Below are 57071 nucleotides of genomic sequence, written 5' to 3'. Positions count from 1 at the left end.
CCGGGCGAGAGTATTCCGCGGTAGTCGTCCCACCATCCCTTGGTGCGTTCCTCGGCCATCTCGGCCAGGGCGTCGACCAGGTGCTTGTCGGTGGCCGAGTAGTGAGCTGCGAGCCGGCGTACCCGTTCGCTGCTCACTCCGTAGCGGCCGGACTCGATGTGGCTGATCTGGGCTCGCTCGCCGCCCAGGTACGCGGCCGCCTCGCTCCCGGACATCCCCGCACGCTCGCGCAGCTTGCGAAGTTCCGCACCCAACCGCCGCTGCCTGGCGGTCGGGTAGCTCCTTGGTGGCATGGACCCTCCCCTTCGTGCGGGTACGAGTGTGCCGCCCAACCGGGCCACTGGTCCACTCGTATGGGTGCTACGGATGTCACACTGTTGCGCCGTCCCATTGTTGTGCCCTAGCGTCCCGTCATGTCGAGCTGAGGCTCGACCGGACCGAAGTGCAGCCACCCGCAAGCGAGTTGAACGCTCGTGGGAGTCGGCCAATGCCACGGACCGCGCCCACCGCACGACGCCCCGGAGCCCGCCTCACGCAGGGAGACCGCGCCATGACCCCCGTAACCGCCCCTCCGTCACCCACCCCCTACCTCCCCCGGCGCGGCGAGCGATACCGGCTCGTCGTGCCGAACGCCCCCACCGCCCCCAGGATCGTGCGGGACTTCGTGGCTACGGTGCTCTGGGCCGCCGGGCACGCCCCCCTCGTCGACGACGCCCGGCTCTGTGTGAGCGAGGTCGTCTCCAACGCGTACTGCCATACGGACTCGCCGCAGATCCGGGTGGAGGTCACCGTCAACCGCCGGCAGGTGACGGTGTACGTGGCGGACGACGAACCCGGCCACCTGCCTGTGCCGCCGCCCCCGCGCACCCCCGGCGCGGACGAGGGCGGCCGGGGACTGTTCCTGGTCGACGCGCTCGCCGCCCGGTGGGGGACCACCGCGTACGGGGCGCGGTCACCGCACTCGAAGACGGTGTGGTTCACCCTCTCCGCCGCGAGCGCGACTCGCCTCTCCATTTGATTTGGACGACCGTCCAGGACTATCGTCCAAACAGACGGAGACTCCCGCACGTACACGTATCGGAGAGTGTGATGAACCAATCCTTGTTGGGGACCGTGATCGCGGCACTGCTGGTCTGGGAGGCGCTTCTGCTGATTCCCATGGTCCCGGGGAAGCTGATCGACACGAGGGACTTCTCCCCGCTTCCGCGGTGGCAGTACAACAGCTTCAACGTGTATCTGACCTCCCTGGGGCTCGCCAGCTTCGTGGTGGCCGGGTTCGCCATGGCCGGTCAGCACTGGGCCTTCGTGGCGGCACTGGTGCTGAGCCTGGGCTACATCGCGGTTTTCGCGGCGGACCTCGGCGCGGTCTTCCCCGTCGTGCCCGACCCCCTGCCGGTGCAGCTGCTCGTCCTCGAAGCGATCGCGCTGGCCTCGGCCGGTGTGATCGCCGTGATCGCGATCCAGGGGGTGCGGCTGTGATGAGCGGGTCGACGAGCCCCTCGCGCCGGACGGACACGCGCGAGAAGATCATCGAAGCCGCGGCCTCCCTCATCCCTGAGCTGGGCTGGGGCGATGTGAGCAGCCGGCGGGTGGCGGAGCGCGCGGGGGTGAACACCGGAGTGATCCACTACCACGTGGGGAGCATCGGTGAACTCCGGCGCATCGCCGCGGTACGGAAGATCCGGACGTTCTTCCTCGACCGGATCGGCGAGGCGCTGGCGCAGGAGGATCCGGCCGTGGCCGTGGAAACCATGCTCCGTGCGCTGTCCGCCAACGATCCCCGTGATCCGGAACTGCTGCTGCTGTACGAGTCCCTCGTCGCCGCGAGCCGGGACGACGAGCTGCGTGCAGAGATCGCCGCCCTGCTGGCCGAGCTGCGGCAGCGGCTGTGCGACTGGTTCGCGGAGCGGGGGGTCGCGCATCCGCTCTCCCTCGCCGTCACCCTCACGGCGGCGATCGACGGATACCTGCTCCAGCGGTCGCTCGACCCGTCCCTTGAGCCCGGCCCTCTCATCGACGGATTGGTCTGCCTGGTCCGGCAGCAGCTCGCAGCCGGCGGCTCATGAGACGCGGAAGCGGGAGAGCCGCCTCGCGTACGGGGCGCGCGGGCGCCGTACGCGAGGCGGCCCTCATCAGCTGCCCTGCCGGGAAAGAACCCGGGCACCTTCATGGCGTACCACCGGCTGAACGGGCACGGTGCGAATGCCCTGCGCGGCGTCGGCCTTCGGGGCGGTCTTCTCCCGTACGACGAGCAGTCCGGTCAGCACCAGCGCCACGCAGAGCACCGGACCGAGCGGGTTTCCGGGGGAGATGAAACCCTGCGCGGCGAGTCCGAGGAGACCGCCGGCGGAAAGCACGGCCGCGAGAACGACCTTGCCGAGGCTCATTTCCGATGCCGCACCGGAGGGGCGACGGAATTCGAACCGGCCGAAAATTCGAGTGAAGCTGACCAGGAAGAATCCCGAAACGCCGACCCACAGCGGTGCCACCGCGAACCACATCGGGCTGCCGGGCGTCGGCGTCGCGAATCCGAGTCCGACAATTGCGATTCCCGCCGTCATCACGAGCGCGGGCATGTGCCAGAGATACAGCGTCATGAAACGGGCCCCGCACCACTGAAGTACGGAGGTGGCCATGGGGCGTTCCGCGAATCGCGTTATCGCCGGCTTGAGCGTAAGCCAGAGTCCGAGCTGGCCGATGGTCAGCGACATCATCAACGCGGTCGGCGGGCTCATGTTGGAGACCGGGGCCCCGGGCATCCCGATCATGGACGCCGGGTAGGGGCCGAAGAACACGGCGGCCGCGGTGAGTCCGAAGCCGACCGCGGCCAGACCCGACGACACCCACGCGTTCCGCATGCGCAGGCCGCCGTCGGCGTAGTGGAAGCCGAACTGGTGGGCCGCCAGCCAGACGAACAGGGCGTTCAGGAATCCGATCGCGGGGCTGAACTCGAAGCGCAGCACATCGACGAGCAGGGCACAGGCGCCGAGGACTCCGATCACACGCCAGCCGTACCGGCGGTACAACTTGAACATCACCGGGGTGAGCGCCACCACGAGCACATAGACGGCGAGGAACCAGAGCAGTTGGCCGGCTATCTTGCCCGCCATCAGCACCGGCTGCTCCGGCAGCCCCGCGCCGATCAACACGTGGGGCAGCAACAGCCACACGGCTGCCAGGGGGACGACCGGCACCAGGAGCCGCGCGATTCTGCTCCGGAGCCAGGTGTTCACCGATTTCACAGATCGGAACGAGAAGAAATTGGCGGCGCCGCCGGCGAAGAAAACCATCGGCATGACCTGCGTCAGCCAGGTGACAATCCACCAGCCGGGGCTCGCGAGCGCATTCCCGGTGCTCAAATGCCCACTCTCGTAGGCCAGTACGGGCATGAGCCAGTGCTGGGAAATCACGGCCAGCACGCATAGCGCTCTGATGACGTCTATGAATGAATCGCGACCGCGACCGGGCGAATGAGCGTGGGTTTGCTGCATGTAAACATCGTGACGTCAGCAGGTGATACGCACAGTAAAGCGGCCCCCCTGATCCATCGGGGTGCCAGCACTGCACGCGGTGGTGGGGTTCTCCCCACCACGTACGGGGCATGGCCTCCGCTTGAGGACGGTGCGTTCATCGCCGCCCCCGGACACCGAGGCTCCCGGAGCGTGGTCCCGCCACGGCCACCGTGACAACCGCGAGAGCCGCGACCGCGCCGCCCAGCACCATGACCGCCGACACGGACACGTGGTCCAGGACGGCTCCGCCCGTCAGGGCGCCGAGGGCGAAGGTCGCCTGGAAGGACGCGGTGAAAAGGACGGACGCCGCTTCGGGTGCGTCGGGTGCGGCCCCGGCGAACCAGGTCTGCGAGCAGACCGGCACCGCACCGTAGGCGACACCCCAGGCGATCAGCAGCGCGACGGCCCCGGCCTCCCACCTGCCCAGGACCGGGAGCAGCGCGGTCGCGGTGGCGATCAGGCCCGCGGCCAGGGAGACCGCGAGGCGCGGGCGGCGGGTCACGAGTGCGCCGCCGACGAAGTTGCCGACGATCCCGGCGGCGCCGTAGATCAGCAGGAACACCGTGATCAGCCCCGGACCGGCGTGTGTGACCCGTTCCAGGAAGGGGGTGACATAGGTGTACGTCGCGAAGTGGGACAGAACGATGAGAAAGGTGATGAGCAGGGCGAACCGGGTGCCGGGTCGGACGAGCACGGTGCGCAGCAGGCTCGCGCGGGTGACCCGCGCCGGCGGAAGGGGCGGAACCACCAGGAGCATCAGGGCCAGTACGCCCACGCCGAGCGCCCCCAGGACCACGAAGGCCGTCCGCCAGCCGGCCAGGCCGCCGATGAACGTACCGGCGGGGACACCGAGTACGGAGCCCAGCGGGACGGCCGAGAAGATCACCGCTGTCGCGCGGGCGGCCGACGCCGGGCGGACCAGCCGGCCCGCCAGTCCGGCCCCGATGGACCAGAAGCCACCGATGGTGATCCCGACCAGCACTCGGGAGACCAGGACGAGGCGGTAGTCGGTCGCGGCGGCGACGAGGAAGTCGGCCAGGGTCAGCAGGAGCATGAAGGCGGCGAGCATCAGACGCCGGTCGACGCGCGCCGTCGCCACCGTGACCAGGGGCGCGGAGACGGCGGCGAGGAGTCCGGGCACGGTCATCATCAGGCCCGCCGTGCCGTCCGAGACGGCGAAGTCGGACCCGATCGACGTGAGCAGGCCGATGGGCAGGATTTCGGTGGTGACGATCGAGAAGATGCCCAGCATGACGGAGAGGACGGCGAGCCGGCCGCGTAAAGGGGTGCGGGCCGGGAGGGCGGTGTGTTCGGAGGGGGTGGTGGCCGCGGTGGGGTTCATGGCGGATGCCGTCCTGTGCTCGGTGACGCGGGGGCTGTTCGCCCCAGTTCACAAGCGGCGGTGGACGGAGTCCGGCAGGTTCGCGACGTCAACGGCTTCGGCCGGGGTCGACGTCGGTTTTTCGCCGGAGGCCGGGCGCTGGGGGCCAGGCACTGGAGGCCGGGTGCTGGAAGCCGGGTGCTTCTCGCCGGAGGACCGGAAACGTTGAAGGGCCGTCGCTCCCGAGCGGGGGAGTGACGGCCCTTCAACGGGCGCCGGGAAGGCGCTTGTGAATCCGTGAACCCAGAAGGTCGCGCCGAATCAGAGGACGCGGACCGCGCCGGACGGCGGGTCGTAGGACAGCGGACGCTGCACCACACCGGTGCTGGAGTTCTGCGCGCCGACGAACTGGCCGTTGCCCACGTAGATCCCGACGTGGTACGCGCTGCCCGCGCCGCCCCAGTACAGGATGTCGCCCGGCTGGAGGTTGCTCAGCGAGACCTGGGTGCCGGCGGTGGACTGGGACTGCGAGACGCGCGGCAGGTCGATGTTGACCGAACGGAACGCGGCCTGGACGAGGCCGGAGCAGTCCCACGAGTTGGGGCCGGTGCCGCCGGGCACGTACGCGTCGCCGACCTGGGCCTGCGCGAAGGCGATGACCGCGGCGGCGGAGCCGGTCGCGTTCGAGGAGTAGGAGGAAGAAGAGGAGGACGTGGACGCGGCGGTACCGGTGCTGGAGCCGGAGGTCGCGCTGAGCGTCGTGCGGGCGGTGGTGCGGGAGGCGCGCTCGGCGGCCTCCGCCTTGGCCTTGGCGGCCGCCTCCGCCTTCTTCTTGGCCTCTGCCTTGCGGACCGCCTCGGCCTTGGCCTTCTTGGCGGCCTTGGCCGCGGTGGCGGCTGCGGCGTCCTCCTGGGCCTGCGTCTGCAGGTCCTGGGCGACCTGCTGCGTGGCCTGGGCGGACGCGGCGACGGCGGTGGAGAGCCCGGAGGTGATGGTGGGCATCTCGATGGTCTGGGTCACCGGCTCGGCCTGGGCCGGACCGGCAGCGCCTGCGACCGCGATGGTGCTGAGGACGCCACCGGCAACTCCGGCCCGCAGCGCCGTCTTCGAGGCGTTTCGGCGGGGCTTCCGGTGGCTGGGTATGTGAGCGGTGTGGGACATGAGTACTAGCGCTATCAGGGCCCTGGGGTTCCCATCAAGAAACGTGTGTTGCGACACAGTTACGTACGGAATCTGTGAATCCGCTTTCCGAGGACCCTTATTGACGCCGTAACGGGCAAAACGGGCATGGTTGAACACGGCTGTGATCACGGTCTTTCGGCAATACGCCCGAATTGCCCGCCGCCTACCATCCGCTCACACCGATGGCCAAGCCCGCTTTTGTGGGGGCATTGATGAAGTGACGCAGGTCACATTGTGGATGCGGGGTGAGGGGCGGTTATGCGCCATGCGGCCAAGGCGGCTCCGGGTGAAGGGAGATGTCCCGTTCACACCGAAGGTCGGAAATGCTCTCGCGCGTCCACTTCGCTACCCGCGGCCCCTCTCCCGGGTGAGGTTCGGGTGGCCGGGAGGACCCTGGCGGGCCGAGGGAGGGGTGCGGGGCGTCCGGCGAGACCAAGATCGGGAGGATTCCTCTATCACCCTGTCCTGTCCACCGCCAATTTGCTTGGCATGGCCATCTCTTGATAGAGCGACAGCCGTTTGACCAGCGGTAACAGCATCGGATGTCACGTCTCGTGATCACTCGGCCGCTTCGCGTGTGAAGATCACCGCTCATCCGACTTCATGATCCTTCGTCAGGTGGTGGAGATCACAAAGGCGTTGTCGTACCCCGTGTCGCAGATCACAGGATGGCGGGCATAGGATGCGGGGCAGTCGGGCTTGTGAACTGCCTCACATGTGCACGATCTTGGTGAGGTGGCGAGCCGGTCGCCCGATGCGGTCCAACGGTCAAGGACGACTGGAAGGAGCGAGGAGCGTGAATGCCTACGCGCCCATCCTCGTGCTCGGCGCCCTCGGGGCAGGGTTTGCGATCTTCTCCGTGGTCATGGCCACGCTTATCGGCCCCAAGCGGTACAACCGGGCAAAGCTCGAAGCGTACGAGTGCGGTATCGAACCCACACCCACTCCGGCCGGAGGCGGCCGCTTCCCCATCAAGTACTACCTGACGGCGATGCTCTTCATCGTCTTCGACATCGAGATCGTCTTCCTCTATCCCTGGGCGGTCACCTTCGACGCCCTGGGGATCTTCGGGCTCGTGGAGATGCTGCTCTTCGTGCTCACCGTCTTCGTCGCCTACGCGTATGTGTGGCGTCGCGGCGGCCTGGAATGGGACTGAGGGGCTGAGGGGCACACCATGGGACTCGAAGAGAAGCTGCCCAGCGGCTTCGTGCTGACCACTGTCGAGCAGGCCGCCGGCTGGGTACGGAAGTCCTCCGTCTTCCCCGCCACCTTCGGCCTCGCCTGTTGCGCCATCGAGATGATGACGACCGGGGCCGGGCGCTACGACCTGGCCCGTTTCGGCATGGAGGTCTTCCGCGGATCGCCGCGGCAGGCGGATCTGATGATCGTCGCAGGACGGGTCAGCCAGAAGATGGCGCCCGTCCTGCGTCAGGTCTACGACCAGATGCCCAACCCCAAGTGGGTGATCTCCATGGGGGTTTGCGCATCATCGGGCGGAATGTTCAACAATTACGCCATTGTGCAGGGTGTTGATCATATTGTTCCTGTTGACATCTATTTGCCCGGTTGTCCGCCGCGGCCCGAGATGCTGATGGACGCGATCCTCAAGCTCCACCAGAAGATCCAGGGCTCCAAGCTCGGGGTCAACGCGGAGGAGGCCGCCCGCGAGGCGGAGGACGCGGCACTCAAGGCACTGCCCCTGATCGAGATGAAGGGGCTGCTGCGATGAGCGGGAACGACAACCACGACGAACAGAGCAACAACAACGGTGTGCCCGCGCCGCGCACGGACACCGGCGAGGTCATCGGCGTACGCAAGGGCATGTTCGGCGCCGACAACGGCGGCGACACCTCCGGCTACGGCGGCCTCGTCCGCACCGTGACCCTGCCGGGCGCCACCTCCCGTCCGTACGGCGGCTGGTTCGACGAAGTCGCGGACGAGCTGGAAGGGGCCCTGGAGGAACAGGACCTGCTTCCCGCCAACGCCATCGAGAAGACCGTCGTCGACCGCGGCGAGCTCACCTTCCACATCGCCCGCGAGCACCTCGTCCGGGTCGCACAGACCCTGCGCGACGACCCGGCGCTGCGCTTCGAGCTCTGTACGGGGGTGAGCGGCGTCCACTTCCTCGGCGACAAGGGCCGCGAGCTGCACGCCGTCTACCACCTGCGCTCGATCACGCACGGCCGGCTGATCCGCCTGGAGGTGTCGGCCCCGGACAGCGATCCGCACATCCCGTCCCTCGTCGCGGTCTACCCGACCAACGACTGGCACGAGCGCGAGGCCTACGACTTCTTCGGGCTCGTCTTCGACGGGCACCCCGCTCTCACCCGGATCATGATGCCGGACGACTGGCAGGGCTTCCCGCAGCGCAAGGACTACCCGCTCGGCGGCATCGCCGTCGAGTACAAGGGCGCCCAGATCCCGGCTCCGGACCAGCGGAGGTCGTACTCCTGATGTCTACTCCCCACGCAACGCCCCGGGCCACGACCGAGGGGACTGTATATACAGTCACCGGCGGCGACTGGGACGAGGTCGTCGAGTCCGCCGTCAAGTCCGACGACGAGCGCATCATTGTCAATATGGGCCCCCAGCACCCGTCCACGCACGGTGTTCTGCGGCTGATCCTGGAGATCGACGGCGAGACCGTCACCGAGGCCCGCTGCGGCATCGGCTACCTCCACACCGGTATCGAGAAGAACCTCGAATACCGGAACTGGACGCAGGGCACCACCTTCGTCACGCGCATGGACTACCTGACGCCGTTCTTCAACGAGGCGGCGTACTGCCTGGGCGTCGAGAAGCTCCTCGGCATCGAGGACCAGATCCCCGACCGGGCCACCATCCTGCGCGTGCTCCTGATGGAGCTCAACCGGCTCTCCTCGCACCTGGTGTGCATCGCCACCGGCGGCATGGAGCTCGGCGCCACCACGATCATGATCTACGGCTTCCGTGATCGTGAACTCGTTCTCGACCTCTTCGAGCTGATCACCGGCCTGCGCATGAACCACGCGTTCATCCGCCCCGGCGGACTCGCCCAGGACCTGCCGCCCGGCGCGATCGACCAGCTCCGCGAGTTCGTGAAGACCATGAAGAGGAACCTGCCGGAGTACGACAAGCTCGCCACCGGCAACCCCATCTTCAAGGCCCGCATGCAGGACGTCGGCTATCTCGACCTGACCGGCTGCATGGCCCTCGGCGCCACCGGCCCGATCCTGCGCTCGGCCGGACTCCCGCACGACCTGCGCAAGAGCGACCCGTACTGCGGGTACGAGACGTACGAGTTCGACGTCCCCACCGCCGACACCTGCGACGCCTACGGCCGCTTCCTCGTCCGCCTGGAGGAGATGCGCCAGTCTCTGCGGATCGTCGAGCAGTGCATCGACCGGCTCGCCCCCGGTCCCGTGATGGTCGCCGACAAGAAGATCGCCTGGCCGGCCCAGCTCGCGCTCGGCCCGGACGGTCTCGGCAACTCGCTCGACCACATCAAGAAGATCATGGGCACCTCCATGGAGGCCCTGATCCACCACTTCAAGCTGGTGACCGAGGGCTTCCGGGTCCCGGCCGGGCAGGCGTACACCGCGGTCGAGTCGCCCAAGGGCGAACTCGGCGTGCACGTCGTCTCGGACGGCGGCACCCGCCCCTACCGGGTCCACTTCCGTGACCCGTCCTTCACCAACCTCCAGGCCATGGCGGCGATGTGCGAGGGCGGCCAGGTCGCCGACGTCATCGTCGCCGTCGCGTCCATCGACCCCGTGATGGGAGGCGTCGACCGGTGACCGAAGCACGTCAGGAAGTCAGTCTGGGGATGCCGCAGCTCCCCGCCCCCGCCTACCCGGCCGAGGTGCGCGCCAGGCTCGAAGCGGACGCGAAGGAGGTGATCGCCCGCTACCCCGGCAGCCGCTCCGCCCTGCTGCCCCTGCTGCACCTGGTGCAGTCCGAGGAGGGCTACGTCTCCCGTACGGGCATGGCGTTCTGCGCCGAGCTGCTCGGCCTCACCACCGCCGAGGTCACCGCGGTCGCCACCTTCTACACGATGTACCGGCGCAGGCCCAGCGGCGACTACCAGGTCGGCGTCTGCACCAACACGCTCTGCGCGGTGATGGGCGGCGACGCGATCTTCGACCGGCTCAAGGAGCACCTCGGCGTCGGCAACGACGAGACGACCGAGGACGGAAAGATCACGCTCGAACACATCGAGTGCAACGCGGCCTGCGACTTCGCCCCCGTGGTGATGGTCAACTGGGAGTTCTTCGACAACCAGACGCCCGAGAGCGCGACCCGCCTGGTCGACGACCTGATCGCCGGGCGCACCGTCGAACCCACCCGCGGCGCCCCGCTCTGCTCGTACAAGGAGACCGCCCGCATCCTGGCCGGCTTCCCCGACGAGCGCCCCGGCGCCGTCGAGGCGTCCGGCGGCGCGGGCCCCGCCTCGCTGATCGGCCTCCGCCTCGCCAAGGGCGAGGAGCCGCACCCGCGCGTCGTCGCCCCTCGCGGCGAGCGCCCGCACGGCGATTCCGGCCACACCGCCCCGCAGGACCCGGACCAGCCGACCGGCCCGACCGCCGAGGAGGGGGAGTGATGACGTTGACGACCGAGATCAACGACAACGGAAGCGGCAACGGGGACAGCCCCGAGAAGCTGCTCGCCCCCGTCCTCTCCGCCTTCTGGGACGAGCCGGAATCCTGGACCCTGGACACCTACCACCGCCACGAGGGATACGAGGGACTGCGCAAGGCCCTCGCCATGGCGCCGGACGACCTGATCGCCTACGTCAAGGACTCCGGTCTGCGCGGCCGCGGCGGCGCGGGCTTCCCCACCGGGATGAAGTGGCAGTTCATCCCGCAGGGCGACGGCAAACCGCACTATCTGGTCGTCAACGCCGACGAATCGGAACCGGGCACCTGCAAGGACATCCCGCTCCTGTTCGCCAACCCGCACAGCCTCATCGAGGGCATCGTGATCGCCTGTTACGCGATCCGTTCGTCGCACGCGTTCATCTACTTGCGCGGTGAGGTCGTCCCCGTGCTGCGACGTCTGCACGAGGCCGTACGAGAGGCGTACGAGGCGGGTTATCTGGGGACGAACATCCTGGGCTCAGGGCTCGATCTGGAACTCACGGTGCACGCCGGTGCCGGCGCGTACATCTGTGGTGAGGAAACCGCGCTGCTCGACTCTCTCGAAGGACGGCGTGGCCAGCCCCGGCTGCGACCTCCCTTCCCCGCGGTCGCCGGTCTGTACGCCTGCCCCACTGTGGTGAACAACGTCGAGTCCATCGCCTCGGTTCCCGCGATCCTGAACCGGGGCAAGGACTGGTTCAAGTCGATGGGCAGCGAGAAGTCCCCGGGCTTCACGCTGTACTCGCTCAGCGGGCACGTCGCGGGCCCCGGCCAGTACGAGGCCCCGCTCGGCATCACGCTGCGCCAGCTGCTCGACATGAGCGGCGGGATGCGCCCCGGCCACCGGCTGAAGTTCTGGACGCCGGGCGGCTCGTCGACCCCGATGTTCACCGACGAGCACCTCGACGTACCGCTCGACTACGAGGGCGTCGGCGCCGCCGGATCCATGCTCGGCACCAAGGCGCTCCAGTGCTTCGACGAGACCACCTGCGTGGTGCGGGCCGTCACCCGCTGGACCGAGTTCTACGCCCACGAGTCCTGCGGCAAGTGCACGCCCTGCCGCGAAGGCACCTACTGGCTCGTCCAGTTGCTCCGCGACATCGAGGCCGGCAAGGGCCAGATGTCCGACCTCGACAAGCTGAACGACATCGCCGACAACATCAACGGCAAGTCCTTCTGCGCCCTCGGCGACGGCGCCGCCTCGCCGATCTTCTCCTCGCTGAAGTACTTCCGCGAGGAGTACGAGCAGCACATCACGGGCAAGGGCTGCCCCTTCGATCCCGCCAGGTCGACCGTCTGGGCCGACGACAAGAACGCTCACCAGGGGGTGAACGCATGACAGTCACCACGAGTGCGCCCTCCGGGGGCGGCGAGGCGGCCATCCCGCCCGAGGACCTGGTCACGCTGACCATCGACGGCATCGAGATCAGCGTGCCCAAGGGCACCCTGGTCATCCGGGCCGCCGAACTCCTCGGCATCGAGATCCCGCGCTTCTGCGACCACCCGCTCCTCGACCCGGTCGGCGCCTGCCGCCAGTGCATCGTCGAGGTCGAGGGCCAGCGCAAGCCGATGGCGTCCTGCACCATCACCTGCACCGACGGCATGGTCGTCAGGTCGCAGCTCACCTCGCCGGTCGCCGAGAAGGCCCAGAAGGGTGTGATGGAGCTGCTGCTCATCAACCACCCGCTGGACTGCCCGGTCTGCGACAAGGGCGGCGAGTGCCCGCTCCAGAACCAGGCGATGTCGCACGGCGACGCGGACTCCCGCTTCGACGGCAAGAAGCGGACGTACGAGAAGCCCGTCCCGATCTCCACCCAGGTGCTGCTGGACCGTGAGCGGTGCGTGCTCTGCGCGCGCTGCACCCGGTTCTCCAACCAGGTGGCGGGCGACCCGATGATCGAGCTGATCGAGCGCGGCGCGCTCCAGCAGGTCGGTACCGGCGAGGGCGACCCGTTCGAGTCGTACTTCTCCGGGAACACCATCCAGATCTGCCCGGTCGGGGCGCTGACCTCGGCGGCGTACCGATTCCGCTCCCGTCCCTTCGACCTGGTCTCCTCGCCGTCGGTCTGCGAGCACTGCGCGGGCGGCTGCGCGACCCGCACCGACCACCGGCGCGGCAAGGTCATGCGGCGGCTCGCCGCCAACGACCCCGAGGTCAACGAGGAGTGGGTCTGCGACAAGGGCCGCTTCGGCTTCCGCTACGCGCAGCAGCGGGACCGGCTCACCACTCCGCTGGTACGCAACGCGGACGGCGTCCTGGAACCCGCGGGCTGGCCCGAGGCGCTGGCCGCCGCGGCCGCCGGCCTCTCCGCCGCGCGCGGCCGGACCGGGGTGCTCACCGGCGGCCGGCTGACCGTCGAGGACGCCTACGCGTACAGCAAGTTCGCCCGGATCGCGCTGGACACCAACGACATCGACTTCCGGGCCCGGGTCCACAGCAGCGAGGAGGCCGACTTCCTGGCCGCCCGCGTGGCCGGGCGCGGCCGGGACCTGGACGGCGCGGGTGTCACGTACACCTCGCTGGAGAAGGCCCCGACGGTGCTGCTGGTCGGGTTCGAATCGGAGGAGGAGGCGCCCGGCGTCTTCCTGCGGCTGCGCAAGGCGAACCGCAAGCACGGACAGCGCACCTACGCCGTCGCCTCGCACGCCACCCGGGGCCTGGAGAAGGCGGGCGGCACGCTGCTGGCCGCCGCTCCCGGCACCGAGACCGAGTGGCTGGACGCGATCGCGGGCGGCGTCGGACTCGACGGCGACGGAGCCGCGGCTGCCGAGGCGCTGCGGAGCGAGGGCGCCGTGATCGTGGTCGGCGAGCGGCTGGCCGGGGTGCCGGGCGGGCTCACCGCCGCGGTACGGACGGCGACCGCGACCGGGGCCGCGCTGGTGTGGATCCCGCGCAGGGCCGGCGAGCGCGGCGCGGTGGAGGCGGGCGCGCTCCCGTCGCTGCTGCCCGGCGGCCGTCCGGCGACCGACCCGCGGGCCAGGGACGAGGTGGCGGCCGCCTGGGGCGTCGCCGAACTCCCGTCCCGCTTCGGCCGCGACACCGGCCAGATCGTCGAGGCCGCGGCCACCGGCGAACTGGGCGCGCTGGTCGTCGCCGGGGTCCAGACCGTGGACCTGCCGAACCCGGCACGGGCCCTGGAGGCGCTGGACCAGGTCGGCTTCCTGGTCTCCCTGGAGCAGCGGCCGAACGAGGTCACCGACCGCGCCGACGTGGTCTTCCCGGTTGCCGCGGTGGCCGAGAAGTCCGGGACGTTCCTTAATTGGGAGGGCCGGGCGCGGATGTTCGAGGCGGCGCTGAAGCCCGAGCAGATGACGCGCACGCTCGCGCCGGGCGACGCCCGGGTGCTGCACATGCTGGCCGACGAGATGGCCCGCGCCGGAGGCGCTGATGTGGTCAGTCACTTCGCGCTGCCGGACCTGAAGTCCGTACGCCGTGAGCTGGACCGGCTCGGCGGCTGGACCGGTACGCACGCCACCGACCCGAACGAGCCGGCGCGGCCGCTGCCCAGGCCCGGCGACGGCGAGGCGATCCTCGCGGGCCACCGGATGCTGCTCGACCTGGGCCGGCTCCAGGAGGGCGACGAGGCGCTGGCCGGTACCCGGCACGCCGTGGTCGCCCGGCTCTCCGCGGCCACCGCCGCCGAGACGGGTGTGAAGGACGGCGATCTGCTGGCCGTCACCGGCCCGGCGGGCAGCGTCGCATTCCCGTTGAAGGTCACCGACATGCCGGACCGGGTGGTCTGGGTGCCGCTGAACTCCGCCGGGCGGGGCGTTCCGGCCGACACCGGTGCCCGGCCCGGCGGTCTGGTCCGGATCGGTCCCGCCGCACCGGGTACTCCCGACGTCACACCGGAGGTGGGGGCGTGAGTGCCTTCGCTCAACTGGCCGCGGCACCGCACGGTGCGGTGCTCGCCGCCGAGGATCTGTCGATGTTCGGCACCGACCCGTGGTGGCTCGTCGTCATCAAGGCGGTGTTCTGCTTCGCGTTCCTGATGGTGACCGTGCTCTTCTCCATCGTGTGGGAGCGCAAGGTCGTCGCCTGGATGCAGCTGCGCATCGGCCCCAACCGGCACGGTCCCTGGGGCATGCTCCAGTCGCTCGCCGACGGCATCAAGCTGATGCTGAAGGAGGACCTGGTCGTCAAGCGGGCCGACAAGGTCGTGTACGTGCTCGCGCCGATCGTCGCCGCCATCCCGGCGTTCATGGCGATCGCCGTGATCCCGTTCGGCCCGTCCGGCAACGAGGTCTCGATCTTCGGGCACCGCACCACGATGCAGCTCACCGACCTGCCGATCGCGATGCTCTACATCCTCGCCGTCGCCTCGGTCGGGATCTACGGCATCGTGCTGGCCGGCTGGTCGTCCGGGTCGACGTACCCGCTCCTGGGCGGTCTGCGCTCCTGCGCGCAGATGATCAGCTACGAGATCGCGATGGGCGCCGCGTTCGCCTCGGTCTTCCTCTACTCCGGGTCGATGTCGACCTCGAAGATCGTGGAGGCGCAGCAGGACCGCTGGTTCATCCTGCTGCTGCCGGTCTCGTTCATCATCTACATCGTCACGATGGTCGGCGAGACCAACCGCGCCCCGTTCGACATGCCGGAGTCCGAGGGCGACCTGGTCGGCGGCTTCAACACCGAGTACTCGTCGATCAAGTTCGCGATGTTCATGCTCGCCGAGTACGTCAACATGGTCACCGTCTCGGCGGTCGCCACGACCCTGTTCCTGGGCGGCTGGCGGGCCCCGTGGCCGATCAGCACCTTCTGGGAGGGCGCGAACCACGGCTGGTGGCCGATGCTCTGGTTCGTCCTCAAGGTCCAGCTGCTGCTGTTCTTCTTCATCTGGCTGCGCGGCACGCTGCCCCGGGTCCGTTACGACCAGCTGATGAAACTCGGCTGGAAGGTCCTGATCCCGGTCTCCGTGGTCTGGCTGATGCTGGTCGCGACGGTGCGGGCGCTGCGCAACGAGGGCTACGACTTCACGAGGATCGTGCTGTACGTGGCCGGGGCCGTGATCGCGATCCTGCTGATCTCCTTCGTCGCCGACATCTTCCGCGACAAGAAGGGCCGGGCCGCCGAGACGGAGGCCGGACCGAAGCCGCCGTTCGACCCGATGGCGGGCGGGTTCCCGGTGCCGCCGCTGCCCGGACAGACCCTGCCGCCGGTGCCGCGCCGCAGGCCGCGGGGCGAGCGGGAGCTCGTTGTCAGTGGCGGGTCGGATACTCAGAGTGACGGAAATTCGAGTGACGGAAAGGAGGCTGACGGTGTCTGAGTCACCAGAGTCCTCGGGGACGTCGGGAGCCTCGGGATCCTCGGGGTCCTCGGAGGAGAAGTTCCAGAACCCCGTCGCCGGCTTCGGCGTGACCTTCAAGGCCATGTTCAAGAAGCGGCTGACCGAGCAGTATCCGGAAACGCCGAAGGTGACGGCGCCGCGCTTCCACGGCCGGCACCAGCTCAACCGTCACCCGGACGGTCTGGAGAAGTGCATCGGCTGCGAGCTGTGCGCCTGGGCCTGCCCGGCGGACGCGATCTACGTCGAGGGCGCGGACAACACCGACGAGGAGCGCTACTCCCCGGGTGAGCGCTACGGCCGCGTCTACCAGATCAATTACGCGCGCTGCATTCTCTGCGGACTGTGCATCGAGGCCTGCCCGACCCGGGCGCTGACGATGACCAATGAGTTCGAGCTCGCCAACACCACCCGCGAGAGCCTCATCTACACCAAGGACGAGCTGCTCGCGGGCCTGGAGGAGGGCATGGTCGACACCCCGCACGCGATCTTCCCCGGGATGGACGAACAGGACTACTACCGGGGTCTCGTCACCGAGGCCGCACCCGGTACGGAGCCCCAGGTCGCCATCTCCAAGGGCGAGAAGCCGGCCGACGGGCACAGCGAGAACAACGGCTCGGCGCAGGGGGTGGGCGCATGACCGGCCTGGCCGCCGCGGCCTCCCAGACCTCGACCGGTGAGGCCGTCCAGTTCTGGCTGCTCGGCATCGTCGCCGTGATGGGCGCGCTGTCCACCGTACTGATGAAGAAGGCCGTGCACAGCGCGCTGAGCCTCGCCGGGACCATGATCGTCCTGGCGGTGTTCTACCTCGCCAACGGCGCCTATTTCCTCGGCATCGTCCAGATCGTCGTCTACACCGGCGCGATCATGATGCTGTTCCTCTTCGTGGTCATGCTCGTCGGTGTCACCGCGGCCGACTCGCTGAAGGAGACCCTCAAGGGGCAGCGCTGGCTGGCCGCGGGCTGCGGGCTCGGCTTCGGCGTCCTGCTGATCGCGGGCATCGGCAACGCCTCGCTGAACAGCTTCAACGGACTCGGCACCGCCAACACCGAGCACGGCGGGAACGTCGAGGGGCTGGCCAGCCTCATCTTCACCAAGTACGTCTTCGCCTTCGAGATCACCGGCGCCCTGCTGATCACGGCGACGGTCGGCGCGATGGTGCTCACCCACCGGGAGCGCACCGAACGGGCCAAAACCCAGCGGGAGATGTCCGAGGAGCGCGTACGCGGCAAGCAGCTTCCGCCGCTGCCCGCCCCCGGTGTCTACGCCCGGCACAACGCCGTGGACATCCCGGGTCTGCTCCCGGACGGCACGCCTTCCGAGCTCACCGTCATGCAGACGCTGCGCAACCGAGGCCAGATCCGCGACGTGTCGAACGAGTCGCTGGACCAGCTCAAGGCGCTGGAGCAGCGCTCCGAGGAACGGCTCGGCCGTGACAACGAAGAAGAGGAGGTCGCCAAGTGAATCCGGTCAACTACCTCTATCTCGCAGCCCTGTTGTTCACCATCGGCGCGGCCGGGGTGCTGATCCGGCGGAACGCGATCGTGGTGTTCATGTGCGTGGAGCTGATGCTCAACGCCTGCAACCTCGCGTTCGTGACCTTCTCCCGGATGCACGGCAATCTCGACGGCCAGATCATCGCCTTCTTCACGATGGTCGTCGCCGCCGCCGAGGTCGTGGTCGGGCTCGCGATCATCGTGTCGGTGTTCCGTTCCCGCCACTCGGCCTCGGTCGACGACGCCAGCCTGATGAAGCTGTAAGGGGACGTTGAATCGTGGAGAACCTGATCGCGCTGCTTGTCGCGGCGCCCCTGCTCGGAGCGGCGGTCCTGCTCTGCGGCGGCCGACGGCTGGACCGCGCCGGACACTGGATCGGCACCCTGCTCGCAGCCGCGTCGTTCGTCATCGGCGTCGTGCTCTTCCTCGACATGCTGGGGAAGGGCGCGGAGGACCGGGCGCTGCACCAGAAGCTGTTCAGCTGGATCCCGGTCGAGGGCTTCCAGGCCGATGTGGCCTTCCAGCTCGACCAGTTGTCGATGACGTTCGTGCTGCTGATCACCGGTGTGGGCACCCTGATCCACATCTACTCGATCGGCTACATGGCGCACGACGAGCGCCGGCGCCGCTTCTTCGGCTATCTGAACCTGTTCCTCGCGGCGATGCTGATCCTGGTCATCGCCGACAACTACCTGCTGCTGTACGTCGGGTGGGAGGGCGTCGGTCTGGCGTCGTACCTGCTCATCGGCTTCTGGCAGCACAAGCCCAGCGCGGCCACGGCCGCCAAGAAGGCGTTCCTGGTCAACCGCGTCGGTGACATGGGCCTGTCGATCGCGATCATGCTGATGTTCACCACCTTCGGCACCTTCGCCTTCGGCCCCGTCCTCGAAGCCACCGGGGAGACCAGCGAGGGCAAGCTGACGGCGATCGGCCTGATGCTGCTGCTCGCGGCCTGCGGCAAGTCGGCCCAGGTGCCGCTGCAGTCCTGGCTCGGTGACGCGATGGAGGGCCCGACCCCGGTCTCGGCCCTCATCCACGCCGCGACCATGGTGACCGCGGGCGTCTACCTCATCGTCCGGTCCGGCGCGATCTTCAACGCCGCGCCGGACGCGCAGCTGGTCGTCGTGGTCGTCGGAGCGGTCACGCTGCTCTTCGGTGCGATCGTCGGTTGCGCGAAGGACGACATCAAGAAGGCCCTCGCCGGGTCGACGATGTCGCAGATCGGCTACATGATCCTGGCCGCCGGGCTCGGCCCGATCGGCTATGTCTTCGCGATCATGCACCTGGTGACCCACGGCTTCTTCAAGGCCGGGCTCTTTCTCGGCGCCGGTTCGGTCATGCACGGCATGAACGACGAGGTCGACATGCGGAAGTTCGGCGGCCTGCGGAAGTACATGCCGGTCACCTTCATCACCTTCGGTCTCGGCTATCTCGCGATCATCGGCTTCCCCGGTCTGTCCGGCTTCTTCTCCAAGGACAAGATCATCGAGGCGGCCTTCGCCAAGGGCGGCACCGAGGGCTGGATCCTCGGCTCGGTGGCCCTGCTGGGCGCCGCGATCACCGCGTTCTACATGACACGCGTGATGCTGCTGACGTTCTTCGGAGAGAAGCGCTGGCAGCCCGACGCGGAGGGCCACGAGCCGCATCCGCACGAGTCCCCGAAGTCGATGACCATCCCCATGATCGTCCTCGCGTTCGGTTCGGTCTTCGCCGGAGGCTTCTTCTCCATCGGCGACCGCTTCCTGAACTGGCTGGAGCCGGTCACCGGCCACAGCCACGGACACGCCCCGGTCAGCGCCACGACCGTCACCGCCGCCACCATGGTGGTGCTGGTCATCGGCGTCGCCATCGCCTGGTCGATGTACGGACGCAAGCCCGTACCGGTCGTCGCCCCGCGCGGCTCGCTGCTCACCCGGGCCGCCCGACGCGACCTTCTCCAGGACGACTTCAACCACGTGGTCCTGGTCCGCGGCGGCGAGCACCTCACCCGCTCCCTGGTGTACGTCGACCACACCCTGGTCGACGGCGTCGTCAACGGCACGGCGGCCTCGATGGGCGGGCTCTCCGGCCGGCTGCGCAAGCTGCAGAACGGCTACGCCCGCACCTACGCGGTCTCGATGTTCGGCGGTACGGCGGTTCTCATCGCCGCGACCCTGCTGATGAGGGCGGTCTGATCACCATGTCCTTTCCCCTCCTGACAGCGACGGCTGCGCTCCCGGCGATCGGCGCGGTCGCCACCGCCGCCGTCCCGGCCGCCCGGCGCACCACCGCCAAATGGCTGGCGCTGCTCTTCTCGCTGGCCACACTCGTGCTGGCGGGTGTCGCGCTCGCCCGCTTCGAGCCCGGCGGCGCCCGCTACCAGCTCACCGAATCGCACGCCTGGATCAAGGACTTCGGCGTCCGGTACGAACTGGGCGTGGACGGCATCGGGGTGGCGCTCATGGCGCTCACCGCCCTGCTGATCCCCTTCGTCATCCTGGCCGGCTGGCACGACGCCGACCCCCTGGAGACCAAGTCCTCGCGCTGGCGCCCGACCCAGGGCTTCTTCGCCCTGATCCTGATGGTCGAAGCGATGGTGATCCTCTCCTTCGAGGCCACCGACGTCTTCCTCTTCTACATCCTCTTCGAAGCCATGCTCATCCCGATGTACTTCCTCATCGGCGGCTTCGGGGACCGGGCGCACACCGGCAGCGACGAGAACGCGGCGGCGCAACGCTCGTACGCCGCGGTGAAGTTCCTCCTCTACAACCTGGTCGGCGGGCTCATCATGCTGGCCGCCGTGATCGGGCTCTACGTGGTCGCGGGGACGTTCTCGCTCTCCGAGATCGCCGAGGCCCGCGCGAACGGCTCGCTCTCCATGGCGACCAGCACCGAGCGCTGGCTCTTCCTCGGGTTCTTCTTCGCCTTCGCGGTGAAGGCCCCGCTGTGGCCGCTGCACACCTGGCTGCCCAACGCGATGGGCGAGGCGACCTCCCCGGTCGCCGTCCTGATCACCGCGGTCGTCGACAAGGTCGGCACCTTCGCGATGCTCCGCTTCTGCCTCCAGCTCTTCCCGGAGGCCAGCAAGTGGGCGACGCCGGTGATCGTCGTCCTGGCCCTGATCAGCATCGTGTACGGGGCGCTGCTCGCCGTCGGCCAGCGCGACATCAAACGCCTGATCGCCTACGCGTCGATCTCGCACTTCGGCTTCATCATCCTGGGCATCTTCGCGATGACCAGCCAGGGCCAGTCCGGCGCCACGCTCTACATGGTCAACCACGGCATCTCGACCGCCGCGCTGATGCTGGTGGCGGGCTTCCTGATCACCCGGCGCGGCTCGCGGCTCATCGCCGACTACGGCGGGGTGCAGAAGGTGGCGCCGATCCTGGCCGGCACCTTCCTGATCGGTGGTCTGGCCACCCTGTCGCTGCCCGGACTCGCCCCGTTCGTCAGCGAGTTCCTGGTCCTGGTCGGCACGTTCAGCGCGTACCCGGCGGCGGGCATCGTCGCCACGACCGGCATCGTGCTCGCCGCGCTCTACGTCCTCGTCCTCTACCAGCGGACGATGACGGGCCCGGTGAAGGCCGAGGTCCAGGGCATGGCGGACCTCAAGGTCCGGGAGCTGGTGGTGGTCCTCCCGCTGATCGCGCTGCTGCTCTTCCTGGGTGTCTATCCGAAGCCGCTGACGGAGATCGTCAACCCGGCGGTGCAGCACACCATGTCGGACGTCCAGAAGAAGGACCCCCAGCCTGAGGTGGAGGCCGCCAAGTGAGCGCAACAGCTGTCCACAGCCTGTGGACAATGGCGGGCGGGGTGACATCGGCCGCCCCGGTCGAGAAGTTCAAGGCCCCGGTCATCGAGTACACGCAGCTGGCCCCGGTCCTCATTGTGATCGGTGTCGCCGTCGTGGGCGTACTCGTCGAGGCCTTCGTGCCGCGCCGGGCCCGTTACTACACGCAGGTCTTCCTCACGGTCGTCGCGCTGGCCGCCGCGTTCGCCGCGGTCGTCGGACTGGCGGCCGGCGGATACGGCACGACGAAGGCGCACATCGCCGCGATGGGCGCCATCGCGATCGACGGGCCGACGCTGTTCCTGCAGGGCACCATCCTGCTGACCTCGCTGGTCGCCGTCTTCACCTTCGCCGAGCGGCGGCTCGACCCCGCCGCGCACGGCAAGCACGTGGACTCCTTCGCCGCCCAGGCCGCCTCGGTCCCCGGCAGCGACAGCGAGAAGGCCGCGGTCAAGGCCGGATTCACCACCACCGAGGTCTTCCCGCTGGTCCTCTTCTCGGTGGCCGGCATGCTCGTCTTCCCCGCGGCCAACGATCTGCTGACGCTCTTCGTGGCCCTGGAAGTCTTCTCCCTCCCGCTCTACCTCCTGTGCGCCGTCGCCCGCCGCAAGCGGCTGATGTCGCAGGAGGCCGCGGTGAAGTACTTCCTGCTCGGCGCCTTCTCCTCGGCGTTCCTGCTCTTCGGGATCGCCCTGCTCTACGGGTACGCGGGCTCCGTCTCGTACGCGGCGATCGCGAACGTGGTCGACGGCTCCGTCACCCGGATCGACCCGGCACTCGCCGACACCATGGGCAACGACGCGCTGCTCCTGATCGGCGGCGCGATGATCCTGACCGGCCTGCTCTTCAAGGTCGGCGCCGTCCCGTTCCACATGTGGACCCCGGACGTCTACCAGGGCGCCCCGACCCCGGTCACCGGCTTCATGGCCGCCGCCACCAAGGTCGCCGCGTTCGGCGCGCTGCTGCGCCTGCTGTACGTGGTGCTGCCGGGCCTCGCCTGGGACTGGCGCCCGGTCATGTGGGCCGTCGCGATCGTCACGATGCTGGGCGGTGCGATCGTCGCCATCACCCAGACCGACATCAAGCGGCTGCTGGCTTACTCCTCGATCGCCCACGCCGGATTCATCCTCGCCGGTGTGATCGCCACGACCCCGGACGGCATCTCGTCGGTCCTCTTCTACCTGGGCGCGTACTCCTTCGTGACGGTCGGCGCGTTCGCCGTCGTCACCCTGGTGCGCGACGCGGGCGGCGAGGCCACGCACCTGTCGAAGTGGGCCGGGCTCGGCCGCCGCTCGCCCTTGGTCGCCGCGGTCTTCGCGGTGTTCCTGCTGGCCTTCGCCGGCATCCCGCTCACCTCCGGGTTCTCCGGAAAGTTCGCCGTGTTCAAGGCGGCGGCGGACGGTGGCGCGGGCGGACTGGTCGTGGTCGGTGTGATCTCCTCGGCGATCGCCGCGTTCTTCTACATCCGGGTCATCGTGCTGATGTTCTTCAGCGAGCCGAAGGCGGACGGCCCCACGGTCGCCGTCCCGTCCCCGCTGACGATGACGACGATCGCGGTGGGAGTCGCGGTCACGCTGGTGCTGGGCCTGGCCCCGCAGTACTTCCTGGACCTGGCGAGCCAGGCGGGAGTCTTCGTGAGGTAGCGCACTCCCACGCAGCAGCGACCGCCGCCGGACGGGCTTGAGAAGTCAAGCCCGTCCGGCGTTGTCGTACGCGGCGCCTATCGTGGCAGGGGACGGCGGCAACACGGACGAAAAAGCGGGACGGACCCGGGGGACAGAGCGATGGGCACGACGGGCGGGACCATGGATGTGACCGAGAGCGACGCACGGCGGACGCTGCACAAGGTATTCGGGTACGAGGCGTTCCGCGGCGAGCAGGAAGCGATCGTCGACCACGTGGTGGCGGGCGGCGACGCCGTCGTGCTCATGCCGACCGGTGGCGGCAAGTCCCTCTGCTACCAGATCCCCGCCCTGGTCAGAGCGGGCACGGGCATCGTGATCTCGCCCCTGATCGCCCTGATGCAGGACCAGGTGGACGCGCTGCGGGCGCTCGGCGTGCGGGCCGGCTTCATCAACTCCACGCAGGACTTCGACGAGCGCCGCTCGATGGAGGCCCAGTTCGTCGCCGGAGAGCTCGACCTGCTCTACCTGGCCCCGGAGCGGCTCCGCCTGGATTCCACGCTCGCGCTGCTCTCGCGCGCCGAGATCTCCGTCTTCGCGATCGACGAGGCGCACTGCGTGGCCCAGTGGGGCCACGACTTCCGCCCGGACTACCTGACCCTCTCCGTCCTCGGCGAGCGCTGGCCCGACGTACCGCGCATCGCCCTGACGGCGACCGCGACCGACGCCACGCACCAGGAGATCACCCAGCGTCTGGGCATGCCCGACGCCAAGCACTTCGTCGCCAGCTTCGACCGGCCCAACATCCAGTACCGGATCGTGCCGAAGGCCGACCCGAAGAAGCAGCTGCTCTCCTTCCTCAAGGACGAGCATGCCGGGGACGCGGGCATCGTCTACTGCCTCTCGCGCAACTCCACGGAGAAGACCGCCGAATACCTCTGCCGCAACGGCATCGAGGCCGTCCCGTACCACGCGGGGCTCGACGCGGGCACGCGCGCCGTCCACCAGTCCCGGTTCCTGCGCGAGGAGGGCCTGGTCGTCGTCGCGACCATCGCCTTCGGCATGGGCATCGACAAGCCGGACGTACGCTTCGTCGCCCACCTCGACCTGCCGAAGTCCGTCGAGGGCTACTACCAGGAGACCGGCCGCGCCGGCCGTGACGGGCAGCCGTCCACGGCCTGGATGGCCTACGGGCTCCAGGACGTCGTCCAGCAGCGCAAGCTGATCCAGGGCGGCGAGGGCGACGAGGCGTTCCGCCGCCGGGCGGCCTCCCACCTGGACTCGATGCTCGCCCTGTGCGAGACGGTCCGCTGCCGCCGCGCCCAGCTCCTGACGTACTTCGGCCAGGAGCCCACGTCGGCGGAGTGCGGCAACTGCGACACCTGCCTCGCCCCGCCCGAGAGCTGGGACGGCACGGTGGCCGCGCAGAAGCTGCTGTCGACCGTGGTGCGGCTGAAGCGGGAGCGCGGGCAGAAGTTCGGCGCGGGCCAGATCATCGACATCCTGCTCGGCCGCAAGACCGCCAAGGTCATCCAGTTCGACCACGACCAGCTCTCGGTCTTCGGCATCGGCGAGGAGCTGGCCGAGGCCGAATGGCGCGGTGTCGTACGGCAGTTGCTCGCCCAGGGGCTGCTCGCGGTCGAGGGCGAGTACGGCACGCTGGTGCTCACGGAGGAGAGCGGCTCCGTGCTCGGCCGGCAGCGCGAGGTGCTGCTCCGCAAGGAGGCACCCAAGCCCGCGTCGCGCTCCACGAAGGCCGAACGCAAGTCGAAGTCCCAGGCGGCCGCCGCCGATCTGGCCCCCGAGGCCGTCCCGGTCTTCGAGGCGCTGCGGGCCTGGCGGGGTGCCCAGGCGAAGGAGCAGGGCGTTCCGGCGTACGTCATCTTCCACGACGCGACCCTGCGCGAGATCGCCACGGTGCGGCCGGACTCGGTGTCCGGGCTGGGCGGGATCAGCGGCCTGGGCGAGAAGAAGCTGGCGACGTACGGGGAGGGGGTGCTGGAGGTGCTCGCGACGTTCGGGGCGGCGGGGGCGGGTGCGGAGGCCCCGGCCCCGTCCCTGAGAGCCGTACCGGCCCCGGCGGCTTTGGCGGCCCCGGATTCGGACCCCGAGTTCGGCTGGGACGAGGAGCCGCCCGAGTACGAGTGAGTGGGGCGGGCGGGCGGCGCCTCGGACCGGTCTACTCCGGGGCCGGGTCCGCCGCCCGGCGGCGCGCGGTGATCGCGGTGAGGTCGAGATCGACGGGGAAGGGGACGGAGACCTTCATCCGGTCGTGGAAGATCCCGGTGGAGGTGTAGGCCCCGGTCGACGGCTCCAGCTCGAAGACGTAGACCACCGCCCGGCCGTCGTGGTTCTCCACCCGCCAGTAGTGAGGGATCTTCGCCCGTGCGTACTTCACGGGCTTGGTCTCCCGGTCCCGGGTCAGGGATTCCGGGGAGACGACCTCGATGGCCAGCTGCACGGACTCGGCGGGGAAGCGGGTCTGGTTCGGGTCCTGGATGATCTCGCCGTCCACGACGATCACATCGGGTTCGGGCCGGTTGTAGCGGTCGATGTCGATGGTGAACTTGCGCACGACTTCGAATTCGTGCGGTGCCAGCGACTGCAGCTGCCAGTTGAAGAAGTCGACCGCCCGCGAATGGAACAGGGTCTGCGGACTCACGAAAACAAGGCTCCCGTCGATCAGCTCCGTGTGCGGAGGCAGATTCGGGAGTGTGTCCAGGTCATCGGCGGTCCAGCCGCCCACGGGCGGAACCGCCCACCGCGGCTCGGGGGCCTCGGGTTCGACGCTCATCAGTGCTCCCATGACGCAGAGTCTCGCGGGACTTTTCAGCGTATCTGCCGGGAACTGAAGAGGGTTCCCATGAACGCATGAACGCCTGTGCGAAGCTGACGCGCCGCGCCCCTCAGCCGTCCCCCGAGCCCCCGCCCCCGCTGTGCCGGCTCCTGCCGTTCCGGTTCGCCCGGTCCTGGCGGACGTTCCGGTGCACCGCGTGTGCGGTCCACTCCTCGTCCACCAGGTCGCGCATCGTCCAACGGTCCCGCAGGCCGCCCCGGGACACCGCGCCCGACAGGCCGATCGCCGAGACCAGGGCGGCCAGGGTGCGGCTGCGTGGGTCCGGGAAGCCGGCGGCCTCGGCGGCCGTGAAGCGGTCGCGGACGGCGAGCGACAGGGCCGGGTCCGCCGCCGGGTGGCGGTGGTACGGCAACAGGCCGAGGAGGCGGTGGGTCTCCCTGCGCAGGACCGAGCGGCGTACCAGGTGCTCCAGGCACAGCTCCTCGATGTGCGGGGCGGTCCGGCGTATCCACAGCGGCGTGTCGACGCCGCCCGCGAGCCCGCCCACGCCCGGGTCCGACAGGCTTCCCAGGACCTGGGCGAGGAGCGGGTCTTCGGGAGCGAGCGGGCTGACCACCCGTGTCCGGCCGCCCTGTCCGGTGACCCGGCCCTGGAGCTCCAGTTCCCGCAGCACCGCGCCCGCCGCCCCGTACGACAGGGAACGGCCGGAGCACTGCGGCTTGCCGCGCTGCGGGTCCAGCGCGAGCAGCAGCAGTTCCTCGGGGAGCGTGAGTTCCAGGGCGGGCGGGGTCATGACGCCGGCACGATCCGTCCGGTGACCTCGCCGATGCCGACCCGGGTGCCGTCCGGGCCCGGGGCCCAGGCGGTCATCGTCACCGTGTCGCCGTCCTCCAGGAAGGTGCGCTTGCCGTCCGGGAGGTCCAGCGGGTCGCGGCCGTTCCAGGTCAGCTCCAGGAGGGAGCCGCGCTGGCCGGGCTCGGCGCCGCTGACCGTGCCGGAGCCGTACAGGTCGCCGGTGCGCAGCGACGCGCCGTTCACCGTCATCTGGGCCAGCATCTGGGCCGCCGTCCAGTACATCGTGGCGAACGGCGGCTCGGCGACGACCTGGCCGTTGATCGCGACGGAGATCCGCAGGTCGAGGCCGCCGTCCTCGTCCTCGTCGGCGTCCTCCAGATAGGGGAGCAGCGGGAAGTCGCGGGCCGGGGGTGCGATCCGGGCCGACTCCAGGGCCTCCAGCGGTGTCACCCAGGCCGATACGGAGGTGGCGAAGGACTTGCCGAGGAACGGGCCGAGCGGGACGTACTCCCAGGCCTGGATGTCCCGCGCCGACCAGTCGTTGAGCAGGCAGAGCCCGAAGACGTGATCGCGGAAGTCGCCGAGCGGGACCGGGCGGCCCTGCTCGGAGCCCACGCCGACGACGAAGCCGACCTCGGCCTCGATGTCCAGCTTCACGGAGGGGCCGAAGACGGGCGCCGCATCGGTCGGCGCCTTGCGCTGGCCGGAGGGGCGCACCACGTCCGTGCCCGAGACGACGACGGTGCCGGACCGGCCGTGGTAACCGATCGGGAGGTGCTTCCAGTTGGGCGTCAGCGCCTCGGCGTTCGGCCGGAAGATCTGCCCGACGTTGGTGGCGTGGTTCTCGCTCGCGTAGAAGTCGACGTAGTCCGCGACCGCGTACGGCAGATGGAGCGTCACGGAATCGACCGGGTGCAGCAGCGGTTCGATGTCCGCGCGGTGGGCCGGGACCGTCACCCACGCGGTCAGCGCCCGCCGGACGTCCCGCCAGGCGGTGCGGCCGGCCGACAGCAGCGCCGTCAGGTCCGGCTGGGCGAGGAACTGCGCGTAGGGCGAGCCGAGCGTGTGGGCCGCGGCTCCGGCGTCCAGTACGTGGTTGCCGATGCGGACGCCGACCCGGCGGTCCTCGGGGTGATCGGGGGTGGAGAACACTCCGTAGGGAAGGTTGTGCGGACCGAAGGGGTCGCCCTCGGCCAGATCGAGCGGGCTGCTCTGCTCGGGCATGTGTTGCTGCCTCGCTTTCCAGGTCGCTTGGGGGACACGTTACGTCGCCGCCACCCCCTCGCGGGAGTGTCCCAACCGCCCCTGATGCCCGGAAAGTTCCGCCGTGCCCCGGGCGCGCGAGGCACGGCGACGGGTGTCCGGGGCACGGCGGTGGGCAGAGCCGGTCCTGTCAGCCGGCCGTGCGCGGGATCCGCTTCTCCCAGGTCCGGTGGAAGACGACCTCGCCGCCCTCCTTGCAGACCACCTCGTCGGAGGTGATGAAGTCGGTGTCGTCCGCACCGATCTCGGAGCGGGTCTCGATCCGTACGTCCCACGCCATCTCCGGCCGGTGCAGCCGGATCGCCCAGTCGGAGCGGGTGCGTGCGGAGAGCGGGTCGTTCTCCTGGATCGTGTACGTCTCCAGCGCGTCCTCGGTGAACTCCAGGCCGTCCGGATAGACGCGGGTGCCGCCGTAGCGCGGGTCGACCTCCAGCCGCCATTCGCCCTTGGCGACATCGCGGACCACCAGCCGCTCCGGGCGCTGTTCGTCGAGCGTCACCGGGTACACGACACCGAGCGGTTCCGACTGCTCCGGCTCCTCGAACCGGATCGCGGGGTCCTCCACGGAGCGACGCACCGGCAGTTCGACGAGGCTGCCGTCGGCGTCCAGGACGAAGCCCACCGACCCGGCCTGCGGCCAGATCCACGGCCAGTACGAGGAGGAGACCGCGAGCCTGATCCGGTGGCCGGGCGGGAAGGTGTGCCCGATGCCGTTCAGCTCGAAGGTCACGTCCTCGGTGGCGCCCACCGGCCAGTCCTCCGCGCGGTCGCGGCCATGGCGGGCGGACAGGTTGAGCGCGCCCCGGGTGACCAGCGTGGAGGAGCCGTCCGGCGCGACGTCGCAGAGCCGGGCGATCGCCTGGCCGCGCGGCGCGTCCATCCGGATCCGCAGCTTCACCCGGGGGCGGCCGAGGATCTCGATCGGCGCGTCCTGGACCGGGAACTCGAAGCAGACCGACTTGGCGTCCTCGTCGCGCTGGTCGGGCGGCAGGTCGGCGTCGTTGCCGAACGGGAAGAAGCGTCCGGCGTCCAGCCCGGTCTGCTGCGGCGAGTCGACGGTCTGCGGCCCGCCCCCGAGCGCGTACACGACCGGCGCGACGTTCGGGGACGGCCAGCTGTCCTCACCGACCCAGCGGCCCGGCAGCGTCTCGTACACCGTGGCGGGACGGTGCGACTCGCTGATCCAGGCCCGCAGCAGCGGCTCGGCCATGACGCCGGTGTCCTTGTCCTTCAGGTGCTGGTCCCACCAGCGCAGCGTCTCCTGGAGGAAGCCGATCGACGGCCCCGGCGGCAGCCCGCGGTCCGGGTACTGGTGCGACCAGGGCCCGATCAGCCCGCGGACCCGGCCGGGGTCCAGGCGCTCGACGAGCCGCAGCACGGTGTCGCGGTACGGGTCGTGCCAGCCGCCCACCGCGAGGACGCTCGCCCGGATCGCGGAGTAGTCCTCGCAGACGCTGCCGTGCTTCCAGTAGTCGTCGCGGGTCTGGTGGGCCAGCCAGGTGTGGATGAACGGGTCCACGGTCTCCAGCCGCTTCAGCCACATGTCCTTCCAGCCGTCGCCGACCTGCGCCGGGTCCGGCGGCCGGGAGACGAAGGCGAGCATGGTGGCCGCCCAGGCGTGCATGTCGACGCCGAGCACCGAGCCGCCCATGTAGTGGACGTCGTTGTCGTAGCGGTCGTCGGTCGAGCAGACGGTGACGATCGCCTTCAGCGGCTCGGGGGCCAGCGCGGCGATCTGGAGCGAGTTGAAGCCGCCCCACGAGATGCCGAACATGCCGACCCGGCCGGAGCACCACGGCTGCCGGGCCAGCCAGTGGATGACGGCGACGCCGTCGGCCAGCTCCGTCGCGTCGTACTCGTCGCCCGGCAGCCCCTCGCTGTTGCCGTGTCCCCGCACGTCCACCCGGACGGAGGCGTAGCCGTGGCCCGCGTACCAGGGGTGGCGCTGCCAGTCCCGCGGCGCCGTCCAGTCGCTCAGCCGGTAGGGCAGGTACTCCAGGAGCGCGGGCACCGGCTCGTCGGTGACGGGCCGCCAGATCCGGGCGTACAGCCGGGTGCCGTCCGGCAGCGGGATGCGGACGTCCTCATGGGTGGTGTCGTACGGGAACGTGGTGCGGATGTGCATGGCTTACCTCAGTGGACGGGGTGCATGGTGCGCTTGAGCCAGGGTGCGGCGGCGATGACGGCCACACCGGCCACCACCGCGATCGCGCCATTGACACCGAAGTAGGCGGGGTTGGAGACCTCGCCGTACAGCTTCACGACCTGTGCCTGGATGCCGTTGGCGAGGGCCAGCGAGAGGAACCAGAGCGCCATCGTCTGGCTGGCGAACGCCTTGGGGGCGAGCTTGGTGGTCGCGGACATGCCGGAGGTCTCCAGCAGGATGTCGCCGAGCCCCAGCAGCAGGTACGAGCCGACGATCCACCAGGCGGCCATCTTGTAGGTGTCGCCGGAGTGCCCGGAGGTCGGCAGCACCATCAGCAGGAAGGACAGGCCGCCGAGGATCACCCCGATCGCGATCTTGTTGGAGGCGTGCGGCTGACGCGGGCCCATCCGGGCCCAGACGGCGGCGACCACCGGGGCGAGCGCGACCTCGAAGGCGCCGAGCGCGGAGGCGTACCAGCTCGCCGGGAAGTGGAAGCCGAAGATCTCGGTACGGGCGTTGGTCGACGCGAGCAGCATCATCGTCGAGTACGCCTGGAAGAGGATGAAGTTGAAGACGACGGAGGCCAGGAACAGCACCACGTACGGGCGCAGCCTGCCGCGCTCCTGAGAGGTGACCTGCGGGCTGCGGAACATCACCGCGAAGTAGACGACCGGTGCGATCACCGAGATCAGGGTGAGCAGGTCGACGAAGCGGTCCATGGTCAGCCAGCCCGCCAGGGCGAGCGCGGTGGCGACGGCGGCGACCACGACGGCGCCGGCCGCGATCAGCCGAATGGCGCGGCGCATGGGTGCTGGTGCGAGGGCGAATTCGGCGCTGTGCTTTCGCCCGGCCAGGTGACGCCGGCCCAGTACGTACTGGATCAGCCCGAGCGTCATGCCGAAGGCGGCGGCCGAGAAGCCCCAGTGCCAGCTCGCGTGGTCCCCGAGCCAGCCGGTGACCAGCGGGCCGAGGAACGCACCGATGTTGATGCCCATGTAGTAGAGGGCGAAGCCGGCGTCGCGGCGCTCGTCGTCGGTGCGGTAGAGCTTGCCGACCATGGTCGCCACATTGGGCTTGAGCAGACCGGTTCCGGCGCTGATCAGCCCGAGGCCGACCCACGTCATGGTGTCGGTGGGCACCGCCATGGCGTAATGCCCGCAGGCGATGAGGATTCCGCCGTACAGGACGGCGCGGTAGGAGCCGAGGATCCGGTCGGCCAGCCAGCCTCCCGCGACGGAGACCAGGTAGACCAGGGTGCCGTAGGCGGCAGAGACGGAGGCCGCGGTGCCGGGCTCCATGCCCATGCCGCCGTGGGCGACGGTGTCGGCGAAGTAGAGGACCAGGATCGCCTGCATGCCGAGGAACGAGAACCGTTCCCAGACCTCCAGGCCGGACAGGGTCATCAGCCCCCGCGGCTGGCCGAAAAACGCATGGTCGTCTTCGGGCGGCGGCTGACTCGGTTCGGTGTCGGTGGCCGTGTGGGACAAAGGGGTGACTCCTGATCGTATGAGCTGATCCCGAACATACCGGCGGTGGCGGGAAGGCGCCCACGTTGATCCAAAGGGGACCGGATACGCTGACTTGAGTGATGACAGCGACACATCGACATTCCGTGTGATCGTCAGCAGACAGGAGATCCCCTCGTGACCGTCGTCGGGCCGTTCGAGCTGAGCGTGCGGGACCAGGCACTTGAGGCCGATGTCCAGGCCGGGTTGGCTGCTGTCGAGTCCGGGCTGCTCGACGCCACCAAGAGCGGCGTGCCCTTCATCACGGAGGCCGCGCAGCATCTCGTACGCGCCGGGGGCAAGCGTTTCCGGCCGCTGCTGGCGATGCTGGCCGCCCAGTTCGGTGACCGCGACGCGCCGGGCATCGTGCCCGCCGCCGTCGTCGTCGAGCTGACGCACCTCGCGACGCTCTACCACGACGACGTGATGGACGAGGCGGACGTGCGGCGCGGCGTGGACAGCGCCAACAGCCGCTGGGGCAACTCGGTGGCCGTGCTGACCGGTGACTTCCTCTTCGCCCGCGCCTCGCACATACTGGCCGACCTCGGCCCGGAGGCCGTACGCATCCAGGCGGAGGCGTTCGAGCGGCTGGTAACCGGCCAGATCCTGGAGACCGCGGGGCCGGGCGAAGGCCGCGACCCGGTCGAGCACTACCTCGAAGTGATGCGCGGCAAGACCGGCTCGCTGATCGCGGTGGCCTGCCGGTTCGGCGCGATGATGGCCGGCGCGGACGAGTCCGCGGTCGACATCCTCACCCAGTACGGGGAACGGCTCGGCGTCGCCTTCCAGCTCGCCGACGACGTGCTCGACATCGCGTCCGACTCCCACGAGTCCGGCAAGACCCCCGGCACCGACCTGCGCGAGGGCATCCCGACGCTCCCCGTCCTCCACCTGCGGGCGCAGGCGGCGGCCGACGGGAAGCCGGAGGACCTGGAGCTCGTCGAGCTGCTCGACGGCGACCTCAGCGACGACGCCCGGCACGCCGAGGCGCTGCGCAGGCTGCGCGCCCACCCGGCGCTGGAGCAGGCCAGGCGGGACACCGTCCGGTACGCCCAGGAGGCGCGCGCGACGCTGACGCCGCTGCCCGAGGGCTACGCCAAGTCCGCGCTGCTGGAGCTGTGCGACGCGGTGGTGCACCGCGCGGGCTGATCCGTCTCCTCGGTGTCCCCTACTGGACGGGGGCGCGAACGCCGTGCGGTGTCATACCGAAGAGGTACGCGGAGTTGCACCCGGGGGCTGACGCCTCCGTGCCCCCGGTTTGGTCAGATGGAGAACAACCACTCCTGACCAAACCGGGTGAGAATGGCGGCACGGAGTGGACGAGTGCAACCGGACGGAAGCCGCCGACCACGGAGGTAGGGCACAGATGGCACCGAACGACAGCGCAGAGACCAACGGCGGGACCAGGGGCACCGCCGCAGGCCGCCGCAAGGCGGCGCGCTACATCGTCCCGGTCGCGGTGGCGGGTGTCGCGGCCGCGACGATCGGGCTCGTCCCGGCGCTCGCGAGCAGCGGCGACCCCGATCTGCCGAAGATCGGCGCACAGGAACTCATCGAGAAGATCGCCGCTTCGGACACCGAGCAGCTCTCCGGCACGGTGAAGATCAGCACGGACCTCGGCATCCCGTCGCTCGGCGGCCTGGCCGAATCCTTCGCCCCGGGCGGCGCGGGCGGCGACGGCGGCAAGGGCGGTTCGAGCGCCGACCCGCAGGAGCGGATGACGGAGCTGGCATCCGGCACGCACACCCTCCGGATCGCCGCCGACGGCCCCGACAAGCAGCGGCTGTCGATCCTGGACAACGCGTCCGAGTACAGCCTGATCCACAACGGCGATCAGGTCTGGGCGTACGACAGCAAGTCCGACCAGGCGTACCACGCCACCGAGAAGCAGGCGGGCAAGGACGCCGGCCGGGACGCCGGGAAGAAGTCCGGGCACCCCGTTCCCGAGGGCGTGCCCACCACCCCGAAGGCACTCGCCGAGCAGGTGCTGAAGGCCGCCGGTCCCACCACGTCGGTGACGGTCGACGGCACCGCGCAGGTAGCCGGGCGCGACGCGTACAAGCTGGTCGTGAAGCCCAAGCAGAGCGGCTCCACGATCGGTTCGGTCACGGTCGCGGTCGACGCGAAGAGCGGTGTGCCGCTGAAGTTCACGCTGCTTCCGGCCGCCGGTGGCAAGGCCGTTGTCGACGCCGGGTTCACCGAGGTCGACTTCGCCAAGCCGGACGCCTCCCTGTTCACCTTCACCCCGCCCAAGGGCACCGAGGTGACCGAGGCCGACGACGCCAAGGCGCAGCACAAGGCCGACAAGGGCCTCGGCGACCTGATCCCGGGCGCCGACGCCGCGCAGCTCGGCGCCGGGGAGCCGGGCGCCAAGAACACGAAGGTCATCGGCGAGGGCTGGAGCGCGATCGCCGAGATCACCACCCCTGGCGCCACCGGACTCCCCTCGAAGGCGTCGGGCGATGTCCCGGCCGAGGCCCAGCAGTTCCTGGACGCGCTGGGCGACAAGGTCACCGGCAAGTTCGGCTCGGGCACGGTCTTCAAGACCCGCCTGGTCAATGCCCTGATGACGGACGACGGCAAGGTGTACGTCGGCGCGGTCACGAAGGACGCGCTGGTCAAGGCGGCGAACAGCGCCTCCTGACGCCGGGGGGCGCCGCGCTTCCCGCACCGCCGACCCGCCCCGCCGTACGCTCCGTACGGCGGGGCGGGTCGCCATCGCCCGTCCGGCGGACGGGCCCTGCCCGACCCATGGGGAGTACGCATGACAGAGTCCGGGACCGTCGTCGAACCGACGGCGGTCACCGAGCCGGGAGCCGTGATCGAGACCCGGGGCCTCACCAAGCGCTACCGCGGCGGCCAGCTCGCCGTCGACGGCCTCGACCTCAGCGTCCCCGGCGGCAGCATCTTCGGCTTCCTCGGCCCCAACGGCTCGGGCAAGACCACCACCATCCGGATGCTGATGGGCCTCATCGAAGCGACGTCCGGCACCGCTCGGCTGCTGGGCCGTCCCATGCCGGCCGCCGCCCGCACCGTGCTCCCGCAGGTCGGCGCGCTGATCGAGGGGCCCGCGCTGTACGGGTTCCTGAGCGGCCGGGACAACCTGCTGCGCTACGACTCCGCAGACCCCACCGCCGATCCGCGCACCCGCCGGGCCCGGGTGGACCAGGCCCTGGACCGGGTCGGGCTGGCCGCGGCGGCCGGAAAGAAGGCCAGGGCGTACTCGCTCGGCATGAAGCAGCGCCTCGGCCTCGCCGCCGCCCTGCTCCAGCCGCGCCGGCTGCTCGTGCTCGACGAGCCGACCAACGGCCTGGACCCGCAGGGCATGCGGGAGATCCGCACCCTGGTCAGGGAACTGGCGGCGGACGGCACCACCGTCTTCCTCTCCTCGCACCTCCTCGACGAGATCGAGCAGGTCTGCACGCACGCCGCGGTGATGGCCAGGGGCCGGCTGATCACCCAGGGCCCGGTCGCGGAACTCGCCGCGGGTGCCCGGGGCCGGCTGGCCGTCACCACCCCCGACCCGGGCGACGCCGCCCGGGTCCTCAAGGAACTGGGCGTCACCGGGATCACGGTCGACGGCGACCGGGTGAGCGCCGAGGCCCCGCCGGGCGACGTCGAACTCGCCGACCTCAGCGCGGCGCTGGTGCACGCCGGTGTACGGCTGAGGTCCTTCGGCGTCGAACGGGCCTCACTGGAGGACGCCTTCGTCGCACTCACCGGAGAGGGTTTCGATGTCGCAGGCTGAAGCCGCGGTCGCCGGGGCGGGCAGGGCGCCGAGCCCGCTGTGGACCTTCGGGCTCCTCCGCTCCGAACTGACCACCACACTCCGCCGCTGGCGCACCCTGGCACTGCTCGGGGTGCTGGCCGCCGTGCCCGTACTGATCGGCATCGCGGTGCGGATCGAGACGAACGACGGCTCCTCGCCGGGACCGGGCGGCGGCGGGGGAGGCCCGGCGTTCCTCTCCCAGATCACCAACAACGGGCTCTTCCTGGTCTTCGCCGCCCTAGCCGTGACGCTCCCGGTCTTCCTGCCGATGGCCGTCGGGGTCGTGGCGGGCGACTCGGTCGCGGGCGAGGCGAACGCGGGAACCCTGCGCTACCTGCTGGTCGCCCCGGCCGGCCGGACCAGGCTGCTGCTGACGAAGTACGCCTCGGTGGTGGTGTTCTGCCTGGTCGCGACCCTGGTCGTGGCCCTGTCCGCGCTCGTCGTGGGCTCGCTGCTCTTCCCCGTGGGGGAGGTCACCACCATCTCGGGGACCCGGATCGGCTTCGGCGAGGGGCTGCTGCGCGCCGGGCTGATCGCGGTGGTCGTCGCGGCGTCACTGATCGGGTTCGCGGCGATCGGCCTGTTCGTCTCGACCCTCACCGGCAGCGGCATCGCGGCCATGGCGGCGACGGTCGGGCTGCTGATCACCGTACAGATCGTGGACGGCATCCCGCAGTTGAGCGCGCTGCACCCGTATCTCTTCCCGCACTACTGGATGTCGTACGCGGACCTGCTGCGCGCGCCCGTCTACTGGGACGAAGTGGTCAAGAACCTGGGGCTTCAGGGCTTGTACGCGGCTGTGTTCGGCTCGGCGGCCTGGGCCCGGTTCACGACGAAGGACATCACGGCCTGAGGCACGGAACTTCTGGGGGCGCCCGAGGCTTCCTGACGCACGGGGTGCAACGCCCGCCCGCGCCGTCGGCCGGGCGAGCCGTCCCCCGATCGGCTCGTCGCGGCACGAACGGCACGAACGGTGCGAATTGCGGAACGACGCGACACGGCACGTTCCGTTTCCGCCTGAGTATTGTTCGACCTCTGGCGACAGGCTGTCAACAAGGGCTGGTTCAAGCCCGCTTATGCTCACCGAATGATCACATCGCCGAGTTCACTGCGCCGCAGCGAGAGATCACGGAGGGCGACCCTGGAGGCCGCTCTCGAACTGTGTACGGAGAAGGGGTACGGCCGCGTCACCGTCGAGGCCATCGCGGCCAGAGCGGGTGTCAGCAAGAAGACGATCTACCGCTGGTGGCCGTCGAAGAGTGCGGTGATCCTGGAGGCGTTCGCCGACGCACTGGTCGACACGACGCCGTTCGCCGACACCGGCGACATAGCAGCCGATCTCCGGACCAATCTGGCGGGCGCGGTGAGGCTTATCAACACACCGCCCTTCGGCCCCGCGTACGCCGGGATCCTCTCCGAGATGCACCACGACGACGAACTGGCGCGGACCGTCCGGGCGAAGCTGGTCGACCCCCGCTTCGACGAGGCGGTCACCCGCCTGCGCCGGGCCCAGGAACAGGGACAGATCCCGCCGGACGCGAATCTTCCGCTGGCCGTGGAGATGCTGTACGGCCCGATGTACTACCGGCACGTCCTGCGCAAGCCGGTACACGACGAGGAGGAGATCGCGGCCCTGGTCGCGCATGCGCTGCGGGCGATCGGGGTGCCGCCGGAGCCGTGAGGGCGGAGTGGCCGTCAGAGGGGCGTGCGAGCATGCGACGTATGGGAAACCTGTACGACTACTTCAGCGCACCGGACGACCCGGCAGCCCTGGCCGCCTTCGACCAGGGCATCGAGGAGGCCGGCCTCCCCGTGCTCCCGGTCAAGGGGGTGGAGCCGTACGTGCAGTTGGGCCAGGCCGAGGGCATGCTCACCGGCACGCCGTACGACGACGTCACCTCGCTCCCGCGCTTCAACCGGCTGCTCAGTTCCCCGGAGGACGAGTCCCGCTGGCTGGTCACGCTCACCGACGAGCTGCGCGACGCGCTCGCGGCCGCGAGACCCGGCGGGTTCGGTGCGGTGGCCGAAGCCTGCTCGCACATCGAGGAGTTCGGAGGCGATGCCCCGCCCGACGAGCTGGCCGGCTTCCTGGACATGCTGGCGGACCTGGCCGAGCAGGCACGCGCCCACCCCGCGCCGCACCGGCTCTACTGCCTGATGTCGCTCTGACGCCCCGCCGGACGGTACGGACGACTCGGCCAACGCGTACCACCGCTCAGCCGCCGCGTACTTACCGCTGAGCCGACACGCACCGCTGAGCCGACACCCACCGCTCAGCCGAACACCCGCTCCAGCACGTCGGCGACCCCGTCGTCCTCGTTCGACGCCGTCACCTCGTCCGCCGCCGCCCGCAGCTCCGGATGGGCGTTGGCCATGGCCACGCCGTACCCGGCGGCGCGGAACATCGGCAGGTCGTTGGGCATGTCCCCGAAGGCGATCGCGGAGCGCGCGGCAACCCCCAGGTACTCGGCGGCCAGCGCCATCCCGGTCCCCTTGTCGACGCCGAACGGCTGGAGCTCGACCGTGCCGGGGCCGGAGAGCGTGACGCCGGCGAGATCGCCGACGGCGTCGCGGGCCGCCGCGGCCAGCGCGTCGTCCCCGAGATCGGGGTGCCGGATGAGCACCTTCACCACGGGCTGGGACCACAACTCCTGGCGGTGCCGGGTCCGTTGGGCGGGGAGCGTCGGATGAGGCATCGCGAAGCCCGGCTCGATCAGGGTCCGCCCCTCGGCCCCGTCCTGGTCCACGGCCGCGAAGACCGGCCCCACCTGGGCCTCGATCTTGCCGAGCGCGGTGTCGGCGGCCTCCCGGTCCAGGGTGAGCGCGTGCACCAGCCGCCCGGACCCGGCGTCGTACAACTGCGTCCCCTGCCCGCACACCGCCGGCCCCCGGTAGTCCAGTGCGTCGAGCAGCCCGCGTATCGCGGGCACGGGCCGCCCCGTGACCACGAGGTGCCGGGCCCCGGCGCGGGCGGCCAGGGCGAGCGCGGCGCGGGTGCGGGGACTCACGGTGTCGTCACGGCGCAGCAGGGTGCCGTCCAGGTCGGTGGCGACGAGGGCATATGCGGGTGGGATGGGCATGGCCCAAGACTAGGAGCGCCCGCAGCGCGGACGGGCGTGCGTTGACAGGCCCCCACCGGGATGCGTGTAATGAACCCGGTGTCGCGTGACGCCGGCCAAAGAGCAGTGGGCCGGCCGGTGCTCGGGCGAACACCCTTCACCGAGGGGCCCGTCATGAGTTCATACTCCGCGCCCTGCATCTGACGCAGCCGCGACCGCTGGTCGCGCTCCTCCTTCCGTTCCGCATGCCCGGCAGCGTGCACCGTCATGGGCCGCGCATGGCGCTCACCCGTTCCCACGGAGACAGAGAACGCATGCCCACATCTTTCAACCAGTCCGTCATCGACGAGTTCCGCGCCAGCGCAGGGAAGGTCGGCGGCCCCTTCGAGGGCGCCGACCTGCTCCTGCTGACCACCACCGGCGCGAGGTCGGGGAAGGAGACCACCACACCCCTCGGCTACGTCCGCCAAGGCGACGCACTGCTGGTCATCGGCTCCAACCTCGGCGCCCCGCGCCACCCCGACTGGTACCGCAACCTGCTCGCCCACCCCGTGGTCCGGGTGGAGCTCGGCACCCGGACGTTCCAGGCCCTCGCGGTCCCCGCGCAGGGGGCGCGGCGCGAGGAACTGTTCGCGCACGCCGTGAGGACGGCACCCGGTTACGCCGACTACCAGGCCCGGACCTCCCGGCTCCTCCCGGTCGTCGCGCTGGAACGTGCCGAGCCCGAGGGCTGGGAGCCGTCCCGCGAGATCACCACCCTCGCGGGCAAGGTGATGGAGGTCCACACCTGGCTGCGGGGCCAGTTGCACCAGGTGAAGGCGGAGGTGGACGCCCACTTCGCCGCACGCGCCGCCCACCGGGGCCCCGGCGCGCCCCCGCCCCCGGGCCTCGGACTCCAGATCAGGCAGCGGTGCCTGGCGTTCTGCCAGTCGCTGCAGTTCCACCACACCAGCGAGGACGACCACCTGTTCCCCGGCATCGCCCGGTACCACCCGCACCTGACGGACACCTTCGCCCGGCTCGCCGACGAGCACCGCACGGTCGCCCGCATCCAGGGCGAGCTGGTGGCCCTGCTGGCGGACATCGGCATCACCGATCCCGAGCGTTTCCACACCGAGCTGGACAGGATGTCAACGGAGCTGAACGCCCACCTCGACTACGAGGAGGAGCAGATCCTGCCCCTGTTGGCCGATGTCCCGTGGCCTCCAGCCCCTCCCGTGTGAGTCACGCTGAGCAATCAATGGCTACGCATGGTAATCATTTTGTGAGGGTGCATCGGGCGCCCTCGCAGCAGCCCTCGCAACAGCCGGGAGAACCCTTATGCGTCGCGTCCTCACCGCGTTCGGCACCCTCGCCGCCGCGGCAATGCTCTCCGTTTCGGTCACCCAGTCGGCCAGTGCGGCCCAGGGGGACCTGGTCGTCAACGGCACGGTCTACAGCGACCCCACCGGGTGCTACCCCTCCGACCGTTGGCCGCTCAGCGTCGAGAACTACACCAATGACCTGGCAGTGATCTTCCAGGGCGCGGACTGCTCCGGCCCGATCCTCGGGGTTGTCGCGCCGGGGGGCTCGGAGGTGTCGGAGTTCGGCGGGAGCGTCTTCATCCGCTGACCCTGCTGGTCGATCCTCGCTTCTCCTGAGCCCCGGCGGTCCTCGTGACCGCCGGGGCATTCTCCACCGGAGCGGACCTCAGCGGCCGGCCGTGCCGACCGCGCCGACCGCGGCGAAGTGCGGTGCCTCGCCGGAGCAGGGCGCCCCGGCGACTTACTGCTCGCCGAGGGCGTGTCCGAGTGCTTCGTCGAGCAGCTCCCGCAGGGCCGAGGAGGCCGGAGCGACAGCGGTGGCAAGCAGTGCCGGGCCACCGGCCAGAGGTGCGAGAACCGCACAGCCGTCCTTGATCCCGTTACGGAGCAGGACGGGGGCTCGGCCGATGTCCAGATCCGGTTTCACGACGAGGAGTTGGCCGACGGCGCGGTGTCCGTCCAGGACCGAGGGGCCGTCCCAGCCGGGCGCCGGGTCCCCGTAGGCGGTCTGCTGGTCGAGCAGCAGGCGGCCGGCGTGGTGGACCCGGATGCGGCTGACGAGGTGGCCAGGCTTCTCGTCGGATCTGCCCAGGATCTGCTCCTCGCGCAGCAGCAGCCGCGAGGTCGCGGCAAGAGTGACGGTGCAGGTCTGGCGCAGGTTGCTGCCGGCGGCGCTGATCAGTGGCTGTGGCAGCCAGCGCAGGCAGGCGTGCTCCCCAGCGGTCAGCCGTACGTCGTAGGTGGCCGGCGCGGTGGTGGGACCGCGGAGGGCGAGCGTGGCGGCGGCCGTGGTGACCTCCAGTTCGGCCCGTTCTTCGGCGGTGACGTCGAGGGCGAGTCGGTCGCCGCCGAGCGGGGCGCTCATCGCACCGATGATCCCCACCGTGGCAGCCCGTCCGCCGGTGCGCACGCGGCGCAGATGGAACGGGCCGTCACTGCGCAGCTGCGGGAGAGTGGTGACGCGTCCGTTGTACGTGGCACGGATGCGGGCCGTGGCACGCACACCGTCCGGGTGTCCGCAGGATGCCTCGATATCGGCGGGGACGGCTGGGACGGCGGTATCGGCGGGAACGGTGGGATCGAGCGGGGGGCCGGGCTCAGCGAGTCGGGAGCCGGAGCTCATGCCGCCGCCTTCGCGCGCCACCGGGTGACGTGCCCGGTGATCCACTCGGCGATCTCGTGGATGCCGTCGTCGGAGGTGAGGCTGGTGAAGACGACTGGAAGGGCGCCGCGTTGCCGTTCGGCGTCGGCCGCCATGGTGGCGAGGTCGGCACCGACGTGCGGAGCGAGGTCGGTCTTGTTGATGACGAGGAGGTCGGCGGTGGTGATGCCGGGTCCTCCCTTGCGGGGGATGTCGTCGCCACTGGAGACGTCGATGACGAAGATCTGCACATCGACGAGGCCCTTGGAGAAGGTGGCGGTGAGGTTGTCGCCACCGGACTCGACGAGCACGAGATCGAGGGGGTCGAGGGTCTCGTCGAAGTGCTCGACGGCCTCCAGGTTGGCGGAGATGTCGTCCCGGATCGCGGTGTGCGGGCAGGCTCCGGTCTCCACCGCGGTGATCCGCTCGGGCGGCAGCACGGCCTCGCGCAGCAGGAACTCGGCGTCCTCGCGGGTGTAGATGTCGTTGGTGACGACGGCGAGGGAGAGCCTGTCGCGCAGCGTGCGGCAGAGCGCGGCGACGCTGGCGGTCTTGCCGGAGCCGACGGGACCGCCCAGGCCGACGCGGAAGGCGCGGAGGCTGCCGTCCGCGCGCAGCGGCTCGGCGCTGTAGGTGTGGCGGTGGGGCATGGTCACGGGGTGATCGAGGTGCATGGAAGCTCCAGGGGCAGGGGCAGGGGCGGGTTCAGGAGGCGAAGAGCCGCACGGTCCAGGCGGCGTGCTGTTCCGCGGTGATGTCCAGCAGTGGAGAGGACGCCGACGGCAGGGCGTCAAGACCTTCGGTCTCCACGCGGGCCGCCGCGCCGGCGGCGTCCGCGGCGACGGTGTCGACCTCCGTGCTCAGGCGTGCCAGCAGCCACGAGGCGGCCAGGGGATCGAGGCTGAGCAGGCGCACCGCCGCGGTGGCCGGGCCGCCGACGGCCTCGTACGCCGCGGCACAGGCGGCGTCCTGAGGGGTGAGCCCGGCGGCTCGGGCGGCGACGCCCTGGACAATGGGCTGATGGGCGCCCCGGGGTCGCTCGGCGGCCAGGCGGTCGAGTTCGGCGGACGGGAAGGTGGCGCGTGCCGCGCGCATCATCTGCCTGCCGAGCTTGCGGGCCACGGCGCGCAGCGCGGGGACGGGTGTGCGTGCGTCGGCGGCATCGTCCAGCATCAGGGGGTCGCAGCCGGCGGCGGCCGCGGCGGCCAGGCCGGCCGTGGTCAGACCGGTGGTGTGCAGGCGCCCGCGGCAGAAGGCTTCGAGGCTGTTGATGTCGTGTACGGCTTTGTGGGCGACCGCGGCTTCGACGCCGCCGGAGTGGGCGTACCCGCCGGCGGGGAAGCGGCCGTCGGCCAGCAGGAGCAGTGCGGCACGGCTCATGGGTGATCCGGGCTGCCTTTCGCGGGGTGGGATGGCGCAGTGGTCCGGGAGGGCACGGGTGCCTGCCCGGACCACTGCTGTGGTGACGGCGTCGCCGTTTGGGCAGAGGCCGGTCAGAAGAGGAAGTACCTCTGAGCCATGGGGACTTCACTGACGTAGGAACGCGGCACGGTCGCTCCGTTGAGTTCCGTGCGGGCGTCCCCTGTGGTCGCACCTCCGATGGTGACCTCGAAGCTGTTGTGGTCGACGTGGAGACTCTCCGGCACCGTGTCGTTCAGCTTCATGTCGGCCTTGGTGACGTCCCGGATGCTCGTCGAGATGTCCATGAATTTCTTGCCGAGGCCGAGCCCACCGGTCGTCATCTCGGTGACGTTCCCGCCGCTGTCCTGGACGGTGACGACTCGCGGGTTCAGCTTGTCGGCCACGCCCGGTGCCACGAAGTTGTACGAGTTGCTCAGGGGGGAACGGCCGGTGGAGCCCCAGACCGCTCGCGGCAGGAACGGCTGCGGGGTCGTGATCGACGCGTTGGCATCGCCCACCTGCGCGTAGGCGAGCTGCCCGCCCTTGAGGACCATGTGCATCTTGACGCCGAAGAACTTCGGCTCCCAGAGCACCAGGTCGGCGAGCTTCCCGGTCTCCACGGAACCGACGTGACCGTCGATGCCGTGCGTGATGGCGGGGTTGATCGTGTACTTGGCGACGTAGCGGCGCGCCCGGTAGTTGTCGTTCGGGACCAGCCTCTCCGCGTTGTGGGAGTGGTCGGCGTCGTCAGCGATCGGGCGGACCTTCGCGTTGGCGAGGTCCTCCTTCAGAGGGCCGTACCGGGATTTCATGACGTGTGCGGTCTGCCAGGTGCGCATGATCATCTCGCCGATGCGTCCCATCGCCTGGGCGTCGGAGGACATCATCGAGATGGCTCCCATGTCGTGGAGGAGGTCCTCCGCGGCCATGGTGGACGGCCGGATACGGGAGTCGGCGAAGGCCATGTCCGCCGGAATGTCCGGATTGAGGTGGTGGCAGACCACCATCATGTCGACGTGCTCCTTGACGGTGTTCACCGTCAGCGGGCGGGTCGGGTTGGTCGAAGCGGGCAGCACGTTCTTCTCTTTGACCAGTTCGATCATGTCCGGGGCGTGGCCGCCCCCGGCGCCCTCGACGTGGAAGATGTGGACGGAGCGCTTCCTGCCGTCTCTCGTGAAGGCGTCGCGGGTGCTGTCCAGGAAGCCGGATTCGTTCAGTGAGTCGGCATGCAGGGCCAGTTGGACCTGACGGCTTTCGCACACGTCCAGCGCCGCGTCGATCACGGCGGGCGTGGCTCCCCAGTCCTCGTGGACCTTGAACCCGATGACGCCTGCGTCGACCTGTTCGTTGAGGGCGTCCGCGTTCACCGTGCTGCCCTTGCCGAGCAGGCCGATGTTGACCGGGTACGAGTCCAGGCTTTCGAAGACCCGGGTGATGTGCCACTCGCCCGGGGTCACGGTGGTGGCCGTGCTGCCCTCGGCGGGGCCGGTGCCGCCACCGATGAGCGTGGTCACGCCCGAGACGAGGGCCTCGTGGATCTGTTCCGGGCAGATGAAGTGGACGTGGGTGTCCACGCCTCCCGCGGTGAGGATCCGCCCGTTGCCGGAGATGACTTCGGTGCTCGGACCGACCACGAAGTTCGTCGGCCGAACCGTCTCCGGCAGCTCGTCGCTCGGGGACGTACGGTCCGGCATCTCGAACCCGTCGTCCGGGATCGGGTCCATCGTCTCGGGGTTGTACGCCTTGCCGATCGCGGCGATCGCACCGTCGCGGAGCCCGACGTCGGCCTTGACGACACCCCACCAGTCGAGGATCAGCGCACCGGTGATGACCGTGTCCACCGGGGTGCGGCCGCCGGCGTCCCCGTCCCGGGGGATGTGGGACATTCCCATCGACTCCCGGATCACTTTTCCGCCGCCGAAGATCATCTCGTTGCCGCTGTGCTTCGGACCGCCGCTCCAATCAGCCTCGATCTCGACGGTCAGGGCGGTGTCGGCCAGGCGGACGCGGTCCTTGGCGGTGGGCCCGTACAGAGCGGCGTAATCGGCTCGCTTCAGTACATTGCTCGGCGCCGAGCTCTTCGGCGACCTCGCCGACCTGCTGCTGGACGGGGTGGTTTTGTCGCTGCTCACCGGTGTGCCACCTCACGCGCTCCCTTGACCTGCCGGTCCCCCTGGATCTCCACCAGCTCGACGCAGCACTCGTCGCCCGGCTCGAAGCGCACGGACGTACCCGCGGCAATGTTCAGCCGCCGCATCCGCGCCGCCTCGCAGTCCTTGAGCTCCTGGGGCGACTCCAGTTCCGGACCGGACGGGACCTCGACCCTGAGGACCTTCAGCCCCGGGTTGACGTCGGCGAAGTGATAGTGGGAACCGACCTGGACGGGGCGGTCCGACATGTTCTTCACCCTGATCCGCGTCCTGCCCCCACCCGGCAACTCGGTGGCGTCCTCCTGCAGGTCCGCGTTGAACTCGATCGCCTTGTACCAGGACTCCGCGTCCCGGCACTTGTCACAGCACGACGTCGAATCGCTGCCACTGTCGCCGTCGCAGTCGACCGGGCAGTCCGCCTTGCGGGGCGGCCGGGGGTGCTCGACCTTGCCCGGGTGGACCTCGGGCTCCTCGGCCGCCTCCGGGAAGGGATCGTGGATGGTGACCAGCTTGGTGCCGTCCGGGAAAGTGGCCTCCACCTGAACGTTCTTGATCATCTCCGGAACGCCGTCCATCACTTCGTCCCGGCTCAGCAACTGCCGGCCAGAGTCCATGACGTCGCTGACCGTCCGGCCGGCGCGTGCCTGCTCGAAGACATGCACCGTCAACAGGGCCATGACCTCGGGATAGTTGAGGAGCAGCCCTCTGCTGCGGCGCCGCTGCGCCACGTCGGCCGCCACATGGATCAGCAGGCGCTCCTGCTCATGCGGAGTCAAATGCACGATGAGCCATTTCTCTTGAACGGGCAGAGCGAGCGGCCGGGCCTGCGGATGGGCGCGGAACACGTCCTCGGGCGGCGCCAGTCGCTCACCGATCATGAGCGGCAGAGGTCATCGAGCAGGACGCGTCACGGATCGCGTACACGATCAGGTGAAATCGGGTCGGGCGGTGCGCAGTCCGGCTTCTTGGCCGCATGCGGCGAGGCTCACATCAGGACCGGAGCCTCGTTCCTCCTCGTCGTCCCGGACGCGGACTGTACGTACACGCTGTCCGTGCACCCTGCGCCGAAGGTGGAATTGAGAATTCCGCAGTAACTTTCCGTATCGGATTCAGTTCTTGCCGTGACTCGCTGTTTCAGGTTGCAGCGTCAGCAAAGACGTATATCTGGAGGATCCATGGCAAGTGTTCGTACTCGACTGACGGTGCTGGGCTCGGCCGTCGCGCTCGCCGCATGCGCCCAGGTGCCCGTGCAGCTCGCCGGCGCGGACCCGGCGGCCGCCGCCGCGTCCTACGACTGGGTCGCGCTGGGCGACTCGTACACCGCCGGGGTCATTCCCGCCGCGGGCGACGTCTTCGAGATCCCCCGCGACGGCTGCGAGCGCACCGACCAGTCCTACCCGCAGGTCATCGACCGCGACCTCGGCTCGCTCATCGACCTGACCAACGTCAGTTGCGGCGCCGCCACGATCGAGGACGTCACCTTCCGGGCCCAGGAACCGATCGGGCGCCACCTGCCGCCTCTCTCCGAGGACCCGGACTACCCGTTCCCGCCGGTGCCTCCCCAGTCCGAGGCGGTGGACTCCGGCACTGACGTGATCACGGTCGGAGTGGGCGGCAACACCCTCGGGTTCGCCGACATCCTCTTCCAGTGCCTGCAGTTGGGCTCGGGCAGCGGCGGCGTGGGCACCCCCTGCAAGGACGACCTGGCCGACAGCATCCCCGGGCGCCTGGCCAAGGTGAGCCGCGACTACGGTCAGATGCTCACCGTGCTCCACGAGCGGGCCCCGCACGCCAAGATCCTCGCCGTCGGTTACCCCACGGTGGTTCCCGAGGACACGTCCAAGTGCCGGTACAACGACTGGGAACAGTTCGCCTCCATCACCCAGGGCGACCTGGACTGGCTGCGCCGGGACGTGATGGAACCCCTCAACAAGGTCATCGAGAAGTCGGCCGGCACGCACAGCGCCACCGACTTCGTGGACCTCTACAACAGCTCCCGGAACCACAGCGTCTGCGACGCGGGCAAGTGGGTGGAGGGCGTCTTCACGCGCTTCCCCGACCAGGTGGCTGCCGTGCACCCCAACGCCAGGGGTCACCGAAACGCCGCCGATCACGTCGCATCGGCGATCCTGAACGCCATCAGCGTGGACTGACCCGCACCGTTCCTCTCCGAGCGCCCTCCGCGCCAGTAGTCCGGGCACCCCGCCGTCAGGCCGTACCGGCCAACCGGTCGAGGTAGTCGCCGATCGCTCCGGTCTCCGAGGCCGGGGCGATCAGGGCCACGTGGTTGTCGGGGCGGACCAGGACGAGGAGGGCGGTGGCGGGGGCGACGCCGTACGCCGTGCGGGCGTGGCCCGCGTCGTCGGTCAGGTCGCGGGGAGCTCCGGCCTCCACCCCGTACGCCCGCACCGTGTCGCCGTACGCCGTCTCAGCTGCCCGCAGGGCTTCCGCCGTGTCCGGGCCGAAGCCCAGGAGGGTGAAGTGCGGGCCCGTGAACGCCTCGAACAGGCGGGTCGGCGTGCCCGTCGCGGTGTCGCGGCAGGGGGCGTCGGGGGCGCGGTCGCCCGCCCGCAGGCGGGGGGTGGAGCCGGGGGCGGAGAGGGAGCTCCAGGGGTAGCCGAGGCCCAGGCCCGCCGTGTCGCCGGAGACCGCCGAATCCAGGCCGCCGCCGGGCTGCTTGATCGCTTCGAGGGTCGCCCGCAGCCGCTCGGCGGTGATGTCCAGCGTCCAGGAGGCGACGGGCAGCCGCTCCTCCTCGTAGGTGTCCAGGAGGCGGGCGTCCGACCGGCCCTCGACGACGCGGGCGAGCTTCCAGCCCAGGTTGTACGCGTCCTGGATGCCGGTGTTCATGCCCAGCCCGCCCGCGACGGAATGCACATGCGCGGCGTCCCCGGCCAGCAGTACCCGGCCCACCCTGTACCGGTCGGCCATGCGCTCGTTGACGCGGTACGCGGACAGCAGCGTCGCCTGCGAGAGGCGGTCCGCCGGGAGCCGGGTGTGCTTGGCGAACAGGCGCCGGAAGCTCTCCAGGGAGGGCGGCACGAGGGCTCCCGCCGCGTCCCGCTCCGGCCCGGCCTGGAACCACCAGCCCGTGCGCGTACCCGGGATCGGGCACAGCATCACGGCGCCGTCCTCGTCGAACCACTGGTGCCAGATGCCGCGGTCGAGGCCGTCCACCTCCACGTCCCCGCAGACCATCGACTGCTCCTCGTTCGTCTTCCCCTCGAAGGGGACGCCGAGCATCTTGCGTACCGGGCTGTGGCCGCCGTCGCAGCCCACCACGTACCGCGCCTCGACGCTCCGGCCGTCGGCGAGTGCGACGGTCACCGACTCGGGCCCCTGCGACAGGCCCACCGCCTCGGAGCCGAGCTCCACGTGCACTCCGTACTCCGCGAGGCGGTCCCGCAGGATCTCCTCCAGCTGCCACTGGGCGATCAGCCGGCCGTGGGCGTACGGGGTGTCCGGCGTCGGGTGCGAGGACTGGGACAGGTCGGCGTCGGCGACCGGCACCCCGTTCCGGTACTTGCGCATCGGCAGCGGTCCCGATCCCGTGGCCAGCACCCGGTCGACGACGCCCAGATCCTCCAGCACCTCAAGGGAGCGGGGGTTGGGCCCCTTGGCCCGCGAGCTGCGCGGGAACCCGGCGGACTTCTCGATGATCCGTACGCCGATGGAGCGCCGGGCCAGATCGCAGGCGAGGGTCAGGCCGGTCGGGCCCGAACCGACGATCAGTACGGGGGTGGCGGCTGCGGGTGTGGTTGCGGGCATGCGGGGCTCCTCGGTCGCGGTTCCGTGGACAACCAGGAAAACGTAACCGAGTTAAAAAAGCAACCAGGTAACTAAATCTGCGCGTGCGGGGCGGGCTCGCCGTCCGACGGATTCGGGCGCGGGTCCGGGTGCTGAGCCGCGTGAGGTGCCTGTCGCTGCGCCGCCTGCCGCGCCTCCTGTACCCGCGTCCTCGTCCGCCGTGCCGTCCGGAACGCGTCCCATGTCAGCAGGGTGAGCGCCAGCCACACCAGGGCGAAACCGGCCCAGCGCTCCGGCGGCATCGCCTCGTGGAAGTAGATGATGCCGAGGGCGAACTGGAAGACCGGCGCCAGGTACTGCAACAGGCCCAGGGTGGAGAGCGGCACCCGTATCGCCGCCGCCCCGAACAGCACGAGCGGCACGGCCGTGACCAGGCCCGCCGAGGCCAGCAGCGCCGCGTGGCCGACGCCCCCGGAGGTGAACGTCGACTCGCCCCGGGCGCCCAGCCACAGCAGGTAGCCGAGCGCGGGCACGAACACCACGGCGGTCTCGGCGGTGAGCGACTCCAGGCCGCCCATGTTGACCTTCTTCTTCATCAGCCCGTACGTCGCGAAGGAGAACGCCAGCGTCAGCGAGATCCACGGCGGTCGCCCGTAACCGATCGCCAGCACCAGCACGGCCGCGACGCCGGTGCCGACCGCCACCCACTGCACGGGGCGCAGCCGTTCGCCCAGGAGCAGGACGCCCATGGCGATGGTGACCAGCGGGTTGATGAAGTAGCCGAGCGAGGCCTCCACCACGTGACCGTTGTTCACGGACCAGATGTACAGGCCCCAGTTGACCGTGATCGTGGCCGCCGCCACCGAGATCAGGCCGAGCTTCTTCGGCTGCCGGACCAGCTCGCCGATCCAGGACCAGCGGCGCAGCGCCAGCAGCGCGACGGCGACGAACGCGAGGGACCAGACCATGCGGTGGGCGAGGATCTCGATCGCGCCCGCGGGCTTCAGCAGCGGCCAGAAGAGCGGGACGAGTCCCCACAATCCGTATGCGCCGATGCCGGACATGAGTCCCGCCCGCTGTTCGTTGATCCCCTTCACGGGCCCTCCAGGCATGTCTGTGTCAACTGCATGAAGGTAGCGCCGGGAGGGGCCCCGTGTCATGGCCGTATCGGGATACGGTCATGACACGGGGCCCCTGGGGTGCGGGGGAGCGGTGTTACGCCGCGGCCACCGCGGCGGCCACCGTCTCGGCGAGCGGCGTCGTCGGGCGGCCGATCAGCCGGGCCAGATCGCCGCTCGTGCCGGCGAGCAGGCCGCGCGCGATCGCCTCGTCCACGTCGACGAGGATCTCCGCGAAGAACTCGGGTACGCCGGCGCCGACCAGGATCTCCTGGTGCGTGGCGGCGGGCACGTTCCGGTACGCGATCTCCTTGCCGGTGGCCCTGGAGATCTCCGCCGCGTACTCCGCCAGCGACCAGGCGACATCGCCGCTCAGCTCGTAGGCCGCGCCGATGTGACCCTCGCCGGTCAGGACGGCGGCGGCCGCGGCGGCGTAGTCGGCGCGGGTGGCGGAGGCGATCTGGCCCTCGCCCGCGTTGGCGACGACGGCGCCGTGCTCCAGGACCGGGGCGAGGTTCGCCGTGTAGTTCTCGGTGTACCAGCCGTTGCGCAGGAAGGTGTGGGGCAGCCCGGAGTCGAGGATCAGCTGCTCGGTGACCTTGTGCTCGGCGGCCAGCCGGAAGTCGGCGGCGGGGCCGCCCAGGATGCCGGTGTACGCGAGCTGGGCGACGCCCGCCGCCTTCGCCGCGTCGATGACCGCGGTGTGCTGCGGTACGCGCCGGCCGACCTCGCTGCCGGAGATGAGCAGGACCCGGTCGCCGGCCCGGAAGGCCTCCTTGAGGGACTCCGGCCGGTCGTAGTCCGCGACGCGGAGCTCGACGCCCCGGGCGGCGAGCGGGGCCGCCTTCTCCGCGTCGCGCACCACGGCGGCGATCCCGCTCGCGGGCACGGTGGCCAGCAGCTGCTCGACGACGAGACGGCCGAGCTCTCCGGTTGCTCCGGTGACGACGATGCTCATGGGGGTTTCTCCTCTTCGGTGGCACTTGTCCTTGTTCGGGCTCTCACTGCTCACCGTACGGGGTGCACTTACCAATCGAAAGTACCCACTTTGAAGTAAGGTACTGGGATGAAGGTAAGCGACCTGGGGACGTGGCCCGATGCGAACGGGCGGATGTGCCCCTCCCGGCTGGTGCTCGAACACGTCACCAGCCGCTGGGGCGTCCTGATCCTGATCGCCCTGCTGGAGCGCTCGTACCGCTTCAGCGAACTGCGCCGCGAGGTGGGCGGCGTCAGCGAGAAGATGCTGACCCAGACCCTCCGGACGCTGGAGCGCGACGGCATCGTGCACCGGGAGGCGAAGCCGGTGATCCCGCCCAGGGTCGACTACTCGCTCACCGAGCTGGGCCGGGAGGCCGCCGAGCAGGTGTGTGCGCTGGGCCGCTGGACCGAACGCCGCCTGAGCGCGGTGCAGGCGGCGCGCGAGGCGTACGACGAGCAGAGGGCGCACACCCCGTAGCACCCGTTCGGTCACTCCGGTTGGGGTGCGCGTCCCTCCTCCATCTCACGCAGCGCACGCGACACGTCGAACGGCAGGATCGTCACCGCCACGTGCGGCAGCTGCCCCAGCGCCTTCGCCATCTGCTCGCCCGTGCCCCGGTGCAGCAGCTTGCCGAGCACATTGGTGTACATCCGCCGCGGCACCAGCACCGTCAGCGAGGTCCTGCCGTCCTGTGTGGTGCGGGCCGCCAGCTCCTTCATCGCGTGGCGCAGCCGGCGGTCCGGGCACTCCACCAGCTCCAGGGCGACGGACGTGGCGGCCGTCGCCTCCCACCGGGCGGCCAGCCGCCGGCCGTGCGCCTCGTCGATCGCGAAGTGCACGGCCCGGATCTCGTCCGGGCGCAGTTCGTGCGCGTACCGGAGCGCCTTGATCGTCGCCAGGTCCAGCGTCTCGACCAGGACGAAGACCAGATGGCGCAGGTCCCGGGGCCGGTCGGCGCCCGGCGCCTGGATGCTCTGGAGCACCGCGGCCTCGCGCCGGTACTCGCGGTTGATCCGGATCAGCGCCCACACCCCGAGCGGGAAGACCACCACGACCAGCCAGGCGCCCTCGGTGAACTTGGTGACGGCGAAGATCAGCACGACGGCGGCCGAGATGACCGCGGCGAGCCCGTTGACCGCGATCTTCGTCCGGCGGTACGGCTCGCGGCGCCGCAGGTGGTACGCGGTGAGGCCGGCCCCGGCCATGGTGAAGGCGGTGAACACGCCGATCGCGTACAGCGCCACCAGCCTGTCCACGCTGGCCCCGGTGACCAGCAGCAGCGCCAGCGAGACGACGGTCAGCGCGATGATGCCGTTGGAGAACGCCAGGCGGTGTCCGCGGCGGGTCAGCTGCCGGGGCAGGAACCGGTCCGCGGCGACGAAGCTGGCGAGGAACGGGAAGCCGGTGAACGGTGTGTTGGCGCCGGTGTAGAGGACCAGCGCGGTCGCCAGCTGTACGAAGACCAGCCCGGCCGTGCCGAGCGGCCCGTCGCCGAAGGCGAGATGGGCCTCCTGCGCGATGACCGTCGGGGTGCCGTCGACGTAGGGGACGGCATGGGTGAAGTGCGCCATCGTGGAGACGCCGAGCACCAGTACGCCGAGCACGCAGCTCATCACGATCAGGGTGCGGCGGGCGTTGCGGCCCTGCGGTTCGCGGAACGCGGAGATGCCGTTGGAGATCGCTTCGAGCCCGGTGAGGGACGAGCCGCCGTTGGCGAACGAGCGCAGCACGATGAAGAGCGAGGCGCCGTAGAGCCAGCCTTCGCCCGGGGTGCCGAGCGGTACGACCCCGGCGGCGTGCAGATCGGCGTGCGGCAGCTCGCCCGTGAGCCCGCGCACCGCGGCGACGAGCAGGACGAGACCGACGGCGGCCATGAAGAGATAGGCGGGCAGCGCGAAGGTGCGGCCCGCCTCGCGGATGCCGCGCAGATTCCCGTACGCGAGCAGCACGATGACGCCGACGGAGACCGGGAGCTGGAGGTGGTCGAGGCCGGTGAAGTCGGTGCCGGCCAGATGGGCGAGCGAGATCAGGGCATTGGTGCCCGCCGAGACCTGGACCGCGACGGTGACGATGTAGTCGACGAGCAGGGCCACGGCGGCGATCTGCGCGATGTCCGGCCCGAAGTTCTCCCGCGCGACGACGTAGGAGCCGCCCGCCCGGGTGTAGATCATGACGACGTCGCTGTAACAGAGCGTCAGGAGCAGCAGTACCAGCAGGATCGCGCCGGTCACCGGCATCAGCAGGGTGAAGGCGGCGGCCCCGACGACGGGTACGAGGACCCGGAGCATCTCCTCGGAGCCGTACGCGGACGAGCTGATGCAGTCGGAGGCGAGCACCCCGAGCGCCGTCCGGTTGTTCAGCTTCTCCTCGCTGATGCGCTCGGTGGTGAGCGCCTTGCCGAGCAGACGCCGCTTGATGCGGTACGCGGGACGGTCCAGGGTCATGGCCACATCGTGCGCGGTGGCCGGCCGCACGCCCGGGACGCAGCCGCCGGACGGGCCGAAATTCAGCCCGTCCGGCGAGTGCGTGATCCGGACGGCAGGACCGGGGCGGTGCCTGTCCCGGGACCGGAGTGCCGGGGCGGTGCCTGTCCCCGGTCCGCGGTGGTGTCCGCCCTAGCCGACGACCGTCCAGGTGTCGTTGCCGGCGAGGAGGGCGGCGAGGTCGCCCTTGCCGTTCTGTTCGACGGCGGTGTCGAGCTGTTCGGCCATCAGGGTGTCGTAGACGGGGCGTTCGACGTCACGCAGGACGCCGATGGGGGTCTGGTGGAGGGTGTCGGGGTCGGCGAGGCGGGAGAGGGCGAAGGCCGTGGTCGGCGACGGGTTGTGGGTGTCGTGGACCAGGACCTGGGACCGGTTCTCCTCGGTGACGGTCACCACCTGGAGGTCTCCGGTGGCCGGGTCACGGACGACGCCCTTGCTGTTGTCCGTGCCGAAGAGGATGGGCTGTCCGTGTTCGAGGCGGATGACCGCGTCCTGGGCCCGTTCCTTGTCCTTGAGGGCCTCGAAGGCACCGTCGTTGAAGATGTTGCAGTTCTGGTAGATCTCCACCAGCGCCGTGCCGGGGTGGTCGGCCGCGGCGCGCAGCACGCCGGTGAGGTGCTTGCGGTCGGAGTCGATGGTGCGGGCGACGAAGGACGCCTCCGCGCCGAGGGCCAGCGAGACCGGGTTGAAGGGGGCGTCGAGGGAGCCCATCGGCGTGGACTTGGTGATCTTGCCGATCTCGGAGGTGGGGGAGTACTGACCCTTGGTGAGGCCGTAGATCCGGTTGTTGAACAGGAGGATCTTGAGGTTCACATTGCGGCGCAGGGCGTGGATGAGGTGGTTGCCGCCGATGGACAGGGCGTCGCCGTCGCCGGTGACGACCCAGACGGAGAGGTCGCGGCGGGAGGAGGCGAGTCCGGTGGCGATGGCCGGGGCGCGGCCGTGGATGGAGTGCATCCCGTAGGTGTTCATGTAGTACGGGAAGCGGGAGGAGCAGCCGATCCCGGAGACGAAGACGATGTTCTCCTTCGCCAGGCCGAGTTCGGGCATGAAGCCCTGGACGGCGGCGAGGACGGCGTAGTCGCCGCAGCCGGGGCACCAGCGGACTTCCTGGTCGGACTTGAAGTCCTTCATGGACTGCTTGGCCTCGGCCTTGGGCACCAGGTGCAGGAGCTGGTTGGTGTCAGGCATCGATGGCCTCCTTGAGTGCCGTTGCGAGCTGTTCGGCCTTGAACGGCATGCCGTTGACCTGGTTGTAGCTGTGCGCGTCGACGAGGTACCTGGCCCGGATGAGGGTGGCGAGCTGGCCGAGGTTCATCTCGGGGACGACGACCTTGTCGTAGCGGCCGAGGATGTCGCCGAGGTTCTTCGGGAACGGGTTGAGGTGGCGCAGGTGGGCCTGGGCGATGGGCTGTCCGGCGGCGCGGAGCCGGCGGACGGCGGCGGTGATGGGGCCGTACGTGGAGCCCCAGCCCAGCACCAGGGTGCGTGCCTGGTCGGGGTCGTCGACCTGGAGGTCGGGGACCTCGATGCCGTCGATCTTCGCCTGGCGGGTGCGGACCATGAGGTCGTGGTTGGCGGGGTCGTAGGAGATGTTGCCGCTGCCGTCCTGCTTCTCGATGCCGCCGATGCGGTGTTCGAGACCGGGCGTGCCGGGCACCGCCCATGGCCGGGCCAGGGTGTGCGGGTCGCGCTTGTAGGGCCAGAACACCTCGGTGCCGTCGGCCAGTTCGTGGTTGGGGCCGGTCGCGAACCGGACCCGCAGATCGGGCAGCTCGTCGGTCTCGGGGATCTTCCACGGCTCGGAGCCGTTGGCGAGGTACCCGTCGGAGAGCAGGAAGACAGGGGTGCGGTAGGCCAATGCGATCCGGGCGGCGTCGAGCGCGGCGTCGAAGCAGTCCGCCGGGGTCCTGGGGGCCACGATCGGGACGGGGGCCTCACCGTTGCGCCCGTACATCGCCTGGAGCAGGTCGGCCTGCTCGGTCTTGGTCGGCAGACCCGTGGACGGGCCGCCGCGCTGGATGTCGACCACGAGCAGCGGCAGCTCCAGGGAGACGGCGAGCCCGATCGTCTCCGACTTCAGCGCCACCCCCGGCCCGGACGTGGTCGTCACCGCGAGGGAACCGCCGAAGGCCGCGCCCAGCGCCGCCCCGATCCCCGCGATCTCGTCCTCCGCCTGGAAGGTGCGCACGCCGAAGTTCTTGTGCTTGCTGAGCTCGTGCAGGATGTCGGAGGCCGGGGTGATCGGGTACGAGCCCAGATACAGCGGCAGGTCCGCCTGGCGGGACGCGGCGATCAGCCCGTACGACAGCGCCAGATTCCCCGAGATGTTGCGGTACGTGCCCGGAGGGAAGGCCTGCGAGGCGGGTGCCACCTCGTAGGAGACGGCGAAGTCCTCCGTCGTCTCCCCGAAATTCCACCCCGCCCTGAACGCGGTCACGTTCGCCTCGGCGATCTGCGGCTTCTTCGCGAACTTCGCCCGCAGGAACGTCTCGGTGCCCTCGGTCGGGCGGTGGTACATCCACGACAGCAGGCCAAGCGCGAACATGTTCTTCGACCGCTCGGCCTCCTTGCGGGAGAGCCCGAACTCCTTGAGCGCCTCGATCGTGAGCGTCGTCAGCGGCACCGGGTGGACGTTGTAGCCGTCCAGGGAACCGTCCTCCAGCGGGGAGGTCTCGTAGCCGACCTTCGCCATCGGCCGCTTGGTGAACTCATCGGTGTTCACGATGATTTCCGCACCGCGCGGCACATCGCCGATGTTCGCCTTCAGCGCGGCCGGGTTCATCGCGACCAGCACGTTCGGCGCGTCGCCCGGCGTGAGGATGTCGTGGTCCGCGAAGTGCAGCTGGAACGAGGAAACCCCCGGCAGGGTGCCTGCGGGGGCGCGGATCTCGGCGGGAAAGTTCGGCAGCGTGGAGAGGTCGTTCCCGAACGACGCGGTCTCCGAGGTGAAGCGGTCACCGGTGAGCTGCATACCGTCTCCGGAGTCACCCGCGAAACGGATGATCACCCGGTCGAGGCGGCGGATCTCCTTGTCGCCGGCATCCGCATGACCGGAGCGGGGGGCACGCTGTCCCCCGACGAGCGCCTCGCTGGCCTCATCGGCCTGTTCGGCTGGGCTACTGACCTGGCTGGTCACTGAACTGGACCTCCCTCGGGGCGGCGGCTCTGGTCCCGCCGGCCCGCCGACGGTCCCACTGCCCACCCTACGTCGGTAAGGGTCGCCTTCCCTTGACCGATCACATGATGGACGCCTTTTTGGGACGCGATTTGATACCGGTTTGTCATGTTTTGCAAGCCCCCCAGCCGTTCGATGAAGACGCCGTGCAGTCATCCTTTGGTGCTAGGACGTGTTCTTCGGTTCCGGAGCGTGTCCGCCCCGGGACCTGGTCACCGCGACCGCCGTGACCGGCTGCCGCGATGACCTTCACCAGGTATCTGACAGGGTGTCAGTTCGTCAGGAGTTCAGGTAGGTCAATACGGCCAGTACCCGGCGGTGATCCCCGTCACTGGGGGACAGGCCCAGCTTCAGGAAGATATTGCTGACGTGCTTCTCCACGGCGCCGTCGCTCACCACCAGCTGCCTGGCCACCGCGGAGTTCGTCCGCCCCTCCGCCATCAGGCCGAGCACCTCGCGCTCGCGCGGGGTCAGCCCGGCCAGGACGTCCTGCTTGCGGCTGCGGCCCAGCAGCTGCGCCACCACCTCCGGGTCCAGAGCCGTCCCGCCCTGCGCGACCCGGACCACCGCGTCCACGAACTCCCTGACCTCGGCGACCCGGTCCTTCAGCAGGTATCCCACGCCCCGGCTGGATCCGGCCAGAAGCTCGGTCGCGTACTGCTCCTCGACGTACTGCGAAAGGACCAGGACCCCGATCCCGGGATAGTCCTTCCGCAGCCGCACCGCCGCCCGCACGCCCTCGTCGGTGTGGGTCGGGGGCATCCGCACATCGGCGACCACCACATCGGGCAGCGCGCCCTGCCCCGCCAGGTCCCCCACCGTCTTGATCAGGGCCTCCGCGTCCCCGACCCCGGCGACGACGTCATGCCCGAGATCGGTCAGCAGCCGGGTGAGCCCTTCCCGGAGCAGCACCGAATCCTCGGCGATGACTACTCGCACCCTGTCCTCCACCATGAAGCCGTTGCCCTCACTGTCACTGTTCGCTGGTCTCGCGCCTACGCTCTCCAGCATCCCAGCATCGGTGGTGCGGTGTCCTCGGCCGCCGGGTGGACATCACGGGCGGATCTCAGCCGGGCCGGGGCAGCTCGGCCGGGCCACGGAACCTCAGCCGCGCCACGGCAGCTCGGCCGTGATCCGGGTCGGGCCGCCCTGCGGGGAATCCACGACCAGCACGCCGTCCACCGCGTCCAGCCGCTCGGCCAGCCCGGCGAGCC

51 protein-coding genes and 1 pseudogene (2 of these 52 only partly in view) are annotated in these 57071 nt (G+C 70.0%); 28 read left to right on the top strand and 24 right to left on the bottom strand.

The features are described 5' to 3' along the window. On the bottom strand, positions 1-293 hold the 5' portion of the coding sequence (locus tag OG842_RS16705; RefSeq protein ID WP_266730508.1) for a helix-turn-helix domain-containing protein. It extends 556 nt beyond the left edge of the window; 293 of the gene's 849 nt are visible here — the first part of the coding sequence; the start codon lies at positions 291-293; the stop codon falls past the left edge of the window. Between the two features lie 257 nt (positions 294-550). Here OG842_RS16705 and OG842_RS16700 point away from each other — a divergent pair, with 257 nt between their 5' ends. From OG842_RS16700 to OG842_RS16690, 3 genes are all read left to right on the top strand, one after another. Next, complete coding sequence (locus tag OG842_RS16700) at positions 551-1018, top strand: ATP-binding protein (protein ID WP_266730506.1); 468 nt, start codon at positions 551-553, stop codon at positions 1016-1018. Between the two features lie 71 nt (positions 1019-1089). Beyond that, positions 1090-1479 (top strand): hypothetical protein, encoded by a 390-nt coding sequence (locus OG842_RS16695; protein ID WP_266730504.1) that lies wholly within the window; start codon positions 1090-1092, stop codon positions 1477-1479. Then, a complete protein-coding gene (locus tag OG842_RS16690) occupies positions 1479-2066 on the top strand; it encodes a TetR/AcrR family transcriptional regulator (RefSeq protein ID WP_266730503.1) in 588 nt (195 codons plus the stop codon). The genes OG842_RS16695 and OG842_RS16690 overlap by 1 nt, the downstream gene beginning before the upstream one ends. A 66-nt stretch (positions 2067-2132) precedes the next feature. Here OG842_RS16690 and OG842_RS16685 read toward each other — a convergent pair whose 3' ends face one another. The 3 genes from OG842_RS16685 to OG842_RS16675 form a co-directional block, all read right to left on the bottom strand. Next, the gene (locus OG842_RS16685; protein WP_328512293.1) at positions 2133-3491 is read right to left on the bottom strand and encodes an acyltransferase family protein; all 1359 of its coding nucleotides are present in this window, start codon (positions 3489-3491) and stop codon (positions 2133-2135) included. Positions 3492-3627: 136 nt separating this feature from the next. After that, on the bottom strand, positions 3628-4854 hold the full coding sequence (locus tag OG842_RS16680; RefSeq protein ID WP_328512292.1) for an MFS transporter: 1227 nt from the start codon (positions 4852-4854) through the stop codon (positions 3628-3630). A 300-nt stretch (positions 4855-5154) separates the two neighbouring features. Beyond that, positions 5155-5994 (bottom strand): C40 family peptidase, encoded by an 840-nt coding sequence (locus OG842_RS16675; RefSeq protein WP_328512291.1) that lies wholly within the window; start codon positions 5992-5994, stop codon positions 5155-5157. A gap of 817 nt (positions 5995-6811) precedes the next feature. On the opposite strand from OG842_RS16675, the gene OG842_RS16670 reads away from it, so the two are divergent. The 15 genes from OG842_RS16670 to recQ all read left to right on the top strand — a co-directional run bounded on the left by OG842_RS16670 (position 6812) and on the right by recQ (position 24951). Beyond that, a complete protein-coding gene (locus OG842_RS16670) occupies positions 6812-7171 on the top strand; it encodes an NADH-quinone oxidoreductase subunit A (protein WP_003992243.1) in 360 nt (119 codons plus the stop codon). A gap of 18 nt (positions 7172-7189) precedes the next feature. Continuing rightward, entirely contained in the window at positions 7190-7744 is a 555-nt protein-coding gene (locus tag OG842_RS16665) for a NuoB/complex I 20 kDa subunit family protein (protein WP_030926341.1), read from the top strand. After that, on the top strand, positions 7741-8469 hold the full coding sequence (locus tag OG842_RS16660; protein WP_266730498.1) for an NADH-quinone oxidoreductase subunit C: 729 nt from the start codon (positions 7741-7743) through the stop codon (positions 8467-8469). Before OG842_RS16665 ends, OG842_RS16660 begins: the two co-directional genes overlap by 4 nt. Further along, positions 8469-9791, top strand: a complete 1323-nt coding sequence (locus OG842_RS16655) for an NADH-quinone oxidoreductase subunit D (RefSeq protein WP_266730497.1) — start codon at positions 8469-8471, stop codon at positions 9789-9791. Before OG842_RS16660 ends, OG842_RS16655 begins: the two co-directional genes overlap by 1 nt. A 29-nt stretch (positions 9792-9820) precedes the next feature. Continuing rightward, positions 9821-10594 (top strand): NADH-quinone oxidoreductase subunit NuoE, encoded by a 774-nt coding sequence (nuoE, locus tag OG842_RS16650; RefSeq protein ID WP_266733633.1) that lies wholly within the window; start codon positions 9821-9823, stop codon positions 10592-10594. After that, the gene (nuoF, locus tag OG842_RS16645; protein ID WP_266730496.1) at positions 10594-11970 is read left to right on the top strand and encodes an NADH-quinone oxidoreductase subunit NuoF; all 1377 of its coding nucleotides are present in this window, start codon (positions 10594-10596) and stop codon (positions 11968-11970) included. Before nuoE ends, nuoF begins: the two co-directional genes overlap by 1 nt. Continuing rightward, on the top strand, positions 11967-14498 hold the full coding sequence (locus OG842_RS16640; protein WP_266730495.1) for an NADH-quinone oxidoreductase subunit G: 2532 nt from the start codon (positions 11967-11969) through the stop codon (positions 14496-14498). The genes nuoF and OG842_RS16640 overlap by 4 nt, the downstream gene beginning before the upstream one ends. Continuing rightward, the gene (nuoH, locus tag OG842_RS16635) at positions 14495-15898 is read left to right on the top strand and encodes an NADH-quinone oxidoreductase subunit NuoH (RefSeq protein ID WP_266730493.1); all 1404 of its coding nucleotides are present in this window, start codon (positions 14495-14497) and stop codon (positions 15896-15898) included. The genes OG842_RS16640 and nuoH overlap by 4 nt, the downstream gene beginning before the upstream one ends. Beyond that, a complete protein-coding gene (gene nuoI, locus OG842_RS16630) occupies positions 15891-16556 on the top strand; it encodes an NADH-quinone oxidoreductase subunit NuoI (RefSeq protein ID WP_266730491.1) in 666 nt (221 codons plus the stop codon). Before nuoH ends, nuoI begins: the two co-directional genes overlap by 8 nt. Continuing rightward, positions 16553-17380 carry an NADH-quinone oxidoreductase subunit J gene (locus tag OG842_RS16625; RefSeq protein ID WP_266730490.1) on the top strand — a complete coding sequence of 276 codons (828 nt, stop codon included), beginning with the start codon at positions 16553-16555 and terminating at the stop codon, positions 17378-17380. Before nuoI ends, OG842_RS16625 begins: the two co-directional genes overlap by 4 nt. Then, positions 17377-17676 (top strand): NADH-quinone oxidoreductase subunit NuoK, encoded by a 300-nt coding sequence (gene nuoK, locus OG842_RS16620; protein WP_093543641.1) that lies wholly within the window; start codon positions 17377-17379, stop codon positions 17674-17676. Before OG842_RS16625 ends, nuoK begins: the two co-directional genes overlap by 4 nt. A 14-nt stretch (positions 17677-17690) precedes the next feature. Further along, a complete protein-coding gene (gene nuoL / locus OG842_RS16615; RefSeq protein ID WP_266730488.1) occupies positions 17691-19586 on the top strand; it encodes an NADH-quinone oxidoreductase subunit L in 1896 nt (631 codons plus the stop codon). 5 nt (positions 19587-19591) lie between these two features. Then, positions 19592-21163, top strand: a complete 1572-nt coding sequence (locus tag OG842_RS16610) for an NADH-quinone oxidoreductase subunit M (RefSeq protein ID WP_266730486.1) — start codon at positions 19592-19594, stop codon at positions 21161-21163. Next, positions 21160-22824: an NADH-quinone oxidoreductase subunit NuoN gene (nuoN, locus tag OG842_RS16605; protein WP_266730485.1), complete on the top strand. Its 1665-nt coding sequence runs from the start codon at positions 21160-21162 to the stop codon at positions 22822-22824. Before OG842_RS16610 ends, nuoN begins: the two co-directional genes overlap by 4 nt. 141 nt (positions 22825-22965) lie before the next feature. Further along, positions 22966-24951, top strand: coding sequence for a DNA helicase RecQ (gene recQ, locus OG842_RS16600; protein ID WP_401873494.1), 1986 nt, complete (start codon positions 22966-22968; stop codon positions 24949-24951). Between the two features lie 31 nt (positions 24952-24982). Here recQ and OG842_RS16595 read toward each other — a convergent pair whose 3' ends face one another. The 5 genes from OG842_RS16595 to OG842_RS16575 form a co-directional block, all read right to left on the bottom strand. Beyond that, positions 24983-25597 carry a Uma2 family endonuclease gene (locus tag OG842_RS16595; protein WP_266730483.1) on the bottom strand — a complete coding sequence of 205 codons (615 nt, stop codon included), beginning with the start codon at positions 25595-25597 and terminating at the stop codon, positions 24983-24985. Positions 25598-25709: 112 nt separating this feature from the next. Next, on the bottom strand, positions 25710-26393 hold the full coding sequence (locus tag OG842_RS16590) for a GOLPH3/VPS74 family protein (protein ID WP_266730482.1): 684 nt from the start codon (positions 26391-26393) through the stop codon (positions 25710-25712). Further along, entirely contained in the window at positions 26390-27619 is a 1230-nt protein-coding gene (fahA, locus tag OG842_RS16585; RefSeq protein WP_266730480.1) for a fumarylacetoacetase, read from the bottom strand. The genes OG842_RS16590 and fahA overlap by 4 nt, the downstream gene beginning before the upstream one ends. Before the next feature lie 169 nt (positions 27620-27788). Beyond that, entirely contained in the window at positions 27789-29783 is a 1995-nt protein-coding gene (locus tag OG842_RS16580; protein ID WP_266730478.1) for a CocE/NonD family hydrolase, read from the bottom strand. 8 nt (positions 29784-29791) lie between these two features. Beyond that, complete coding sequence (locus OG842_RS16575) at positions 29792-31291, bottom strand: peptide MFS transporter (RefSeq protein ID WP_266730476.1); 1500 nt, start codon at positions 31289-31291, stop codon at positions 29792-29794. Between the two features lie 156 nt (positions 31292-31447). Here OG842_RS16575 and OG842_RS16570 point away from each other — a divergent pair, with 156 nt between their 5' ends. The 6 genes from OG842_RS16570 (at position 31448) to OG842_RS16545 (ending at position 37247) form a co-directional block, all read left to right on the top strand. Next, positions 31448-32458, top strand: coding sequence for a polyprenyl synthetase family protein (locus OG842_RS16570; RefSeq protein WP_266730474.1), 1011 nt, complete (start codon positions 31448-31450; stop codon positions 32456-32458). Between the two features lie 217 nt (positions 32459-32675). Then, entirely contained in the window at positions 32676-33953 is a 1278-nt protein-coding gene (locus tag OG842_RS16565; protein WP_266730472.1) for a LolA family protein, read from the top strand. A 120-nt stretch (positions 33954-34073) separates the two neighbouring features. Next, the gene (locus tag OG842_RS16560; protein WP_266730471.1) at positions 34074-35057 is read left to right on the top strand and encodes an ABC transporter ATP-binding protein; all 984 of its coding nucleotides are present in this window, start codon (positions 34074-34076) and stop codon (positions 35055-35057) included. Beyond that, on the top strand, positions 35044-35931 hold the full coding sequence (locus tag OG842_RS16555; protein WP_266730469.1) for an ABC transporter permease: 888 nt from the start codon (positions 35044-35046) through the stop codon (positions 35929-35931). The genes OG842_RS16560 and OG842_RS16555 overlap by 14 nt, the downstream gene beginning before the upstream one ends. Before the next feature lie 234 nt (positions 35932-36165). Next, on the top strand, positions 36166-36759 hold the full coding sequence (locus OG842_RS16550; protein ID WP_266730468.1) for a TetR/AcrR family transcriptional regulator: 594 nt from the start codon (positions 36166-36168) through the stop codon (positions 36757-36759). Between the two features lie 32 nt (positions 36760-36791). Then, entirely contained in the window at positions 36792-37247 is a 456-nt protein-coding gene (locus OG842_RS16545; RefSeq protein ID WP_266730467.1) for a hypothetical protein, read from the top strand. Positions 37248-37351: 104 nt separating this feature from the next. On the opposite strand, the gene OG842_RS16540 is transcribed toward OG842_RS16545, so the two are convergent. Continuing rightward, positions 37352-38158 (bottom strand): HAD family hydrolase, encoded by an 807-nt coding sequence (locus OG842_RS16540; RefSeq protein ID WP_266730466.1) that lies wholly within the window; start codon positions 38156-38158, stop codon positions 37352-37354. A gap of 293 nt (positions 38159-38451) precedes the next feature. Between OG842_RS16540 and OG842_RS16535 the strand changes: the two genes are divergently transcribed. Both OG842_RS16535 and OG842_RS16530 read left to right on the top strand, forming a co-directional pair. Next, entirely contained in the window at positions 38452-39360 is a 909-nt protein-coding gene (locus tag OG842_RS16535) for a nitroreductase/quinone reductase family protein (RefSeq protein WP_266730464.1), read from the top strand. Positions 39361-39457: 97 nt separating this feature from the next. Further along, complete coding sequence (locus OG842_RS16530) at positions 39458-39748, top strand: hypothetical protein (RefSeq protein ID WP_266730463.1); 291 nt, start codon at positions 39458-39460, stop codon at positions 39746-39748. Between the two features lie 153 nt (positions 39749-39901). On the opposite strand, the gene OG842_RS16525 is transcribed toward OG842_RS16530, so the two are convergent. From OG842_RS16525 to OG842_RS16500, 6 genes and pseudogenes are all read right to left on the bottom strand, one after another. Beyond that, entirely contained in the window at positions 39902-40783 is an 882-nt protein-coding gene (locus tag OG842_RS16525; protein WP_266730461.1) for an urease accessory protein UreD, read from the bottom strand. Next, positions 40780-41475, bottom strand: a complete 696-nt coding sequence (gene ureG / locus OG842_RS16520) for an urease accessory protein UreG (protein ID WP_266730460.1) — start codon at positions 41473-41475, stop codon at positions 40780-40782. Before ureG ends, OG842_RS16525 begins: the two co-directional genes overlap by 4 nt. A gap of 31 nt (positions 41476-41506) precedes the next feature. Continuing rightward, on the bottom strand, positions 41507-42181 hold the full coding sequence (locus OG842_RS16515) for an urease accessory protein UreF (RefSeq protein ID WP_266730458.1): 675 nt from the start codon (positions 42179-42181) through the stop codon (positions 41507-41509). 113 nt (positions 42182-42294) lie between these two features. Further along, entirely contained in the window at positions 42295-44259 is a 1965-nt protein-coding gene (locus tag OG842_RS16510; protein WP_266733630.1) for an urease subunit alpha, read from the bottom strand. Positions 44260-44330: 71 nt separating this feature from the next. Continuing rightward, positions 44331-44639, bottom strand: a complete 309-nt coding sequence (locus tag OG842_RS16505) for an urease subunit beta (protein ID WP_323185809.1) — start codon at positions 44637-44639, stop codon at positions 44331-44333. Between the two features lie 201 nt (positions 44640-44840). Next, positions 44841-45134, bottom strand: a pseudogene (locus OG842_RS16500) (urease subunit gamma); the annotation flags it as partial. A gap of 393 nt (positions 45135-45527) precedes the next feature. On the opposite strand from OG842_RS16500, the gene OG842_RS16495 reads away from it, so the two are divergent. After that, positions 45528-46505 carry an SGNH/GDSL hydrolase family protein gene (locus tag OG842_RS16495; RefSeq protein WP_266730454.1) on the top strand — a complete coding sequence of 326 codons (978 nt, stop codon included), beginning with the start codon at positions 45528-45530 and terminating at the stop codon, positions 46503-46505. 55 nt (positions 46506-46560) lie between these two features. On the opposite strand, the gene OG842_RS16490 is transcribed toward OG842_RS16495, so the two are convergent. The 3 genes from OG842_RS16490 to OG842_RS16480 all read right to left on the bottom strand — a co-directional run bounded on the left by OG842_RS16490 (position 46561) and on the right by OG842_RS16480 (position 50175). Then, positions 46561-48120 carry an FAD-dependent monooxygenase gene (locus tag OG842_RS16490; protein WP_266730453.1) on the bottom strand — a complete coding sequence of 520 codons (1560 nt, stop codon included), beginning with the start codon at positions 48118-48120 and terminating at the stop codon, positions 46561-46563. Positions 48121-48191: 71 nt separating this feature from the next. Further along, the gene (gene rarD, locus OG842_RS16485; protein ID WP_266730451.1) at positions 48192-49196 is read right to left on the bottom strand and encodes an EamA family transporter RarD; all 1005 of its coding nucleotides are present in this window, start codon (positions 49194-49196) and stop codon (positions 48192-48194) included. A 118-nt stretch (positions 49197-49314) separates the two neighbouring features. Beyond that, positions 49315-50175: an SDR family oxidoreductase gene (locus tag OG842_RS16480; RefSeq protein WP_266730450.1), complete on the bottom strand. Its 861-nt coding sequence runs from the start codon at positions 50173-50175 to the stop codon at positions 49315-49317. Positions 50176-50283: 108 nt separating this feature from the next. Between OG842_RS16480 and OG842_RS16475 the strand changes: the two genes are divergently transcribed. Then, complete coding sequence (locus OG842_RS16475; protein ID WP_266730448.1) at positions 50284-50673, top strand: winged helix-turn-helix transcriptional regulator; 390 nt, start codon at positions 50284-50286, stop codon at positions 50671-50673. A gap of 11 nt (positions 50674-50684) precedes the next feature. Here OG842_RS16475 and OG842_RS16470 read toward each other — a convergent pair whose 3' ends face one another. The 5 genes from OG842_RS16470 to OG842_RS16450 form a co-directional block, all read right to left on the bottom strand. Next, entirely contained in the window at positions 50685-52640 is a 1956-nt protein-coding gene (locus tag OG842_RS16470) for an APC family permease (RefSeq protein WP_266730447.1), read from the bottom strand. Positions 52641-52811: 171 nt separating this feature from the next. Beyond that, on the bottom strand, positions 52812-53870 hold the full coding sequence (locus OG842_RS16465; protein WP_266730445.1) for a 2-oxoacid:ferredoxin oxidoreductase subunit beta: 1059 nt from the start codon (positions 53868-53870) through the stop codon (positions 52812-52814). After that, positions 53863-55818, bottom strand: a complete 1956-nt coding sequence (locus OG842_RS16460) for a 2-oxoacid:acceptor oxidoreductase subunit alpha (protein WP_266730443.1) — start codon at positions 55816-55818, stop codon at positions 53863-53865. Before OG842_RS16460 ends, OG842_RS16465 begins: the two co-directional genes overlap by 8 nt. A gap of 318 nt (positions 55819-56136) precedes the next feature. After that, positions 56137-56811, bottom strand: a complete 675-nt coding sequence (locus OG842_RS16455) for a response regulator transcription factor (RefSeq protein ID WP_323185808.1) — start codon at positions 56809-56811, stop codon at positions 56137-56139. Between the two features lie 150 nt (positions 56812-56961). Next, positions 56962-57071, bottom strand: the 3' end of a protein-coding gene (locus OG842_RS16450; RefSeq protein ID WP_266730441.1) for a sensor histidine kinase. It continues 1246 nt past the right edge of the window; 110 of the gene's 1356 nt are visible here — the last part of the coding sequence; its start codon lies beyond the right edge, outside the window — the gene reads right to left on this strand; the stop codon is at positions 56962-56964.

The organism is Streptomyces sp. NBC_00376, assembly GCF_036077095.1.
GTDB lineage: Bacteria > Actinomycetota > Actinomycetes > Streptomycetales > Streptomycetaceae > Streptomyces.
Note: the sequence above shows the minus strand (reverse complement) of the source record. Positions and strands in the feature narration are given on the sequence as shown.

Bases quoted from the DNA above. Each gene is read 5' to 3' on its own strand.
- OG842_RS16565 (WP_266730472.1), top strand. From the start codon at position 32,676: ATGGCACCGAACGACAGCGCAGAGACCAACGGCGGGACCAGGGGCACC.
- OG842_RS16665 (WP_030926341.1), top strand. From the start codon at position 7,190: ATGGGACTCGAAGAGAAGCTGCCCAGCGGCTTCGTGCTGACCACTGTC.
- nuoE (WP_266733633.1), top strand. From the start codon at position 9,821: ATGCCGCAGCTCCCCGCCCCCGCCTACCCGGCCGAGGTGCGCGCCAGG.
- OG842_RS16695 (WP_266730504.1), top strand. From the start codon at position 1,090: ATGAACCAATCCTTGTTGGGGACCGTGATCGCGGCACTGCTGGTCTGG.
- OG842_RS16610 (WP_266730486.1), top strand. From the start codon at position 19,592: ATGTCCTTTCCCCTCCTGACAGCGACGGCTGCGCTCCCGGCGATCGGC.
- OG842_RS16470 (WP_266730447.1), bottom strand. From the start codon at position 52,640: ATGACCCTGGACCGTCCCGCGTACCGCATCAAGCGGCGTCTGCTCGGC.
- OG842_RS16595 (WP_266730483.1), bottom strand. From the start codon at position 25,597: ATGAGCGTCGAACCCGAGGCCCCCGAGCCGCGGTGGGCGGTTCCGCCC.
- OG842_RS16475 (WP_266730448.1), top strand. From the start codon at position 50,284: ATGAAGGTAAGCGACCTGGGGACGTGGCCCGATGCGAACGGGCGGATG.
- OG842_RS16700 (WP_266730506.1), top strand. From the start codon at position 551: ATGACCCCCGTAACCGCCCCTCCGTCACCCACCCCCTACCTCCCCCGG.
- OG842_RS16490 (WP_266730453.1), bottom strand. From the start codon at position 48,120: ATGCCCGCAACCACACCCGCAGCCGCCACCCCCGTACTGATCGTCGGT.
- OG842_RS16530 (WP_266730463.1), top strand. From the start codon at position 39,458: ATGCGTCGCGTCCTCACCGCGTTCGGCACCCTCGCCGCCGCGGCAATG.
- OG842_RS16455 (WP_323185808.1), bottom strand. From the start codon at position 56,811: ATGGTGGAGGACAGGGTGCGAGTAGTCATCGCCGAGGATTCGGTGCTG.
- OG842_RS16555 (WP_266730469.1), top strand. From the start codon at position 35,044: ATGTCGCAGGCTGAAGCCGCGGTCGCCGGGGCGGGCAGGGCGCCGAGC.
- OG842_RS16535 (WP_266730464.1), top strand. From the start codon at position 38,452: ATGCCCACATCTTTCAACCAGTCCGTCATCGACGAGTTCCGCGCCAGC.
- OG842_RS16550 (WP_266730468.1), top strand. From the start codon at position 36,166: ATGATCACATCGCCGAGTTCACTGCGCCGCAGCGAGAGATCACGGAGG.
- OG842_RS16525 (WP_266730461.1), bottom strand. From the start codon at position 40,783: ATGAGCTCCGGCTCCCGACTCGCTGAGCCCGGCCCCCCGCTCGATCCC.
- nuoF (WP_266730496.1), top strand. From the start codon at position 10,594: ATGACGTTGACGACCGAGATCAACGACAACGGAAGCGGCAACGGGGAC.
- OG842_RS16660 (WP_266730498.1), top strand. From the start codon at position 7,741: ATGAGCGGGAACGACAACCACGACGAACAGAGCAACAACAACGGTGTG.
- OG842_RS16640 (WP_266730495.1), top strand. From the start codon at position 11,967: ATGACAGTCACCACGAGTGCGCCCTCCGGGGGCGGCGAGGCGGCCATC.
- OG842_RS16465 (WP_266730445.1), bottom strand. From the start codon at position 53,870: ATGCCTGACACCAACCAGCTCCTGCACCTGGTGCCCAAGGCCGAGGCC.
- OG842_RS16480 (WP_266730450.1), bottom strand. From the start codon at position 50,175: ATGAGCATCGTCGTCACCGGAGCAACCGGAGAGCTCGGCCGTCTCGTC.
- OG842_RS16590 (WP_266730482.1), bottom strand. From the start codon at position 26,393: ATGACCCCGCCCGCCCTGGAACTCACGCTCCCCGAGGAACTGCTGCTG.
- OG842_RS16580 (WP_266730478.1), bottom strand. From the start codon at position 29,783: ATGCACATCCGCACCACGTTCCCGTACGACACCACCCATGAGGACGTC.
- fahA (WP_266730480.1), bottom strand. From the start codon at position 27,619: ATGCCCGAGCAGAGCAGCCCGCTCGATCTGGCCGAGGGCGACCCCTTC.
- OG842_RS16685 (WP_328512293.1), bottom strand. From the start codon at position 3,491: ATGCAGCAAACCCACGCTCATTCGCCCGGTCGCGGTCGCGATTCATTC.
- recQ (WP_401873494.1), top strand. From the start codon at position 22,966: ATGGGCACGACGGGCGGGACCATGGATGTGACCGAGAGCGACGCACGG.
- OG842_RS16540 (WP_266730466.1), bottom strand. From the start codon at position 38,158: ATGCCCATCCCACCCGCATATGCCCTCGTCGCCACCGACCTGGACGGC.
- OG842_RS16680 (WP_328512292.1), bottom strand. From the start codon at position 4,854: ATGAACCCCACCGCGGCCACCACCCCCTCCGAACACACCGCCCTCCCG.
- OG842_RS16675 (WP_328512291.1), bottom strand. From the start codon at position 5,994: ATGTCCCACACCGCTCACATACCCAGCCACCGGAAGCCCCGCCGAAAC.
- OG842_RS16495 (WP_266730454.1), top strand. From the start codon at position 45,528: ATGGCAAGTGTTCGTACTCGACTGACGGTGCTGGGCTCGGCCGTCGCG.
- ureG (WP_266730460.1), bottom strand. From the start codon at position 41,475: ATGCACCTCGATCACCCCGTGACCATGCCCCACCGCCACACCTACAGC.
- OG842_RS16655 (WP_266730497.1), top strand. From the start codon at position 8,469: ATGTCTACTCCCCACGCAACGCCCCGGGCCACGACCGAGGGGACTGTA.
- OG842_RS16690 (WP_266730503.1), top strand. From the start codon at position 1,479: ATGAGCGGGTCGACGAGCCCCTCGCGCCGGACGGACACGCGCGAGAAG.
- OG842_RS16545 (WP_266730467.1), top strand. From the start codon at position 36,792: ATGCGACGTATGGGAAACCTGTACGACTACTTCAGCGCACCGGACGAC.
- OG842_RS16515 (WP_266730458.1), bottom strand. From the start codon at position 42,181: ATGAGCCGTGCCGCACTGCTCCTGCTGGCCGACGGCCGCTTCCCCGCC.
- OG842_RS16625 (WP_266730490.1), top strand. From the start codon at position 16,553: ATGACCGGCCTGGCCGCCGCGGCCTCCCAGACCTCGACCGGTGAGGCC.
- OG842_RS16560 (WP_266730471.1), top strand. From the start codon at position 34,074: ATGACAGAGTCCGGGACCGTCGTCGAACCGACGGCGGTCACCGAGCCG.